This is a genomic window from Streptomyces sp. H39-C1, assembly GCF_027158125.1.
GTDB lineage: Bacteria > Actinomycetota > Actinomycetes > Streptomycetales > Streptomycetaceae > Actinacidiphila > Actinacidiphila fildesensis.
On sequence record NZ_JAPVLS010000027.1, the window covers coordinates 55008 to 101423 of the forward strand.

43 protein-coding genes and 3 pseudogenes (1 of these 46 cut by a window edge) are annotated in these 46416 nt (G+C 69.6%); 28 read left to right on the plus strand and 18 right to left on the minus strand.

The window, feature by feature from the left end; all coding sequences use genetic code 11:
* Positions 1-457: the 3' portion of a DsbA family protein gene (locus O3W51_RS19575; protein WP_269287076.1), read on the plus strand. Its footprint begins 209 nt before the window's first position; only the last 457 of its 666 coding nucleotides appear in the window; the start codon falls outside the window, past its left edge; its stop codon occupies positions 455-457.
* Between the two features lie 166 nt (positions 458-623).
* Here O3W51_RS19575 and O3W51_RS19580 read toward each other — a convergent pair whose 3' ends face one another.
* The gene (locus tag O3W51_RS19580) at positions 624-989 is read right to left on the minus strand and encodes a darcynin family protein (RefSeq protein ID WP_164293254.1); all 366 of its coding nucleotides are present in this window, start codon (positions 987-989) and stop codon (positions 624-626) included.
* A 47-nt stretch (positions 990-1036) separates the two neighbouring features.
* Positions 1037-1930, minus strand: a complete 894-nt coding sequence (locus tag O3W51_RS19585) for an NAD(P)H-binding protein (protein ID WP_198359288.1) — start codon at positions 1928-1930, stop codon at positions 1037-1039.
* Between the two features lie 104 nt (positions 1931-2034).
* On the opposite strand from O3W51_RS19585, the gene O3W51_RS19590 reads away from it, so the two are divergent.
* Positions 2035-2988: a LysR family transcriptional regulator gene (locus tag O3W51_RS19590; protein ID WP_443048304.1), complete on the plus strand. Its 954-nt coding sequence runs from the start codon at positions 2035-2037 to the stop codon at positions 2986-2988.
* Between the two features lie 18 nt (positions 2989-3006).
* On the opposite strand, the gene O3W51_RS19595 is transcribed toward O3W51_RS19590, so the two are convergent.
* Entirely contained in the window at positions 3007-3477 is a 471-nt protein-coding gene (locus O3W51_RS19595; protein WP_138351909.1) for a hypothetical protein, read from the minus strand.
* 262 nt (positions 3478-3739) lie between these two features.
* Positions 3740-4414: a signal peptidase I gene (lepB, locus tag O3W51_RS19600; protein WP_187145194.1), complete on the minus strand. Its 675-nt coding sequence runs from the start codon at positions 4412-4414 to the stop codon at positions 3740-3742.
* 291 nt (positions 4415-4705) lie between these two features.
* On the opposite strand from lepB, the gene O3W51_RS19605 reads away from it, so the two are divergent.
* From O3W51_RS19605 to O3W51_RS19630, 6 genes are all read left to right on the plus strand, one after another.
* Positions 4706-5224 (plus strand): MarR family winged helix-turn-helix transcriptional regulator, encoded by a 519-nt coding sequence (locus tag O3W51_RS19605; RefSeq protein ID WP_138351907.1) that lies wholly within the window; start codon positions 4706-4708, stop codon positions 5222-5224.
* Positions 5225-5313: 89 nt separating this feature from the next.
* Positions 5314-5769: a hypothetical protein gene (locus tag O3W51_RS19610; protein ID WP_138351906.1), complete on the plus strand. Its 456-nt coding sequence runs from the start codon at positions 5314-5316 to the stop codon at positions 5767-5769.
* 8 nt (positions 5770-5777) lie between these two features.
* Entirely contained in the window at positions 5778-6656 is an 879-nt protein-coding gene (locus O3W51_RS19615; RefSeq protein ID WP_306665062.1) for an NmrA family NAD(P)-binding protein, read from the plus strand.
* Positions 6657-7114: 458 nt separating this feature from the next.
* Positions 7115-7246 carry a hypothetical protein gene (locus tag O3W51_RS19620; protein WP_269287078.1) on the plus strand — a complete coding sequence of 44 codons (132 nt, stop codon included), beginning with the start codon at positions 7115-7117 and terminating at the stop codon, positions 7244-7246.
* Complete coding sequence (locus O3W51_RS19625; RefSeq protein ID WP_307811588.1) at positions 7243-7974, plus strand: histidine phosphatase family protein; 732 nt, start codon at positions 7243-7245, stop codon at positions 7972-7974. Before O3W51_RS19620 ends, O3W51_RS19625 begins: the two co-directional genes overlap by 4 nt.
* Complete coding sequence (locus O3W51_RS19630; protein WP_138351904.1) at positions 7971-8189, plus strand: hypothetical protein; 219 nt, start codon at positions 7971-7973, stop codon at positions 8187-8189. Before O3W51_RS19625 ends, O3W51_RS19630 begins: the two co-directional genes overlap by 4 nt.
* Before the next feature lie 44 nt (positions 8190-8233).
* Here the strand turns inward: O3W51_RS19630 and O3W51_RS19635 are convergent, their stop codons facing one another.
* A complete protein-coding gene (locus tag O3W51_RS19635) occupies positions 8234-9631 on the minus strand; it encodes a DUF2079 domain-containing protein (RefSeq protein WP_269287080.1) in 1398 nt (465 codons plus the stop codon).
* Between the two features lie 93 nt (positions 9632-9724).
* On the opposite strand from O3W51_RS19635, the gene O3W51_RS19640 reads away from it, so the two are divergent.
* Positions 9725-10402, plus strand: coding sequence for a response regulator transcription factor (locus tag O3W51_RS19640; protein ID WP_138351902.1), 678 nt, complete (start codon positions 9725-9727; stop codon positions 10400-10402).
* Positions 10395-11882 (plus strand): sensor histidine kinase, encoded by a 1488-nt coding sequence (locus O3W51_RS19645; protein ID WP_269287081.1) that lies wholly within the window; start codon positions 10395-10397, stop codon positions 11880-11882. Before O3W51_RS19640 ends, O3W51_RS19645 begins: the two co-directional genes overlap by 8 nt.
* Before the next feature lie 76 nt (positions 11883-11958).
* Here O3W51_RS19645 and O3W51_RS19650 read toward each other — a convergent pair whose 3' ends face one another.
* Positions 11959-12582, minus strand: a complete 624-nt coding sequence (locus tag O3W51_RS19650) for an HD domain-containing protein (protein ID WP_269287082.1) — start codon at positions 12580-12582, stop codon at positions 11959-11961.
* A gap of 470 nt (positions 12583-13052) precedes the next feature.
* On the opposite strand from O3W51_RS19650, the gene O3W51_RS19655 reads away from it, so the two are divergent.
* Positions 13053-13493 (plus strand): VOC family protein, encoded by a 441-nt coding sequence (locus O3W51_RS19655; protein WP_138351900.1) that lies wholly within the window; start codon positions 13053-13055, stop codon positions 13491-13493.
* A 364-nt stretch (positions 13494-13857) separates the two neighbouring features.
* Here the strand turns inward: O3W51_RS19655 and O3W51_RS19660 are convergent, their stop codons facing one another.
* Positions 13858-14574, minus strand: a complete 717-nt coding sequence (locus O3W51_RS19660) for a TetR/AcrR family transcriptional regulator C-terminal domain-containing protein (RefSeq protein ID WP_138351899.1) — start codon at positions 14572-14574, stop codon at positions 13858-13860.
* A 177-nt stretch (positions 14575-14751) separates the two neighbouring features.
* On the opposite strand from O3W51_RS19660, the gene O3W51_RS19665 reads away from it, so the two are divergent.
* Positions 14752-16380, plus strand: coding sequence for a CocE/NonD family hydrolase (locus tag O3W51_RS19665; RefSeq protein ID WP_269287083.1), 1629 nt, complete (start codon positions 14752-14754; stop codon positions 16378-16380).
* A gap of 145 nt (positions 16381-16525) precedes the next feature.
* On the opposite strand, the gene O3W51_RS19670 is transcribed toward O3W51_RS19665, so the two are convergent.
* Entirely contained in the window at positions 16526-16933 is a 408-nt protein-coding gene (locus O3W51_RS19670; protein WP_269287084.1) for a DUF3224 domain-containing protein, read from the minus strand.
* A gap of 145 nt (positions 16934-17078) precedes the next feature.
* Between O3W51_RS19670 and O3W51_RS19675 the strand changes: the two are divergent.
* Together O3W51_RS19675 and O3W51_RS19680 are read left to right on the plus strand one after the other, a co-directional pair.
* Positions 17079-17180 (plus strand): annotated as a pseudogene (locus O3W51_RS19675) (oxidoreductase); the annotation flags it as partial.
* Positions 17181-17664: 484 nt separating this feature from the next.
* Entirely contained in the window at positions 17665-17961 is a 297-nt protein-coding gene (locus O3W51_RS19680; RefSeq protein WP_138351896.1) for a hypothetical protein, read from the plus strand.
* Between the two features lie 102 nt (positions 17962-18063).
* Here O3W51_RS19680 and O3W51_RS19685 read toward each other — a convergent pair whose 3' ends face one another.
* Positions 18064-18735 (minus strand): amidohydrolase family protein, encoded by a 672-nt coding sequence (locus O3W51_RS19685; RefSeq protein ID WP_138351895.1) that lies wholly within the window; start codon positions 18733-18735, stop codon positions 18064-18066.
* 24 nt (positions 18736-18759) lie between these two features.
* On the opposite strand from O3W51_RS19685, the gene O3W51_RS19690 reads away from it, so the two are divergent.
* The 4 genes from O3W51_RS19690 (at position 18760) to O3W51_RS19705 (ending at position 22681) form a co-directional block, all read left to right on the plus strand.
* Positions 18760-19476: a hypothetical protein gene (locus tag O3W51_RS19690; protein WP_138351894.1), complete on the plus strand. Its 717-nt coding sequence runs from the start codon at positions 18760-18762 to the stop codon at positions 19474-19476.
* Positions 19477-19863: 387 nt separating this feature from the next.
* The gene (locus O3W51_RS19695; RefSeq protein WP_138351893.1) at positions 19864-20055 is read left to right on the plus strand and encodes a hypothetical protein; all 192 of its coding nucleotides are present in this window, start codon (positions 19864-19866) and stop codon (positions 20053-20055) included.
* 214 nt (positions 20056-20269) lie between these two features.
* Entirely contained in the window at positions 20270-20938 is a 669-nt protein-coding gene (locus O3W51_RS19700) for a hypothetical protein (RefSeq protein WP_138351892.1), read from the plus strand.
* A 414-nt stretch (positions 20939-21352) separates the two neighbouring features.
* On the plus strand, positions 21353-22681 hold the full coding sequence (locus O3W51_RS19705; protein ID WP_138351891.1) for an acyltransferase family protein: 1329 nt from the start codon (positions 21353-21355) through the stop codon (positions 22679-22681).
* Positions 22682-22779: 98 nt separating this feature from the next.
* Here the strand turns inward: O3W51_RS19705 and O3W51_RS19710 are convergent, their stop codons facing one another.
* Together O3W51_RS19710 and O3W51_RS19715 are read right to left on the minus strand one after the other, a co-directional pair.
* Complete coding sequence (locus O3W51_RS19710; RefSeq protein ID WP_232486248.1) at positions 22780-23244, minus strand: hypothetical protein; 465 nt, start codon at positions 23242-23244, stop codon at positions 22780-22782.
* Between the two features lie 152 nt (positions 23245-23396).
* Positions 23397-24005, minus strand: a complete 609-nt coding sequence (locus O3W51_RS19715) for an SMI1/KNR4 family protein (RefSeq protein WP_187145195.1) — start codon at positions 24003-24005, stop codon at positions 23397-23399.
* A gap of 1001 nt (positions 24006-25006) precedes the next feature.
* Here O3W51_RS19715 and O3W51_RS19720 point away from each other — a divergent pair.
* Both O3W51_RS19720 and O3W51_RS19725 read left to right on the plus strand, forming a co-directional pair.
* Positions 25007-25861, plus strand: a complete 855-nt coding sequence (locus tag O3W51_RS19720) for a hypothetical protein (RefSeq protein ID WP_138351889.1) — start codon at positions 25007-25009, stop codon at positions 25859-25861.
* A 463-nt stretch (positions 25862-26324) separates the two neighbouring features.
* On the plus strand, positions 26325-26519 hold the full coding sequence (locus O3W51_RS19725) for a hypothetical protein (protein WP_198359467.1): 195 nt from the start codon (positions 26325-26327) through the stop codon (positions 26517-26519).
* Positions 26520-26680: 161 nt separating this feature from the next.
* Here the strand turns inward: O3W51_RS19725 and O3W51_RS19730 are convergent, their stop codons facing one another.
* Together O3W51_RS19730 and O3W51_RS19735 are read right to left on the minus strand one after the other, a co-directional pair.
* Complete coding sequence (locus O3W51_RS19730) at positions 26681-28456, minus strand: sensor histidine kinase (RefSeq protein ID WP_138351887.1); 1776 nt, start codon at positions 28454-28456, stop codon at positions 26681-26683.
* A gap of 1 nt (position 28457) precedes the next feature.
* Positions 28458-29063 (minus strand): response regulator transcription factor, encoded by a 606-nt coding sequence (locus O3W51_RS19735; RefSeq protein WP_232486247.1) that lies wholly within the window; start codon positions 29061-29063, stop codon positions 28458-28460.
* Positions 29064-29315: 252 nt separating this feature from the next.
* On the opposite strand from O3W51_RS19735, the gene O3W51_RS19740 reads away from it, so the two are divergent.
* The 4 genes from O3W51_RS19740 (at position 29316) to O3W51_RS19755 (ending at position 33367) form a co-directional block, all read left to right on the plus strand.
* Complete coding sequence (locus O3W51_RS19740) at positions 29316-30683, plus strand: HlyD family secretion protein (protein ID WP_244809724.1); 1368 nt, start codon at positions 29316-29318, stop codon at positions 30681-30683.
* Positions 30684-30688: 5 nt separating this feature from the next.
* Positions 30689-31408, plus strand: a complete 720-nt coding sequence (locus tag O3W51_RS19745) for an ABC transporter ATP-binding protein (protein WP_138352069.1) — start codon at positions 30689-30691, stop codon at positions 31406-31408.
* A gap of 23 nt (positions 31409-31431) precedes the next feature.
* Entirely contained in the window at positions 31432-32682 is a 1251-nt protein-coding gene (locus tag O3W51_RS19750) for an ABC transporter permease (protein WP_138352070.1), read from the plus strand.
* 100 nt (positions 32683-32782) lie between these two features.
* A complete protein-coding gene (locus O3W51_RS19755; RefSeq protein WP_138351885.1) occupies positions 32783-33367 on the plus strand; it encodes a hypothetical protein in 585 nt (194 codons plus the stop codon).
* Positions 33368-33713: 346 nt separating this feature from the next.
* On the opposite strand, the gene O3W51_RS19760 is transcribed toward O3W51_RS19755, so the two are convergent.
* Together O3W51_RS19760 and O3W51_RS19765 are read right to left on the minus strand one after the other, a co-directional pair.
* Complete coding sequence (locus tag O3W51_RS19760) at positions 33714-35546, minus strand: adenylyl cyclase (RefSeq protein WP_269287085.1); 1833 nt, start codon at positions 35544-35546, stop codon at positions 33714-33716.
* 617 nt (positions 35547-36163) lie between these two features.
* Entirely contained in the window at positions 36164-36820 is a 657-nt protein-coding gene (locus O3W51_RS19765) for a LysE family translocator (protein WP_269287086.1), read from the minus strand.
* 831 nt (positions 36821-37651) lie between these two features.
* On the opposite strand from O3W51_RS19765, the gene O3W51_RS19770 reads away from it, so the two are divergent.
* Positions 37652-38134 (plus strand): RICIN domain-containing protein, encoded by a 483-nt coding sequence (locus tag O3W51_RS19770; RefSeq protein ID WP_164297728.1) that lies wholly within the window; start codon positions 37652-37654, stop codon positions 38132-38134.
* Positions 38135-38221: 87 nt separating this feature from the next.
* On the opposite strand, the pseudogene O3W51_RS48880 reads toward O3W51_RS19770, so the two are convergent.
* A pseudogene (locus O3W51_RS48880) lies at positions 38222-38317 on the minus strand (IS5-like element ISRhru5 family transposase); the annotation flags it as partial.
* 381 nt (positions 38318-38698) lie between these two features.
* Positions 38699-39691 carry a non-homologous end joining protein Ku gene (gene ku / locus O3W51_RS19775; RefSeq protein WP_138351883.1) on the minus strand — a complete coding sequence of 331 codons (993 nt, stop codon included), beginning with the start codon at positions 39689-39691 and terminating at the stop codon, positions 38699-38701.
* Positions 39692-39898: 207 nt separating this feature from the next.
* Between ku and O3W51_RS19780 the strand changes: the two genes are divergently transcribed.
* Both O3W51_RS19780 and O3W51_RS19785 read left to right on the plus strand, forming a co-directional pair.
* A complete protein-coding gene (locus O3W51_RS19780) occupies positions 39899-43351 on the plus strand; it encodes a DNA polymerase III subunit alpha (RefSeq protein ID WP_138351882.1) in 3453 nt (1150 codons plus the stop codon).
* A gap of 5 nt (positions 43352-43356) precedes the next feature.
* Positions 43357-44370, plus strand: coding sequence for a DNA polymerase Y family protein (locus O3W51_RS19785; protein WP_269287087.1), 1014 nt, complete (start codon positions 43357-43359; stop codon positions 44368-44370).
* A 158-nt stretch (positions 44371-44528) separates the two neighbouring features.
* Here O3W51_RS19785 and O3W51_RS19790 read toward each other — a convergent pair whose 3' ends face one another.
* Positions 44529-44744 carry a DUF6243 family protein gene (locus O3W51_RS19790; protein ID WP_187145197.1) on the minus strand — a complete coding sequence of 72 codons (216 nt, stop codon included), beginning with the start codon at positions 44742-44744 and terminating at the stop codon, positions 44529-44531.
* 582 nt (positions 44745-45326) lie between these two features.
* On the opposite strand from O3W51_RS19790, the pseudogene O3W51_RS19795 reads away from it, so the two are divergent.
* Positions 45327-46289 (plus strand): annotated as a pseudogene (locus O3W51_RS19795) (ISAzo13 family transposase); the annotation flags it as partial.
* Between the last annotated feature and the right edge of the window lie 127 nt (positions 46290-46416).

Genomic DNA, 46416 nt, shown 5'->3' on the forward strand with positions numbered 1-46416 from the left:
GCGTGATGTGAAGACCCAGTACGTGCTGGCGTCCTTCCTCGATGAGAGGCTGGGAGGCAGCGGCTCGAAGAAGGCGGTCAATGCGTTGCGGGCGGCGCTGGACGCGGGCAAGTTCGCCGAGTATCACGCCGTGCTCTACCAGAATCAGCCCGAGGAGTCCGTCGACGGCTACACCGACGCGTTTCTCCTGCAACAGGCGACGAAGGTCGCGGGTCTGCGCAGTCCGGCCTTCGACTCGGCCGTCAGGACGATGAAGTACCGTGCCTTCGTCAGCGCCTCCCAAACGGCATATGACGCGGCCACTCCTGACCACCGCGGACCGGGTACGCCCACCGGCGTGATCAACGGAAGGCGGATCCCCGAGGCCTACTCCGGCGTCCTCTTCGAGCCCTCGACGTTCCGCATGTTGATGCGAGCGGTACAGCAGGATCCCGCAGCCTGGCTGACCCTGAAGTAGACGGTGCTTCGTCGCCCGGCGGGCGTGGGGCCGCCCCCAACGAACGCGTCGGCGCGCGCGGACAGGCGCGCATGGGCCGCCTCTTGGGAGGCGGCCCATGAGCGGTTCGGTTTCCGTGCCGCTTCCTTAGCGGACACCGGCCCGGTCGCGTGGAGCGGGCGGTGTGTCAGGTCGTGATGGTGGCGACCGCGTCGAGGCCGTAGGTGCGGGCGTAGCCGTTCTCGGTGCCGACGAGCAGGTCGACGACCTCGAAGTAGCGGTCCCAGAACGGAGTCTCCCGCAGCGCGTCGATGAGGAGCTGGTAGGCGTGGTGATCGTCTGCTTCCCAGACCCAGACATCGGTGACGCGTGCGGAGTAGAACTCGGTGTCGTAGAAGCGTGACCGGACGCCGGTGGTTTTGGCCTCGATCGCGGGGACGACCTGGGTGGTGAAGGCGTCCACCCGCTCCTGGACGGTCAGGGCAAGCCATTCAGGTGTGGTCTTGACGAGCAGGAAAGCGGTCACCGGTGCTTCGGCTTCCTCAGTGGGCATGACGGGTCCTTCCCAAGTGGCAGGGGGTCTCGATGTGATGGCCCGGTTCAGGACAGGACGGCGGGCTTGAGGGTCCGGGCGCACACCTGCTCGAAGGTGGTGGGAGAGGCGGTGTCCGGGGTACGGGTGACGCCGGCGTCGAGACCGTTGTCCTTGGCCTGCTTCATGTCGACGATGCCCTGGACGAATTCCTCGTTGAGGCCGTAGCCGACGAGGGTGCTGTGCAGCTCGTCGAGCGACTGGCGCTCGTAGCGGACGGGGCGGCCCAGCTGCTCGGTCATGATGCGGGCCAGGTCGTTGGGTGACAGGTCCTGGGGCCCGAGAACCGGGACGTCGGCGACGTCGGTCCAGGAGCGGTCCAGCAGCAGGCGGGCGGCGACGGCGGCGATGTCGGCGACGGCGACGAGGGGGGCCTTGCGGTCGGCGTCCAGGACGTCGGTGAAGACGCCCTTCTCGCGGATCGAGTCGGCCTCCTCCAGGAAGTTCTCGAAGAAGGAGGGGTTGGCCAGGGCCCGGTAGGAGACACCGGTTTTCGCGATGAGGTCGTCCACGGCGAGGGAGACGGTGACGAGTCCGGCGCGGTCGGCGACCGGAGTGCCGCGGCCGAGCGCGGAGACGCCGACGACGTGTCCGACGCCGTGGGCGGCGAGCGCCTCCGCGGCGGGGTCGGTGAAGCCGCAGTAGGCGTCCATCGGGGCCAGAGAGGAGTCCGGGGGGACGAGCCAGAAGACGGCGTCCGCGCCCTCGAAGGCCCGGTCGACGACCTCGGCGTCGCCGTGCGAGCCGATGACCACCTCGACGCGTTCGCGCACCGCGTCAGGGAGCCGGGCGGGGTCGCGCACGATCACCCGCAGTTCCTCCCCGTGGGTGGGGGCGGCCTCCAGCAGCAGGGGCAGCAGGTGGCGGCCGATGTTCCCCGTGGGAGCAGTGATGACGATCATGAAAACCTCGTAGGTCGTGCCGGATCGGTATGCCCTTCATCCTGCTGAGGACCACGGCAATGCCACAATGGGAACTTCGGCACGCAATCATTGCCTGAAATGGAATTACCCTGGTGAACAGCTCTGATCCGGTCATCGACGCCAACCTCGCCGTCGCGCTGGACGCCCTGCTGACCGAGCAGAGCGTCACGCGCGCCGCCGCCCGCCTGCACACCTCCCCGGCGGCCATGAGTCGCACCCTCGCCCGTCTGCGCCGCATCCTCCAAGATCCGCTTCTGGTCCGGGCAGGGCAGACCATGGTCCCCACTCCGCGCGCCCAGGCCCTGCGCGACGAGGCCGCTGTGGTGGTGCGCAGCCTGGAAGCACTGCTCGCCCCCGGCACCGTTGTCGATCCCGCCACCTTGCGCAGCACCTTCACTCTCCAGGCCGCCGACCTGGTCGGTGCGGCGCTGGCCTCCGGCCTGCTGCTACTGGCCCGGCAAGAGGCGCCGGGTATCTCCTTGCGTTTCCGGGCCGAGGAGTTGGAGGCTGAGCCGGCCCTCCGAGACGGCCGGATCGACCTGGAGATCGGATCCATCGACCACGTCGATCCCGAAACCCGGGTCGAAAAGCTGGTCACCCTGCGGATGGTGGCCGCCGTCCGGCCCGGTCACCCCCTGACCGAGGGACCCCTGACCCCGGCCCGGCTCGCTGCCGCCGACCATGTCGCGGTCAGCCGACGCGGCCGGTTCACCGGTCCACTCGACACCGCCCTGGCCGAGCACGACCTGCGCCGGCGGGTGGCTGTTGTCCTCCCCAGCCATCTGGCCGCGATGGCCCTTGCCGCCCGCAGCGACGTCGTCTGCCTGGTCCCCGCAGCGCTCCCCGGAGCGACCCCCTCACCCCTCACCGCCGACGCCACTGCCCTCGGCCTGCACCTGCTCGATATCCCCTTGCCTCTGCCGCCACTGACCATCGGCATGGCCTGGCATCCCCGCCAGGCAGCCGACGGAGCCCACCACTGGCTCCGCGACGCCGTCCGCCGGACTCTTCGCGCACCAGGAGGTTCGACCGCCTGACGTCTGCGACGGTCGGCGTCAAAGGCACTCGGGGGTCAGCCAAGTCCGCTCGTAGTTCACCCCGTTCACCGTGACCCGGCCAAAGAAGTGGACGCACTTCGTCGCCGCGCCGTACACGTCGATGAAGCCGGCGTAGTCGTTGTAGGTGCCCGAGTCGTACCAGGACGTCTGCCAGTCCCCGCGGCGAACGACGATCTCCATGTGATGCGCACCGGGGATTCCCTCGCCGGCCCGCGCGCAGTAGGTGCCGCCCTTGTAGGTGCCGTGGTACCAGATCTGCAGGTACCCGAGTTCCGTGGTGCCGTTGCGCAGGGTCACGTTCTTCCACGTTTGGCCCGGGCAGGAGTTGAACGGTCCGCCGTAGCCGGGCGGAGCGTCTGCCGGATCGGTCGCCGACGCGGCCGGCGCCTGCAGCAGGCTCGCGATCATCACGAGAATCCCCAGCACGAACGCCCTTCGCCTCGACGTCGGCCCTTTCAGAATCTTCATCTCGTTTCCCCGGTTCCGCTCGCACAGGTCGTCATGCCGGGCACAGGTCCCGACGATGACAGTCGGCGACCACCCGGACAAGGCGCGCGGCGCAGTTGGCAAAAACCCGCTTGCAACAACAGTTCGGATCGGTGAGTCGCCAACGTTGGCCGAGCCGGCACCGTGATGGCGTGGTGAGGACCGTGTGAACTCGGCCCCGCGCAGCACGGCGTGACACCATCCGTGTGCGGCACTGCCGCGTGTTGGCCTTGTTCGTCGCCGGTTACGGCCAGTCGTGCGGGACTGCGATGCCGCTCGGCGCGGGGACGATCCGGCGTCGCCCCTTGGCCCAGGCGATCACCGTGCCGATCAGCCCGGCCAGCGCGATGATCAGCCCGGCACCGAAGGACACCTCGTAAGGCATCAGCGCTCCGGCGCCGGTCGTCGTCCGGGCGGACACGGCGGAGGCGGGGACGGTTCCCTGCTCCATGTCGAGGTGGAAACGGGAGTCGAGGGAGTCGACGCGATTGTCGCCGAGCAGGAAGAGCCGCCCGGGAGGGACGATCACGTCGTAGTCGCGGAGCAGCCCGTTGGTCACCCCGTTGAGGACGTAGGGCTCGTCGAGCGGCTTGCCGTTCACCGTCACCTTGCCCTGCACGGCGCAGCTGGCCCGGTCCCCGCCGACACCGATCACTCGCTTGATGACGGATCCGGAAAATTTCCACTGCGGAATGTCGATCACGACCACGTCACCGCGTCGCACCTGGTTGCCTTCGATCCTTTCTGCGACGATTTTGCTGTCGTGTTCAAAGGTCGGCCGCATCGCGTCGCTCGGCTGGGAGAGCAACTGGATGTTCATTCGGAACGCGACGATGTCGCTCAACACCAGCAGCACCCCGGCCGCCAGTACGGCACACGAGACGATGAGAGCTTTCCGATTCGCTCTGCGAACGGGCACCGGCGACCGTGAACCCGCCGGATTCTCCATGTCGAACCTTCCCCCACACTCCCGATGGCCCCCGCTGATCGGACGGCACGGGAGCATCGTAGAGAGGGCTCCGCACCATGCGGAGCGGGGCCCCCGGAACGAGGAGAAGCTGGTTGGGCGTCGGCCGCCGAACGCCGGCCCGGTAGTGGCCTGAACGTCGCTGAGCAGGTTCACCGGTCGACCGTCCGGGGGAGTGGTCCGGCGTCTGGCGTCGGCTCCGCGCCTTGACGAAGAGAATGATTAGCGACCATACTACTTTGCATGGCACAGGAACCGAGGCCCGAGGAAATCCCCACGCTGGATCAGGCCCGTTACCAGATCCGGCGTTACGGCCTCGACGTCGACCCCCAGGCGGTGCTCGTCGCGGTGCGCCTGATGGCGGCCGGGGCCCGGCTCGGCCAGGCGGTCGAGGTGCACTTCTCCCGGTTCGGCCTGTCTGCCGGACGCTACCGTCTGCTGGCCGACCTGGAGGACGCGGACGGCGAGAAGTCCCCCTCGCAACTTGCGGCGAGCCTCGGCGTGTCCAGGGCGACCGTGACGGGCCTGCTCGACGGCCTGGAGCGGGACGGGCTGGTGCTGCGTCGTCCGTCCGCCGAGGACGGCCGTTCCGCCGTCGTCGTGCTCACCGCCCGGGGGGCGCGCAAGATGCGGGAGTTGGCCCCGGAACACTTCGGTCGGCTCCAGGCGATGGTGGACCCGCTCAGCGCCGAGGAGCGGACGGTCTTCCTGGACCTGCTGGGCCGTCTCGTTCGGGGTATTCCGGCGCTGACGCAGGACTAGCCGCCGGGGCTCGCGGCCCCCTTGTGTCCTTTGTTCACCACCCCTGTGGGCTGGGCTTTCTCTGCCCATATAGTTAGGAGACTAATCAAATGCTTGATGAACCGGGCGGCTCCGGGCCGCCCCGCTTCACCCTGTGGCGAGAGGTCCTGGTGGCCTACCTGGCACCAGCGTTGATGGCCGGCGCGGGAGGCGTCGCGAGCGCCCAACCGGACCTGACCATCGCCGCCTGCACCTCCATAGCGGGCACCTCGGCGGTGGTGGCCACGCTGATCGGCTCGTGGCTGCAGCGCCGCCGCGCCCGGGGCGGGTGGCTCACCGCGGCGCCGCGTATCGTCCCGACACTCGCGCTCGCCATCGGGGCCGCAGTTGTCGGAGCCCTGGTCGCCTGGCTGGTCACCGGCTGGACGCCGGGCGGGACCACAGAGCTCCACGGGTCGTGGCCCGACCGCCTCCGACTGGACCTACCGCTCTCCTCGGCCCTCGCCGCCGGGATCATCACCTGGCGCTGGCGCGGAGCACACACCATACGAAGGGCACAGCGATGATCGTCATCATGGGAGCCACCGGGGCAACCGGCAGCGCACTCCTCCAACGCCTGGTCGCCCTCGGGGTGCCGAGCCGGGCACTGAGCCGCGACCCCGACCGGCTGTGGGCCGGTCTCGACGAAGCGGCCCGGACACTGGTCGAGGTCCGAGCAGCCGACGCCCAGGACCCGAAGTCGCTGCGGAGCGCCTTCCACGGCGCCGACCAGCTGTTCATCAGCATGGTCAACAGCCCGGCACAGGTGGCTCTGGAAACCCGCGCCATCACCATCGCCGCCGACAGCGGCATCCGGCACATCGTCAAGCTTTCCGCCCCGGCGGCCGCCCCGGACTCCCCGGTCGCCATCTCCCGCTGGCACCACAGCATCGAGGAGGTCCTGCGTGACACCGGCCTGACCCACACCCTGCTGCGCCCCTACGCCTTCATGCAGAAACTGCTGACCCTGGCGCCAGCGATCGTGGCTCGAGACGTCGTCCTCGGCGCGTTGGGGGACGCCGCCTGCAACTACGTCGACTGCCGCGACATCGGCGACGTCGCCGCCGAGGCTCTCCTGCGACCCCAGATCGCCGGGCAGACCTACACCCTCACCGGGCGGCGGACCTTCAGCCAGCCCGAGTTGGCCGAGCGGCTGAGTTTGGTGCTCGGACGCCGGATCCAGTACGTCGACCTGCCGCCCGCGGCCATGCGGCAGAACCTGGTCGAGCACGGCGGCCTGCCCAACTGGCTGGCCTCCCACATCGTGGAGATCCAGCAACTGGCCGTGACCCGGCCGGAACAGCCCACGGACACCGTCTCCCGGATCCTGGGCCGCGAACCCCGCACTCTGGAGGCCTTCCTGAGCGAGAACATCCAGCACTTCCGCCCAGGCAGTCTCGCCGACCGTCGCTGACCCCGCCAGTGGTGCACGGCTCCGGGCCGGGCGCACGGCGCACGGCCCGGGACCCGTTCGCGGATCGATGGAAGCAGCTGAACCGGTGGAAGCGGCTGGGGCAGCCGAAGCAGACGGCACCGGCTGCGGCACCGAGGTGCTGCTGCGGGCTCCCGGCCGGTGAAACAGCCGTCGGGCCCCAGGGTGCCGAAGATCCAGATATCTGAGGCTGGGGCGTGCCGGCCCGTGATCCCATCACACACGCGAGTCGCGGTGGCCGCCCGGCCAGTTGGCCCAGCTTGGCTCTGCGCGTTGCACCACGTCGGGACCTGCATTTCGTCGGTTTGCCCTACCTGGGCGGCGATTGCAATGTACTGAGCACCGCATGGCCTCCCGCAGGATGAAGACGCGATTCGGCCACTTCCTCGTCCTCTCAGGATTCGCCTGACGAATCATCTCGGCAGGTGAATCCTGACGGAATGACGGAAGCTCCCAAGGGCATCGAACCGCCGGAGCCATCCTCCGACCCGAAGCTGGTGCCTCCCGTGACCCCGATCGAGGAGACGGATGTCGTGCACGTCAACGCTCCGGCCGCAGCAGGCACCCGGTGACGCGACCGGAAGGGTTGGCCGCGTCGTGCGCGCTGGGACAGGTCTTCGCTGTGAGGCACGGTCAGAGCACCGCTAACGTGGCGTTCGCCGAGGCCGCCCGCACCGGATCGATCGATTTACCGTTGGCCGGTACCGACGCCGCGGTGCCGCTGTCTGTCGGGGGAGTGCAGCAGGCCCAGGCGCTGGGCCAGTGGCTGGCCGCTCTCCCTCCGGGTCACCGTCCGGGCCGCGTCGTCTGCTCGACCTACTTGCGAGCCCGGCAGACCTGGTCGGTCATGGCAGAGACCGCAGCAGCGCTTGGGCACGTGCCGCCGCCGCTGCTGGTCGACGAGCGGCTGCGGGACCGGGAGATGGGCATCTTCGAACTGCACACTCCGGAGGTGATCCTGGACCGGGCGCCGCAGGAGGCCGAGCGCCGCGCCCGGGTCGGTGAATGGGCCTACCGGCCGCCGGGCGGCGAGTCGCTTGCCGACGTCGCGCTGCGCGTCCGTGATCTGTTCGCCGAACTCAACGCTGCGGCGGTCGGGCAGCGGGTGCTGCTCGTCGCTCACGACGCCGTCGTCGTGGCCCTGCGCTACGTGATTGCCGGCATCGGCGCGGCCCGGCCGGACGGGACAACCCTGGTGCCGAACGCATCGGTGTCCACATGGACCGGCGACGGCACCCGGCTGCACCTGGCCCGGTTCGGCGACACGACCCACCTGAATCACCTGGAAGTACCGGCATGACCACGCAGACAAGAGGAGGTGTTCCGTTCGACCCGTGCGCCACCCACTCGGTGTCGAGCTGGGAGGGCGATGGGCCCCACTGGAACCAGCAGACCGGTAGCCATGCCACCGCGACGTTCTACGACCAGAGCGGCAACTTGCCGATGAGCGCTCCCATCAGCGCCAATGCTATCGAGGAGCTGGTCCGGCAGTGGGACGAACGCCAGCGCGCGTGAGTCCAGCCGCCCGAAGCAGTCCCATATTGCTGGGCGGTGTTGCGTCACTTCCGGCGCAGTACCACATAACCGTGCGCGGCGAAGACCTGGCGGAATCCGCTGACCTCGGAGGGGCCGGGTTGGGTGCCGATGCCCGTGCGCTCGGTGTCGGAGACGATCCAGTCGACCGGCTGGCGGCGGATGTCGGTGATGTCCGGGGCGAAGAGGAAGACGCTGGCGCGGTCGGTGAGGTGGGGGGCGAGGTTGTGAGAGGCGGCGACCGGGGCGCCGTTGGGTATCAGGCTGACGGCTTGCCGGGCGGCCGTGATGCGCGGGGTGTCGGACCAGAAGCCGGGGGTGACGATCCGGGCCAGCGGGAAGAAGGCGCCGATCGCGGCAGCGGTGAGCGCCACGGCGAGCGGGATGCGGCCACGGAACCGCGACGCCGCCTTGCCCCGGCAGACCGCGTCGATCAGGGCGAAGAACACGATGGGCATGAGGACCGCCGAGTAGTGGAAGTAGATGCCCCAGTACGAGGGGTTGTCCGACAGGAAGCGCCAGGCGAGCGTCGGCAGGGCCAGGAGCAGCAGCGGGCTGCGGGCGGCGAGGAACAGGGTGGGCAGCAGGGTCATCAGGAGCGTCAGGGCCTTCGTGCCGCCGGCGGCCAGGGTGCCGGCTGGGTTCTGCGAGCCGAGGTAGACGTAGCCGCCGCCGGGGTTGACATGCGGGATGACGACCAGCACGGCCAGCGCTGCCGCGGCGGGCCCCAGCACGCACAGCGTCAGCCCCGCCCGGCGGGCGGTTCCTGGTCCTCGGCACAGCAGGAGCAGTCCCAGGACCAGGACCGTGGCCCCCAGGTCTTCCTTGACCAGCAGCAGTGCTGATGCCCAGGCCGCGCAGGCGGTCCAGCGGCGTTCGAGGTAGGCGGCGAGCGCGAGGGCCAGCAAGGGCAGGGCGAAGGCCACTTCGTGGAAGTCGAAGCCGATGAGGTTCTGGATGCCCCAGCTGAGCGCGTACGCGGTGCCGATCAACGGGCCGCCGCTGCGCGTCACGACGTAGACGGACCACGCCGCCAGCGCGGCCTGGGCGATCAGCAGGGTCTCGATGTGCGGGAACAGTCCGTAGAGCGGGGCGAGGATGGCGAGGATCGGATGGAAATGGTCCCCCAGCAGCGGGAAGGCGACGTCCTGCAGCCCTGGCCCGGCGGTCGCCGCGCGGATCTGCGAGGTAGGCGGATGCAGGTCGGCGTAGGCGCGGACGCCCTGGCCGAAGATGCCCAAGTCGTAGGCGCCGGTGTCGAAGCGGGCGTGATGGCGGAGCGCGTAGAGGGCGTAGAGGGCGAAGGACGCGAGCCCCAGGGTGGCGGCGGGCCGGACCGCGCGGACGCGGCGCCGGAGGCGGCTGCGGGCTGGGGGTGCGGCGGCCGTCGGGGTGTCGGGCAGGGTGCTGGTCGTGATGGTCACGTACTGACACTGCCCTTGACCTGCTGAGGAGAGGCTGAAGCTTCCTGAAGATCGTTTCAGGGAGACCGTCGCGGTCCGGGGATACTGGCGATCATGCGAGTGCTGGTGATCGAAGACGAGGAGCGGCTGGCCGCGTCCCTCAAGCGCGGTCTTGAGGCCGCCGGGTACGCCGTCGACGTCGCCCACGACGGGCGGATCGGCCTGTGGATGGCGGGGGAGCACGCGTACAGCGCGATCATCCTCGACATCATGCTGCCGGGCCTGAACGGCTACCGGGTCTGTGCCCGCCTGCGCAGCGACGGCGTCAACACCCCCATCCTCATGCTCACCGCGAAGAACGGTGAGTACGACGAGGCCGAGGCGCTGGACACCGGCGCCGACGACTACCTGGCCAAGCCCTTCTCCTACGTCGTCCTGGAAGCCCGGCTCCGCGCCCTGCTGCGCCGTGGCGGCCCGCGGGTGCGCACCCAGCTGCGCCTGGGCGACCTGTGGCTCGATCCGGCCGCGCGGAACTGCGGACGCGGCGACCATCGGATCGCCCTCACCGCCAAGGAGTTCGCGGTGCTGGAATGCCTGGCCCGGCGACCGGGCGAGGTCGTCCCGAAGATCGACATCGTGGACGAGGTCTGGGACGTGTCGTACGACGGGGACATCAACATCGTCGAGGTCTACGTCAGTGCCCTGCGGCGCAAGATCGACGCGCCCTTCCGGCGCGCGGCGATCGAGACGGTGCGCGGCGGCGGCTACCGGCTGGCGGCCGACGGTGGCTGACACCCGCGCGGGCCGGGACCGCCTCGCCGCGGTGGCGGGGCTCAGCACCGTCGCCGTGCTCTGCGCGGGCTTTGCGGCCCTCCTGCTGATGAGCTCCGTGCTGCCCCTACCGGCCGGCAGCGACGCCGGTTTCGAAAGTCAGGCCCGCGCTCTCGCGCTCATCGAAGAGGTGGCGACGCCGGGAGCACTGCTGGCCGCCGTGTTCGTGGCCGCTGCCACCTGGCAGCTGGGCGGGAGCTCGCGCGGCCGGGGCGCGGTGACGGCCGCCGCCGCGACCGCGCTACTGGTGACCTTCGCCGACGCGCGCTGGCTGCCCGCCGTCGTCCTGTCAGGCACCGACCGGCCGCACCCCCACGTGTCGTGGATGGCTCTGGGCGGAGCCGCCACGGCCTCCGGGCTGCTCGTCGCCGCCACCACCTGGGTATCCGCGCGGCCACGGGAAGGGAGCACACCGGGCGCGGGCCGGGGCCATCCCCGGCGGCTGTTGGTCAGCGGCTCCGCGGCCGCGGCCCTGATGGCCGTGGCCGCGTGGTTCTTCGTCCTGATCGGACAGTCCTACCGCTGGGGGTGGAACCCCCGGGGCGCGCTCACCAACTGGCTCCTGGCCATCGGCGGCGGACTCCTCGTCGGCGCCATCGTGCGGTTCGCCACCCGCAGCGCGCTGCGCCCGGTCGAGATCCTCAACCGCGAACTGCAGGAGATCACCGCCAGCCGCGCCCTCGATCAGCGGATCACGGTCCCCGAGATCGGCACGCTGATTCCCTGGCTGGCCCGCACCATCAACGTCACGCTCGACCGCGTCTTCGCAGGCGTCGCCCGTCAGCAGCGCTTCATCGCCGACGCCTCCCACGAGCTGCGCAGTCCCATCGCCAACCTCCGTGCCTCCCTCGAATCCTCCCTCGCCCACCCCGAGAACGTGGACTGGCCCGAGACCGTACGGGACGCGCTCACCGACATCGACAGGCTCCAACACCTCACCGACGACCTGCTCCTGCTCGCCCGGTTGGACGACCCCGCTCCGCCCGCGGGCACCCCCGTCGACCTCGCCGCGCTCACCCACGACCTGGTCGAGGAGTTCCGCCACCTCCGCATCCACCAGAAGCTGCGCTTCACCTTCCACGCCGACGACCCGGTCGTCGTGCACGGCAGCGCCGTGCAGCTGGAGCGGCTGCTGCGGAACCTCCTCGACCACGCCGCGCGGCACGCCCGCACGGTCACGGACATCGCCGTCACCTCCGGCACCGACGGCCTGGCCCGGGTGGAGATACGCGACGACGGCCCCGGCATCCCGCCCGCCGACCGCGAGCGGATCTTCGAACGCTTCACCCGCCTGGACGGCGCCCGCGCCCGCGGCACCGGCGGCACCGGGCTGGGCCTGGCCATCGCCCGAGAGATCGCCACCCGGCACGGCGGCACCCTGCACGCGGCCCCCAACCCGTCGGGGGCCCTGTTCATCGCCGGTCTCCCACAGGGGCGATGACTCCAGGACGTCGGTCACGATCCTTGTGAGGCCGGCCGCCCGTGTGGGAGCGAGGAGTTCGAGGCGGCTGTTGCGTTCAGCTCTCCAGGGGGTGCGATTTTGCCAGGACGCGGTCGGCGAGACCGCTCCGTATGGCCGCTGCGGGGGAGCTGTCGGGCTTGCGGGCGGCCTGGTCACGGAAGCAGGCCAGGAACTCGTCCGCGAGCCCCTCGCGCGGGTGCCGGGCCAGCACATCCGCCCGGAACGCGGCGGTGAAGTCGTCCGCGTTCCGCCCCGAGATGTCCACGCCGGTGGCCCGCTCCAGCAGATGGCCCTCCGGGTCCTCCCGCACGTCCACCGAGTCCCACATGTGCCGCACGATGACGTCGGACAGCCGCTGCCGGCGCTCCACCGGCCATCCGGCCCCGGCGCCGAATACCCAGGCCACGTGCCCGCCGGCCTCGTCGAAGGCGACGGTGTGGCTGTCGAACTGCGGGACCAGCCCTATGTCGTGGAGCAGTGCGGCCACGTACAGCAGTTCGGCGTCGTGCTCGATGCCCCGGTCCGCGGCGTACGCGCTGGCCCACACGTAGGACCGGATCGAGTGGTTGAGCAGCGCGGGGGTGCAGTAGGCGGTGGCGACTTCGAGAGCGGCGGCGCATGCGGCGGTTTCGGGGGCGGCGGGTACGGTCAGCGCTTCGCGGGACGTATCGTCGGTCATGGTGCCGAGTATGCCGATCGCCCGGTCTCTTTCAATCACCGGCGCCCCGAAGGCGTCCCGGGCCGGGGCCGGGTGGGGGCGTTGGGCGAGTGAGATACCGGCAGGTACCGCTGCCCTGCATCGAGCCCACGGGCCGGATGCGGGACGAACTCCACCCGCCAAGGGTGACCCGGCACGGTGAATTATTGGGGGAGGCGCAGTGCTCAAGCGCGCACGCTGCGAATCGTCGGGGAAGCATGGACGAGCGGGGACGGCAGGCTGCGACTGATCGTCTTCATGGGAGCGGCCACCTGCGCCGTACGCACCCTTGGTGGTGGCGGCTGGCTCGAGGGTCTGCTGTCGCGGTGCTGAGGCGCGATCCAGATTTCTCGGAGTTCGGCGGTCTGCGGATGTCGAGAACGTGTCACCGGCTCCGTCCCAGGGGCATCAGCGGCCACCTCCGGCCGCACGAGGAAGAAGGAGAAGCCAGCATGGCGATTCAGCGGATGGACAACGTCGGCATCGTCGTCGAGGACATGGATGCCGCCATCGCGTTCTTCGTGGAACTCGGCTTGGAGCTGGAGGGCAGGGCGCAGGTCGAGGGCCTCTTCGCCGACCAGTGCACCGGACTCGACGGCGTCCGCTGTGACATCGCGATGGTCCGGACCCCGGACGGGCACAGCCGGCTCGAGCTGGCGAAGTACCGCAGCCCCGCAGCGATCAGCGCCGGGCCGCGTAACCGGCCGCACAACATTCTGGGCACGCACCGCGTCATGTTCGCCGTCGACGACATCGAGGACACCGTTGCCCGCCTGCGCCCTCACGGCGCCGAACTCGTCGGCGAGATCGCCCGGTTCGAGGACAGCTATCTGCTCTGCTACCTCCGGGGCCCGGAGGGCATCATCGTCGGACTGGCCGAGCAACTGAGTTGAGACGGAGGAACCGAACCGCGCGGCCGAACGATCCTGGAGTACGGGGACGTACGGTTCGGGACCCTGGACGAGCGGCATCTGTGGAGGAACTCTCACCCCTGACAGGACCCTGGCCGTCCTCAACCACAGTTGCGGGAAACCCCGGATGTGGAACTGCTTCGGATAGCCGCCGAAGACCTCCAGGATCCGGCCGTCGAACGTGTAGAACTCGCTACCTGCCCTGGCCGTGGTCTCGTCGCTCATGGGGTGACGCCACACAGGCGGACCTGCGGCTGTCAGGCCCCGTCCGCCGGCAGGTCCATCACCGCTCCCGCCGCCGGACGGGCGCAGCGGTGGAGAACGGGCGTGGTGCGGCGGAACGGGATCAGTCGGTGTCCAGGCCGTCGATCAGGCGGTTGAGGAACCGGGTGAAGGTGGCTTCGGGTGTGAGGGGGCGTCCGGGGGCGGCGAGGGCTTCGGCGAGTTCCGGGTGACGGCCGTCCGCTGCGACAGCGGTGAGGTAGCGGACTTCGGCTGCGATTCGGTCGGGGGACTGCAAGGCTGCGGCCCCCGCGATCTCATGGGCGACGTGCCCGGCCACGAATGCTGTGAGCTGGGCGAAGACCTCCAGCTTCGCCGCACCGTCCAGCCCGGTGGGCCGCAGGGTGGCAAGTGCGCGTTCCAGGAAGGCCAGGGTGTTGGGGCCGGGGATGCGGCGGCCCGCCAGAGCTGCGGGCAGCCAGGGGTGTCGCAGCATGTGGGCGCGCTGGAGGTGGGCGATGGCCTTCAACTCGGCACGCCAGTCGCCGGTGGGCGTGTTCGCGGTGGGTAGTTCGCCGCTGACGTGGTCGACCATCAGTTCCAGCAGCGTCTCCTTGTCGGGGGCGTAGCTGTACAGCGACATGGCGCCGGCTCCGACCGCTGCGGCGACTTTCCGGATGGTGACCGCTTCGAGCCCCTCCGCGTCCGCCAGGGCGACGGCCGCCGCCGTGATCGCCTCTCGGCTGTAGGTGGGCTTGCGGCCCCTGCGGGGCTTGGTGGAGCCCAGCCAGAGCTGTTCAGGGTCGACGCCTGGGGTGCCGGCCTCTTCTGTACGGGGCATGCTCCGCGCTCCCTTCCTCGATCGAGGCGGCCCTTGCGGGCCTCATCCAAGCATGGGCTATTCTCGTACATCGTACGGATAACGAGGAGGGGAACGATGGCAGCACGCACGCACGGTTCTGCGACGAGGCCGACCTGGGCACCGCCTTCCGGTAAGCCGCCACTGGCTTCACGGATCATGAGGGCGACCTGGCGCGGCCTCCCGGCCAAGCGGCACGATGTCGGGTGGGAGCCGGGGCTGCTGGTGCCGGCCGCCGACGGCAGCCCGTTGATCACGGACCACTACTTCCCACGCGCCGAGGGCGACTTCCCCACCCTCTTGGTGCGCTCGCCGTACGGCAGGGGCCTGCCGTGGTCTCCCATGTACGGCGTGCTCTTCGCCGAACAGGGCTTCCACGTGGTGCTGCAGAGCTGTCGCGGCACCGGCGGTTCCGGCGGCCAGTTCGATCTGTGGCGCAACGAGGCCGCCGACGGCCAGGCCACAGTGTCCTGGCTGCGCGAGCGGCCCTGGTTCAACGGAACACTGGGGACCATCGGCCCCAGCTACCTGGGATACGTGCAGTGGGCCCTGGCCGTGGAACCGCCACCGGAGCTGAAGGCGATGGTGGTGCAGGTGGGGCTGCACGATCCTCACGCCCTGTTCCACGCAGATGGTGCGCTCCGCCTGGAGAACGCCCTCGCCGTCGGCGTCGGCATGACGTACCAGCACCAGGGGATGGCACGCTTCGTGAAGGCGACTCTGCGTCTGCAGCGGCGCCTGCGTGATGTCACCACCGCGCAGCCGCTGCGCGGCGCGCACGTGCCCGCCCTCGGGGGCGATGTGCCCTGGCTGGACGACGTGATGTCGCACCCGGATGCCGAGGACGCGTACTGGAGCGGTGCGTCGTTGGCAGCGGTGGCGCAGCGGCTGAAGGTGCCGACCAGTCTGATCACCGGATGGCACGATGTGCTGGGCGACCAGACCTTCGAGCAGTACCGCCGACTACGTGAGGCCGGCTGCGAAACCGCCCTGCTCGTCGGCCCCTGGACCCACACGTCCGCGCTGCAGCAGGGGTGGCCCGAGGTGTTCGCCGAGAGCCTCGCCTGGCTGCGCGCACACCTGTACGGCGATCCCTCAGGCCTCCGTCCCACAAGAGTGCGCGTGCACGTCGGCGGCCAAGACGATTGGCGGGACATCGAGGACTGGCCGCCGGCCACGCTCGGCAGCCCGTGGTTTCCCACCGCGCAGAAGCACCTCACCCAGCAGGCTCCCCCGGATTCCGCACCCCTGATGTCGTTCCGCTACGACCCGAGCGACCCCACCCCCTCTCTCGGCGGCCCGCTGCTCTCCCGTACGGCCGGTCCTCGCGACAACGGCACCCTGGAGGTCCGGGACGACGTACTGACCTTCACCGGCCCCCCGCTGACCGAGCCCCTGGACATCCTCGGCCCGGTCGCCGCACGGCTGAGCATCTCCACGGACACCGGCCACGCCGACATCTTCACCCGCCTGTGCGACGTGGACGCACAAGGCCGCTCCGTCAACATCTGCGACGGGCTGGGCCGACTGAGGACGGACGGGCAGGAGCCGTCGCAGATCACTGTGCCGATGAGTCACACCGCCCACCGCTTCGCTGCCGGTCACCGCATACGCTGGCAGATCAGCGGAGGCGCCCATCCGCGCTACGCCCGCAATCCCGGCACCGGGGAGTCGCCGGTGGACGCCACCACCTTCACTCCGGTGCGCATCACGCTCCATGCGGACTCGGCGCTGATGCTGGCGCCACTTGCCCGCGGTTCCGGACCCAGCCCCACGGGGAACAGCTGACAAGCCGGCCCCGACGGTTGACCGATCAGCCCAGGGACTCGTTCTCCTCCTCGTCCTCGGTCGTGTCGGGGTCACGGAAGGGGCGCAGCCCCTGGCCGGCGCCGCTGGGGTCAGCTCGGAACAACCCCGGTCCAGAGCCCGCCGTTCAGTCGAGCTGGTAGTCGAACCAGATGCGATGCGTGCCGTCGGTGTCGACGGCCATCCCTCCGGCACCGGAGATCCCGGTCAGCTCGCCGGTTCCGCTGGAGGGCACGATGGTGAAGAACTCCGCGGTGCGGTCGCTGCCGGACGTCGTCGCCGAATGTACGAAGTTGAAGGAACCTTCCTGTCCGTGCAGGGAGCCTTCGAACGACTCCATGGCCACATACGTTCCGACGCCGGTCGCTTGGTCGAACGCGGCAGTGAACAGGGTCGCCGAGCGACCTGCGGCCTCGCCCTCGAAGTGCTTCTCCATCGTCGCGACACTGACCGGCAGCCCGGTGGACACGGCCGGCTCGGGCTTCAGCTCAGTCGGGACGAACGCTTTGACAGTGAACGCTGCAGTGGCTCTCATGCGCCGACCGTACCGGTGGGCTCTGACAATCACGGCCAGGCCACGGGCGACCCGGGCAACGAGCGACGAGCGACGACCGAAGCAGTGTGAGTGGTCAGGTGGTGTGCGTCTCGTGGGTTTCACGGTTGGCGAGCACCTCGGCTGCTTGGGAGCGACGTCGATATCGGTCGCGCTGGCCTGGCTCTTGCAGCGTTCCCCGAACATTCTGCTCATCCCCGGCACGTCGAAGGTGGCGCACGTGCGTGAGGCGGGCACCGTACGCGCTCGACGCGGTGATCGCGGCTACGGCCGACGCAGACAGCCCGACGGTGATGCGCCCCGCAACGGGACCCGCTTCCCGCCCGCGAGATGCACGCGGTCCCGCAGTGCGATCAGCGCCGTGGGGAGCCCGTGACCACCAGGGAAGCCCCTTCGAGCGGCGAGATGCCCGCCCGGGGGGCGCGGTACGGTCCGCGGACACCACGACATCCCCGGTCGCGCCCACCGGTGATGTGCCGCTGCCGGGGATTCACCATGAGTTCCAACGAAGCCCGCGCGTAGTCCACTTGCGACGGGATTGGTCGGCCGGACCGGGCTGGATCCTGCCCAACGTTTTCCCAAGTCCGCCCCTGACCGGCCGCAAGAAAGCAGAATCAAACCCTGGATGCAGCCAGAGCTATCGGGGGCGAAGACTGGTGGGAACTCAAGACGTGTGGGTACGGGCGCAGAGCGTGGCCTTTGGAAACCGGTTGGTGCGAGCCGACACGATCGTGGAGGTCAGCTGGGAGCGCAGTGCGCCCCAGTTCCTCACGTTCACCCTTACCGACCACCGTGACGAAGTACGCCATCAGATACGGGGCATCGGCTCGGCTGCCCCGGCCGTCAGTGAAGAAGAGGGCACCGCCCTGGTCGCCGCCCTGTTGAAGGCCATTGCCGCCACAGCGTTCCTTCCCGGCGCACACCTGCTGGTGCTCACGGAAGCGGACGGCACCGGACTTCGCTGGCGCCGCGCCCCCCTGCACGACATCGCAGAAGAGGCTGCCTCCTGACCGGGCCGGTCGGGAGGCGCGTGGCCCTGCGCCCGTGGAAGGTCTTTCGGCGGCTCTACGGCTGACGGCATCCCTATCCCCGTCCTGCTGGTACAGGTGCGCTCAGGCTCTGGGCTGCGGACTCCAGGTACTGTCCAGCGGCACACCGGCCGCCGCCGTGACCCGGTCACGGGAGGCCGCCAGCCGCGCCTTGAGCTCGGGCAGGTCGACGCCGACCAGTGCCCCGGCGCGCTTGACCACCTTCCCGGCGACGAGAACCGTGTCGACCAGGCCGGGATGCCCGGAGGCGACGGCCGTCCCGGCGGGATCGGTGACCGGCAGTACGGTCAGGTCGTCGGTACGCAGCAGGATCACGTCGGCGTCCTTGCCCGGGGCGAGGCTTCCCGTGCGGATGCCGAGTCCGAGGGCCTGGGCTCCGTCGAGGGTGGCGAACTCCAGTAGGTCACGGGAGTCGAGGCTGCCGTCCAGGCCCCGCTGGACGACGAAGGCGGTGCGCATCGTGGCGAACATGTCGCCGCCCACCGAGGGGACGTCGTCGATGGACAGGGTCGGGCGCAGGCCCGCGGCCATCATCCGGCCGGTCATCGGCCAGCCGAACCCCATCAGGGTCTGCGCCCGGTGGGGCAGCTGCCAGGGAGGGTAAACCCGCTGCCCTGCGGCCGCGAGGTTTACCAGTCGTGCACCACCGTTCAGGGGCGAACGACGTACACGTATGCATCGCGTGGATCGCGGACGTGCCGGAATCGGTCCTGCAGGCTTCTGCAGGTGGCACATTGCCCAGGGGATGCGGTGCGTTGCATGGTGAGTATCCAGGCAGACGTGTGGACTGGGGGGCGTGTGGTGGAGGCGGCGTGGGATCAACGCAGGATCTCAACGGGCGGCAGGACGTTGCTCCTGCCCAGGGCGTTCCTGGCCCTGGTGGTGGCCGATCTTGGCTGGGAGATCGTCAAGACCAATGCGGCTGGACAGGACCGTAGCGAGTGGCCTTGGCGTTTCACTGTGCTGGACACGTCGACCTGCGCGGCCATCGTCGTCCTGCTGACCGGGATCATCGTGACCCGCACTCAGTTGTCGCTGACTCTGCAGCCGGCTCTGAGTTGGTCGGCCTCCGTCGGCGGTAGCCGTGAGGTGACGGATTCGCTGCGAACGGTCATGTTGGTCAACGCGGGCGGCGGACGGTCTGTCGTGCATCGCGTGAAGTACCGGATACGTGCGGCACCGGATCACGCCGGGGCCGCTGACATCCCCTCGGACTGGATGTCCTGGCATGCTGCGATTTCTTCCTTCATGGCATTGGATCTGGACTGGGACCGCGACATCTTCCTGCTGCACCTCGGAACCGGTGCGGCTATCCCCATGGTGAGCAGAACGCGAGAAGGCATGGAACTGCTTGCGCTGGGGCCCAAGGCCGTCGAGCGGCTTGCTGTACTCGATATCCGCATACAGGTCACCGATGTGTTGGGAGACATACACCAACGCGATCTGCAGTGCATCCGCCCCGCGCATCGGCCGTGATTCGGCCAGTGCCCCCGCATGAACTCCAGGGGTTGGGCCAGACATTGAGGGCCTCCTTGTCCGGGCTCGGCCACCAGTTGGAGAGCGCTGCACTCAACAAGCCGGCTCGCGCATAGCTCCTGGTAGGTGGGTATGGTCTCGGCACTGGGGGCTGGCTTCCCCTCGGCCGTGCCCCCACTTCTCTGTCCCTGGTGTCGGCGGGGCGGGGCGGGGTGAGGGCTGGCGGTCGGGTCATGGTGGGGCTGCGCCGGCCGTGGGAGGGGCGTCGGCCGGTGGGCCGCTGCGGCGAGACTGGGGGCGGCAGGGGGCTGGCACACCGGTCCCCGCCCCCCTTCCCGGCCTGAGAGGATCACCAGGACCGTACGAACGAGTGCAGGGCGGGGAAACATGATCGGACTGGTACTGCTCGGGGTTCTCACGCTCGCCATCGGCGGGTGTGCATGTGTGGTGTGGGCGGAGCGCGGCGGTCCGCGCTGGGTCCGCGCGGCGGCGACCGTGACACTCACTGCGGGCCGGCTGCTGCGCCGCGCCGAGAAGAACCGGCGACGCCTGAGCCGAACCAGCGGCAACGGCGACTAGGTCCAGGCCGAGGAAGCCCAGGGCGCCGAGACCGACAGCACGCACGTGGGCCAGGATGCGGTCGCGGCGGGTCGTGGGCACGCATCGGGGTGGCCGCGGCGGTGGTGCCGGTACGTGTGCGGTGGTGCTGGTTGCGGTGGGGACGTGTAACGCCTTTGGACGGCCAAGCCAAGTAGAGATGTAAGGCATTGCTCGTCCGTTCAAGGAGTCGTCCGTGAAAGCGGAGCATTCAATAGCGCCACTGGTTCATGAGCCGCTCGGGTTCGTCGCGCACTTCCATCAGCAGCTCGCCGATGAGCTCACCGCCCGCGCCGCGGCCCTGCCGCCCGCGGCAGCGGTGCCGGTGCGGCCGCGCCACACCCGTCGGATCGCGGTCACCGCGCTGGGACTGGCCGCAGCCGCCACTGCGGTGGCGCTGATCCCGCACTCGGCCCCGACCACCGCACCGCAAGCAGGAACGGACCCCAGCACCCACGTGCCGGGCAGCGGTGCGCCGGTCCTGAGTAACGCCGCCTACACGGTGGTTCCGCGCAAGGACGGGACCGTCAGCATCCAGGTGACGGGCGCAGAGGTGTCCGGGCTCCAGGCGGCGCTGCGCAGCCTGGGTGTGCCGGCCGTGGTCCTGCGGGCCTCGGAGTCCTGCCACGCCAAGGTCCGCACCGACAACGCCAACCTCGAAACGGTCTCCTCGCAGGACCCGAAGAACGGACGCCTGATGGTGATCCGGCCCAGCGCCATCCCGCACGGTGACTCCCTGGTGCTGGTGCAGCCCTCCCTCAAGGGTGTCCTGCACCCGGAGAAGATGTACTCCATGGAGGTCATGCTGTCCCCGGGCGAGCCCAGCTGCTTCCCCGTCTCCCAGAGCGGCATCGGCGAGGGCTGAGCCCCGCCGCCGGACCCGCCATACGGAGAACGCCTCCTGCGCTGCCCGCATCACCGCCTGCAGACCCGGCGGGCAGCGCCGTTGGCCGCCGGGTCGAGCCGCCGGCAGGCCCCGGTCAGGCCCCGCGCCTGTTGCCTTCGCCGACGCGACGATGGCCCGATCCCCGGGTGGGCGCAAGGGTCCCGTCCTGGGATCAGCATCGCTACAAGCGACGCGACGTTGCCGCTGGGCGAAGTCCGCGGACCCTTCGAGCCCCGGGCATCGGCCGAACTGCCGCATCGTCAGGTCTGCCGCCCGTAGGTGGCGACCAGTAACCCTCGATCCTCCCCAGCGAGGACCCGCAGCCGGCGCCCGTCGTCACGGCGCGGCCCTTTCACCGAACAGGCCCCTGGGTGCCGTTCGGCAAGGAGCACCATGCACCATCATGACTCGGTTTTGTCACGCCTTGTTCGATCGCGGGGCACCGTCTCCGACCTCTTCTCCCGCCGGAACAACAGCCTGGGCCTGCTGCGGCTGCTGCTGGCTTCCGCCGTGGTGGTCTCTCACGCGCGCATCCTCGGATTCGGGGACCGCGAGTTCGGATACGCGTTCTCCGGCGGCCAGATCGACCTCGGATCCCTGGCGGTGTTCGGCTTCTTCGTCCTGTCCGGCCTCCTGATAACGCGCAGTGGAAACCGGCTCCCCGTCGGGCGCTTTCTGTGGCACCGCGCGCTTCGACTGCTGCCCGGCCTGTGGGTCTGCCTCACGGTCACCGCTCTTGGCGTGGCCCCACTGCTGTACTGGCGCCAGCACGGGAGCACCGCCGGTTACTGGCAGCACCCCCAGGGACCCCTCGCCTACCTGCGGGCGAACTGGGCCATCGGTATCAGTCAATGGGGCATCTCCGGCGTCATGGAAACAGCCCATGCCCAAGGCCTTGCCTTCAACAACGCCTTCGACGGCGCCCTGTGGTCGCTCAAGTACGAGGTGCTCTGCTATCTCGGGGTGGCTCTGCTCGCCCTGACCGGATCCCTGACCCGTGCCCGGCGCGCCGTCCTCGCCGTGACCGTGCTCCTGGGCTGGCTCGTCCTGAGCGACGCCATCGGGAACCGCTACATGTCCGGAGCCCCCGCCGCGAAGCACGGCGGGCCCTTCGACGTTCCCCTGATGGGCGCACTCGACGTGGACTGGGTGGTCTACCTGGGCTTCGCCTTCGCCCTCGGTTCGTTGATCGAGCTGTACAAGGAGCGAGTCCCGATCAGCGACCCGCTCGCTGCACTTGCCGCCGCGACGCTTCTCATCACCCTCTCCTACGGTTACTTCTTCGCCATCGGGGTTCCGGCCTACGCGTATCTACTGCTGTGGCTGGCCATCCGGCTGCCGAGGCCGCTCCAGAAAGTAGGCCGCACGCACGACTACTCGTACGGCATCTACATCTACGGCTTCGTCGTGGAACAAGCCCTCGCCACACTTGGTGGCGCACGCTGGGGATTCGGCGCCTACCTGGGACTCGCGTTGGGTGGCACCCTGATCGTGGCAATGCTCTCCTGGCATCTGGTGGAACGCCCGGCCATGCGGCTGAAGGACCGTGGAAGGTTCCGCAGCGTTGTGCGTGCCGACACGGCACCGCAGCCCGTTCGGCAGCGGCCCCGGAGAACCGGTTCCGAGGCACCTGCAGAGTTTCGGTGCAGGTCTCGCCCCCTCCACGACGGCCGAATCGACGCTACCGGTTCCATCACGCGCCCATACGCGCCTCATGGATGACGTTCCGGCAACACTCCGCCAGCTCAGATACTCATCCGTCTGGATCCGTCCTCCCGGCGGATCCGGACCGACAAGTTGATCACGACATCCAGCAGGCCCTAGCCGTACGGGTTGAGTGCCCAGAATCGGACGGTGTCGCTGCGACGGTCGAACCACAGCTTGGTGGAATAGCCGCTGCCGTCACGGTCGAGTTCGTGCGACCGGGTCCACTGCGGGTTCTCCGGACCCTCTCCCTGGAGCGGCTTCTCGAACCACGAGGAGAAGTCATCGGCCGGCCTCTCGGAGACGAAGGCGTGGGCCGCCGTCAACTCGGCAACCTTCCCCGGTACCAGCCGGGCGAAGCCCGAGATCACCAGCTCCGGAGATGGTATGCCCCGGTCGTTGTCACGGCTACTGACCCACTTGGCGTCGGTGAGCGTGCCCAGCAACGGGAACGCCCGCTCCAGCGGTGCGGTGTCGGTGTGCCAGTCTCCCTTGGCCCCGTTCGCCACCTGACGCAGGATCCACCAGGCGGGTAGGACCGCCAGCCCCGCCCCGATCCCTATCAGCTTCCGTCGCTCCAACGTGATCCCCTCATGCCTGACTCCGGGGGCACCATATCTGGATCGTGCACCTCACTCGGACCACCTAGTGATCACAACCAAGTACGCGCCCTGGGTGTGCAGGAGCCCGGAGCCGTCAAACAGAAGGCTCCTTGGTCAGGGGGCGCAGGCCGTCAGTGTTCACCTGCTTCCCAGACCAGTTCGCCGGCGTTTCCGACGACAGCGACGCAGGCCTCCTCGGTGCCGCCGAGGGCAGCGTGCCGGAGCAAGGCCGGCTTCCCTGATTCGAGGGCGGCAGCGGTGTCTTGGAGCATGGCACCCACCGAGCTCCACAGCGGCACGCCGGGCACCCACGTCTCGTGGTCCCACAGGAGAACTGCGCCATGGCAGTCGCCGAGCCGCAGATCGACGATGAGTCCGTCACCGCCGGGGCTCATCGCAATCGGCAGGAACGACGGCAGGAACCGTGGCTCTGGTTCACCGTTCGCGTCGAAGGATGCCCCTTCCTGTTCTGCGACCAGCAACCAGATCTCTCGCGTCTCCAGGGCTTGGTCCAAGCCCACCGGAGCATACGATCCAGGGATCCAGAAGTCGGCGCTGACACCGTCCAGGGTCCACCACTCGTGTACTTCGGTGGGGAGTGCTATCGCGAGATCTGCCTCGACTGCGCGGAGTTGACCCTCGTCCGCAGCCGGTCTTATGGGGGGCTTGTGGAGGCGGTCCCTGAACCAGGCATCGATGCGATCCCACGACGTACGCACTTCATGATCAATCGAGGTCATGGTCGGAAGTCTCTCAGGGAGCTCTGACAAGGCGCTCCGCACCGGCGGACCCGTGACTGGGCCAGCGAAGGTGCCGCCCGTTGAACCACTGCTCGTGCCATGATCCCCGGCAACCGGAAGGACGGTGACACCCTCAGCGGTGTGCTGCTGCGCCTCAGGCACGCTCTCTCGACAACCCGTAGGTGCCGCTCCAGCGGGCGTCGGACGGCCATCTGGCTCGCCCCTGACAGTAAGGGGCGATTCACCCGGAAGGTACGGAGCTACGGGAGGCTGCAGACGCCGGCCGACAGCCGCCCCGTGGGGCGGCCGGCCGTTGCGTGTACGTGAAGGGAGGGGCTGTCGGAGGCCACCGCCGGACATGCGGAGGGATTTCGGCGGCATCTCGAAAGTCGGCGTCTCCATCGCGCGCAGGCTGCTCCACCCCGACTGGACGACCGGACCGCAAGGTATGAAGCGCATGAGAATTCCCGGCCGAGTCTTAGCCGATGGCACGCACCGATCGGAAGCGGCCCACTGAGCGCTGAAGCGGAGCGCTCTCGTGACAGGTGCTGACCCGCTCGTGTGCGAGCCGCTCCGGGTGCGGCCGCGTCGCTCTTCGGCGGCACTTGTGTGATGGCGCTGCCGGGCACCACGGCGAACCGATATCGCTCGACTGCCGGTGATCCACACCCGCGTCGCCCACGGTGACTTCAGCCCGCCCCATGTGGCTCCCGCCCCTGCCGGCGCGTCATGTCGCGCCGGGGCACCCACCGCACGGACTGGACCCTCCTTGTCGCTCCAGCACCCGCCGTTCCCCCGAAGAGGAGAGAGACACCCGCCATGCCCGCACAGCATCATCCCTGGCTGCGCGGCAGCGCCGGCAAGCGCAACGGGCGGGATGCCGGGGCGCCTCGACCGACCCCAACGGACCGATTCCGCACGTGCCGGGCCACGGCAACCCCTGGCTCGACACGTGGTTCTGCACCAACCCCCTCTCTACTGAGACGAAGGTCTGAAAAACCATGAAGAAGTTCCTCGTACTCCTCGGGGCACTCGCCCTGGCCACCGCCAGTGGAACGGCGACCGCTGTCGCCTCCTGTTCCCCGTCCGCTGACCGGTGGACCGAGACCGGTGTCTCGTATGTCGACTCGCAGGCCGGTGGGCAGGGCCTGGCGTCCTGGAGCAACCACAGCCTGCTCTTCCGGGGCGGCGGCTCCATCCCCCAGGACCTCAGAGACCAGGGCTGGACCCACATCGGCGACCCGGAGATCGCCCGCCAGCACATCTTCGACGCCTACCAGGGCAATGGCGGTACGACAGCCAAGATGTTCGCCGTCACCACCCCGGGCGGGAAGCGCCTCGTCTACACGCATCAGCTCCAAGGCGACGAGCGGATGAACAACTCCTTCGCCGCCGTTTCCCCCGACGCGCAGTGGCTGGTCTCGGGCGAGTGGGACCAGCAGGACCGACTCCTGGTCTTTCCCGCACCGGTCTTCAACACCCGGGCGCCCGCGGGTGGCGGCGAGCTTCCCGAGGCAGGCCGGATCTCCCTGGACCACCCCGTACGGGACATCCAGGGCTGCGACTTCGTCTCGGCGAGGCGCCTGGTGTGCGCCTCCGACGACAGCACCCTGTCGCTGTGGCCGGTGGAGCGCCCGCTGTTCCAGGTGGACCTCGGCCGGGCACTCGACGGCAAGCCCGTCACTGGCCACGTCTCCGTCATCCTCCCGCTCCCGCAGCGCTCCGCCTGCGCGGGAACCGGGTTCGAGACCGAAGGCGTGGACTACGACGCCCGCACTCGCACCCTGCGGGTCGAGATGATCCCGCCCGGCGAGTGCGCCGCCTCCACCGCCGTCTACACATATCGCGCCCGCTGACGCTGTTCTCGGGCCCGGTTTTCGGACCCGGGCCGGGTCGGGCAGCGGACTGCCCGGCCCGGCCCCGCCCACGAAGGCAGGTCCCCAACTCACAGGTCGATTCTCTGCGGGCACCTGGGGACCGGCCCTACCCAAGGCGCAATTTGCCGAGCGGGGACGCCCTGTCCGCGGAGTCCGGGCCCACCCGGAGAGCCCACCTACGCAGGAGGAGATCTGTGTCCGAGCCGGCGGTTGACGAAGTCGAATCGCCCATGATGCAGGCCTTCCATAACCTGCCCGAACTGTCGCAGAGAATCCTGTTGCACACCCTCGGGAGACAAGCCGGACTCACTACACCCCTACCGGAACTGAGCCCCGACACAGCGGACCCCCGTCCGCTCGAGCCCTCGGTGGCCTCTACGAGGCGTACCTCCGTACCTATGCCGCGCAGGCCCCCAGCCGGGACTGCCGTCACCTGGTCGCCGTGCTGAACGACAACGTCAAATACGGAGCCTTCAAGGACTTCGACCAGCATGCGGCTGCATGCGAAAGCTGCTTCTTGGCCCGGACCGAGATCATCGCGATCTACGCAAGCCTTGTCATTCTGCGGGTCGAACTTCGGCGGCCGGCCGCCGCTGCCGTAGTGGCCGCGATCACCCCATCCGGACGGGCGGATTGAGGTGCGCCGCATATTGAGCCTGCGGCATCCCACGTCTGCTCTCGCGCCACGGCCAGGTCCAGGACCGTGATGCCGACAGCGCGGCAACGCGCTCAGCCGATCGGATCCGGTGCGAAGGAGCCCCCGCCGAACCTCCTGAGGGCTGTCCCACAACCCCGCTTCTACCGTGGCACCCGGACCGTGAAGACGGAGCCGAGGCCGGGAGCGCTCGTCACCGACACTGTTCCGTCGTGCGCCTCGGTCAGCTTGCGGGTGATGGCCAGGCCCAGGCCGCTGCCGCCGGTCTGCCGGGTGCGGGACTTGTCCGCACGCCAGAACCGGTCGAAGACATGCGGCAGATCTGCCGGGTCGATGCCACTCCCGGAGTCGGCGATTTCCATGAGCAGTTCGTCGCCCTCCACACGGGATCGCAGCACGACGCGGCCCCCGTTCGGTGTGTGCCTGATCGCGTTGGAGACGAGGTTGCTGATCACTTGACGCAGTCGCACCGGGTCGGCGTACACCTCCAATTGCTCTGCGGCGTCGATGAACAGCGCGACGCCTGCCGGGCCGGCGGCCCCGTGATGGGCCGCTGCCACCTGCTCCAGTACCTGACGGACCTGGAGCCCTTCACGGTGCAGTACGAGGCTTCCGGCTTCGGCCGCGGCGAGGTCGCGCAGGTCGTCGATGATGTGGTGGAGCAGCATCGCCTCGTCCAGCAGAAGGGCGAGCAGATGGTGGTCGGCCGGTGTGAGACCGTCCTGGGCCGCCTCCAGCCAGCTGCGGATGTTGGTCAGCGGGGTGCGCAGCTCGTGTGCTACGTCGCTGACCATGGCTCTGCGTTGCCGTTCCAGGGTCTCCCTGCGCTCGGCGAGGTCGTTGAAGGCCACGGCGACACGTCCGATCTCGTCCTGGGTCAGCACCGGGACCCGCACCGCCTCGTCGGCCGGGCGCTGGGCCGCCGCGATCAAGGCGCGCAGCGGGCGGACCAGCCGGAGGCCCAGCAGGACGGTCACGGCGCAGGCGACGGTGAGGACGATGCCCGCGGCGCCCGAGATCCGAAGGGTGTTCGCCGCCGACAGTTCGATGGAGGTTCCGCCCGGATTTCCGCGATCGGAGACGAACAGCAGAACGGGGGGCGAGACGTAGGGGCGGAGTTGCTGTCGGCGGCCGTCGTTCACGCACTCCTGTGCGGCGCGGTCCGAGTTCTCCTTGTCGCTGTTCCCGCGGAAGCGCCAGGAGAAGTCAGGGAACACCTCGACAGGTGGTCTGGCCTGCTGTCGCAGACACTCCGAGGCCAGTTCGCCGACCTGGGTGAGCGGCAGTTCCTCCGATCCGAACGGCAGCTTGAGCAGGTCGATGCCGCAGTCCTTCGCCAGCTTCGCCCGGCTGTCGGCTTCGGGCCCGGTGAGCTGGATCGTGAAACGTCTGCTGGGCAGGAGGACGGCCTTGGCGGCGATCTGCCTGGAGGTCAGGCAGTCGGTGATCTTGCGCACTCTCAACCGCTCCTGGTCCTGCTCCTTTTGTTCCAGGAGAAAGGGGCCGACCGCGCGCGGGTCGATGGGGCCGTCGCTCTCCTGGGACAGGACCGGATCGAGTCGCAGCGGGTCGATGGAGGCGGATGGCTTGTCCGGAAGGAGGACCGTCGATTCCGAGCTCGCGATGCGGGTACGGGCGGAGGTCGTGAGGGTGATCGCCCTGCCGGTTCCCGCTGCCAGCTCGCGGACCAGTCCCTGAACCCCGCCCCAGTCGGTGTGGGTGGCCGAGTAGCCGATCAGGGCGTCGTAGATGCGGGCGTCGGCCTTCGACGACCGGCCCTGCTCCGTGTTGATCGCTCGTGTGGTGGTGGTGACGGCGAGCCAGGTGGTCGCGGCCACCGAGCAGATCGCGACCAGCAGGGATGCGAAGAGCAGCCGGGCGAAGAGGCTGGTGTGCAGCGGTACCCCGAAACGGCCCACGTCATCGCCTGCTGGGGTCGGGTCCTGCGGTCAGCTTGTAGCCGACGCCGTAGACGGTCACCAGGTGAACGGGGCGGCGCGGGTCGGGCTCCAGCTTCTTGCGCAGGTTCATTATGTACATGTCGACGGTGCGATCGGTCGAGGAGACGTCCCAGCCCCGGGTGCGCTCCAGGAGTTGCTTGCGGGTGAACACCCGGCCGGGCTCGGCTGCCATGGCCGACAGGATCGTGAACTCGCCACGGGTGCAGGTGACGAGTTCTCCGGAGGGCGCCCGCACTTCGTGGCGGAGCGGGTTCACCGTGATCGCGCCCACTTTCAGGACTCCGTCGTCCGGGGGCGCGGCGCGTTCGACCCGTCGCAGCAGGGTCCGGATCCTGGCCATCAACTCGCGTGGGCTGTAGGGCTTGGTCATGTAGTCGTCGGCACCGAGGTCGAGACCGATCAGCAGGTCCTCCTCGGTGGAGCTGGCGGTCAGTATCAGTACCGGCATGGCGGACTCCTGGCGCAGGATCCGGCACACGTCGAGGCCGTCGACCTTCGGCATCATCACGTCCAGCAGGAGCAGGTCCGGCCGGAGCCGCCGGGCGCCCTGAATCCGGTCCGGCATCGTCGAGCCCATACCCGGAGCCGGGCCCCGGCCCGACTCCGACCACCTGGGACCGCGTGATGCGTCCGTGCACCCGGTGGCAGTGTCCGCGTCACTCTGGGAGTCGTCTTCAATGATCCGCGACATCGCTCAAGCCGCCGCGCCGCCCGTGTGGCGTCCCGTCCGGGGCCGCACCCGCGCGACGGACGAGGGCCGGCGTTCCGGCGGCGCGGCAGGAGTGCCTCTTGGCCCCATCGCCGCGGGGCTCTCGCAGTGACCCGCTCAGAGGCGGAACCCGCCACCGGAACGGAGGAGGACCCCACCACCATCGGCGCCAGTGCGCCAGGGAGCCGGCGCCGCCGTGTCCGGATCGTCGCCGCCGTGCTGATGACGGGGCTGGCGGGGGCCGGAATCGCGGTGGGTGTGCCGTGGGGGGAAGGCGGCAATTCCACACCGTCCAAGGCGGATCCGTCGGCGGGTACGGTCAAGGTCGTCCGGATGGATCTCTCCGACAGCCGGTCCCTCGACGGAACGCTCGGCTACGGCAAGCCGCAGACCGTCAAGGGGGCGGGGGGCGGCATCGTGACATGGCTGGCCCCCGGTGGGAGCACAGTGGCCCAGGGCCAGGTGCTCTATCGGGTCGACGACCGCGCGGTGCCGGTCTTCTACGGCGCCGTGCCGCTCTACCGGCGCCTCGCGGGCCAGAACACGGTCGGGCGGGATGTGAAAGTGATCGCCGAGAACCTGCGGGCCCTGACGTACGACATCGGGGTCCAGCCCTCGCCAGGACAGGTCGTCACCGTGACCGCTCCGGCGGACGGTACGGCATCGGCGGGCGGCGGGCCGGACGCGGCGCCGGACGGGACCGCCTCGGCCAAGCCCTCACCCGCCCCCGGCAAGGGGACACCCAGTGGCGGAAGCCCGGCCCCCCGGCCGTCCGCGACCGGCCGCGGCGGGGCCACGACCGGGACGGGGCCTACCGGAAGCCCCGGTACGGTCACGCAGGTGCGCGTCAAGTCCGGGGACGGCGTACTCACCCGGGCTCTGGTGGCCGCGATCAAGTGCTGGCAGACCGCCCAAGGAGTGCCGTCCACCGGTGTGATCGAGCCCGGTGACGTAGCGGTGCTCAGCGGTGCGGTCCGTGTGGAGAGTGCCGCTGCCCAGGTGGGCGACCCGGTCGCCGCACCGCTGTTGAAGGTGACCTCGACGGCCAAGGCCGTGACCGTGCCGGTGGACGCCTCCCAGGCGGGCTCCATCAAACGCGCCGACCCGGTGACCGTGAAACTCCCCGACGGCACCTCGACCGCCGGCAAGGTGACCGACATCGGCACCGATGCCGAGCAGTCGGCGAACGGGAACGGCGGACCGGCGAAGGTCACCGTCACGGTCTCGTTCACCGACCCAGGCAAGGTGAAGAAGCTCGACTCGGGGCCGGTCCAGGTGGAGTTCGTCTCCGAGACGCGGCCCGGAGTGCTCGCCGTTCCGGTCGCCGCGTTGCTCGCGCTCCGCGAAGGCGGCTACGGGCTGCGCACCGCCGACGGGCGGACGGTCGCGGTGAAGACCGGCCTGATCGCCAAGGGGATGGCCGAGATCAGCGGGGACGGGATCGCCGAGGGCACCCAGGTGGTGACGTCGTCGTGACGGCCCTGGGCACTTCGGTACTGTCGGTCCGCGACGCCGCGGTCGAGTACCCCGGCGGGGTCAGCGCCCTGGCCGGGGTCTCCCTGGAGATACAGGACGGCGAACTGCTCGCCATCGTCGGCCCGTCCGGCTCTGGCAAGTCCACGCTGCTGAACATCATGGGCACCCTCGACCGGCCGACCCGCGGCAGCGTCGTGATCGCCGGCCAGGACGTCACCACGCTGCCGGACCGGCAGCTGTCCGCACTGCGGGGACGCTGGCTCGGCTTCGTCTTCCAGCAGTTCCACCTGTCCGAGGGGCTGACCGCCACCGAGAACGTGGCCACCGGCCTGCTCTACGCCGGGGTGCCGAGGAAGCGGCGCCGCCCGCTCGCGCTCGCCGCGCTGGAGCGGGTCGGACTGGCCCACCGCGCCGGTCACCGGCCGCACCAGCTCTCCGGCGGCGAACGGCAGCGGGTGGCCATCGCGCGGGCCCTCGTCCACGAGCCCACGCTCGTTCTCGCGGACGAGCCGACCGGCGCGCTGGACACCGTTAACGGGCGCGCCGTGCTGGAACTGCTCACCCAGCTCAATGAGGAGGGGACCACGATCGCGCTCATCACCCACGACCGGGACATCGCCGCGCGACTGCCGCGGCGGGTGGAGATCCAGGACGGCCGCATCGTCACCGACACCGCCGACGGCCCCTGCACCGCTGACCCGGACACCATCGGGGTCGCGCCGTGAAGCCGACCCCACGGCGCGGCTCGATGCGCGACCTGCCGACGAGCCCGCGCAAGCGCTCCGCGACCACCCCGCTGCACCGGCCCGTCCGGCTCTCGCCCGCCGATCTGCTGCGGCTCGGGCTGATCGGCATCCACACCCGGCGGATGCGGGCGGCGCTGTCCGCCCTCGGCATCTCCATCGGCATCGCCACCATGATCGTGGTCACCGGCATCCCGGCCTCCAGCCAGAAGGCCCTGGACGCGGAGCTGACCGCGCTGGGCACCGACAGGTTGCAGGCGGTCGCTGACAGCCAAGCCTCGAACGGCCGGCCGGTCGCGTTCCCCGCCGAGTCGGTCGCGATGGTCAGACGCATCGGTCCCGTGAAGGCCGTGACCGCCGTGGCCAACACCCATGCCGTGGTGCGCCGCACCGACCGGCAGGGCCCGCTGGACGCCTCAGGACTGACCGTGCTCGCAGCCCAGTCCAACCTCCTGGACCTGGTCAACGCGCGGGTCCGCTCCGGCCGCTACCTCTCCGAGGCCACCGGGACGATTCCCACCGCCGTGCTCGGCACGGTCGCGGCGGCCCGGCTGGGCTTCCCCGATCCGCGCCCCGGTGAGAGCCCGCCGCTCGTACTGATCAACGAGCGGTGGTTCAGCGTGATCGGGATCCTGCGGACCGTCCCGCTGGCCCCGGAGATCGACCGCGCCGTCCTGATCGGCTGGGAGTCAGCCCACACCGCGCTCGGCTTCGACCGCCGCCCGACGCAGCTGTTCATCCAGGCGCAGGAGGCGGCGATCGAAGACGTGCACGCGGTACTCCCCGCCACGATCGACCCGCTCTCCCCGAGCCAGGTACTGGTCAGCAGACCGTCGGACGCCCTGGCCGCGAAGCGCTCCACCGAGGCCACCTTCTCCGGGCTGTTCATCGGCCTGGCCGGTGTCGCGCTGCTGGTCGGCGGTATCGGTGTCGCCAACACCATGGTGATCTCCGTCCTGGAACGCCGCCGCGAGATCGGACTACGCCGCGCGCTGGGCGCCAACCGGGGTCAGATCCGCAGCCAGTTCCTCACCGAATCCATCGTGCTGTCCGGCCTCGGCGGCCTTGCCGGGATCATTTTCGGAGTGCTCGGCACCATCGGCTACGCGGCATACGAGGACTGGCCGCCGGCCATCCCGCTCCCCGCGGTGAGCGCCGGGCTCTGCGGCGCGGTACTCGTCGGAATCGTCGCCGGCGTCTATCCGGCCGTCCGCGCCTCCCGGCTGTCCCCGACCGCGGCTCTGGCCTCGGCATGACACCTCGCCCGGCGGCCGGACCGCGCGGCAGTCGCCCGGGCACCACATATCCCCACCGCACCCCTATGGATTCATCGAACACACCGGAGAGGATCACACCATGCACACTGCCGATGCGCCCCCTTCACCAGGCGCCGCGCGCCTGCGAGCAATCGTCGCCGCGCTCACCTCGATAGGCCTGCTCGGGGCATGCGGAGGCGGGGCGGAATCGACCGAGGAGGCGCGCGAAACGGCAGTCGCCAGCGTAGCCGTCCCCAACAAGGCGCCCTCGGCGTCGTCATCGCCATCGGCGCAGACCGAGCGGCCCCTCATCAGGCCCGACACATCCGAGGAGGAGTCGGACCGGGTGAACCAGGTATGGATGGACTGCCTGGCCAGGAAAGGGCTCACGATGTTGAAGAATTCGGACGGCACCTGGAAAGGGCCGTTGCGCCAGGACGCGGCGTACGCGGAAGCCCAGAAGACCTGCGGCAGCAAGGAGCCTGAACTCCTGGAAATGCGGGCCGCCAGAGAGGATCCGGAATTCCGGGAGAAAGCGGACCGCTGGGTGAGTTGCCTGCGCTCCCACAACGTCAAAGCCACCGTCCAGGACGACGGATTGCTCGCGTTCGACGACTCAAGCGTGAACGACAACGCGTTCACATGGGCCAAGAAGTGCGAGGCCGAAGCGTTCCTCGCGAAGTAGCCCGCCGGGCCGCCCCGCCGCACGGGCAGCCTCTGCGGGCAGGGCAGTGGCCGCCAATCGGCACGACGCGCTGGCGGGGTCCTCAGGCGCTGCCGCGCTGCCCATCCGTCGCCGCTCCCGGCACGTCCAGCTCGATATCGTCGTTGCCGTTGAGGCCGGAAGACGGAGTGGCTGTGGCTGACGGCGCGATCGTGGTCCCCTTTGGCGATCGGCTGGACCAGAGCCCTGCGACGCGATCCATGGGGAGCGATTGACCTACGTCAGCCCCGAACTGCCCCCCGCCGCCAGCGCGGGCGGGCCCCTTCGAGGAGCCCGCCCGCGGCGTTCGTTGGCGCGATGAAGGGCGTCAGACGACGCTCTCGCCGTTGCCGTACGCCTTCATGTTGTATGTCCCGAAGCCGTTCTGGACGGGGTCGCCGGCGTTGTTGATGCAGTGCACGATGCCGCCACCGCCCGCGCCGTTGAGGCAGACGGTCATCAGGTCGGTGAAGACGACGCCGGGCGAATCGGGGACCTCATAGGCGCGGTCGGTGTAGATGTCCGCGTTGAGGTTGAAGAAGCAGTAGCTGCCCAGACCCCAGGCGTGGTGCTCCCTGACCCGGTCGGCGACCTTGTAGGCGGCGTAGCCCTTGGTGGAGCCGTGCACCCAGGCGCTCTGGGTGGGCACGTCGTACGGGTGCTCGTTCTGGAAGAAGTACGTGCGGCCGTGGTCGCCGTTCCACAGCACTTCGTACTTCTGGTAGTGCTCCACGAACAGCCCGTACGTGGTGACGTGGTCGCCGTTGACCAGGAAGCCGGTGTCGGCGGGGTTGACCGCCCAGCCGACCGTGTCGTCCAGGCCGTGGTCGGCGCGCCACAGCCACAGGTGGTCGCAGAAGACGTCGTTGCTGTCGATCTGCACGCTGACGCCGGCGCCGCCGGCGATGGCGCCGCCGATCCGGGCGAAGACGTCGAAGAGTGCGGTGGGGTCGGAGTCGTGGCGGCGCCGGCTGCGCCCCTTGCCGACCCGCAGCAGCACCGGGGTGTGCGCCGAGGCCGCCTCGACGAGCACACCGGCGACGGTGACGCCGCTGACGTCGGCGACCTCGATGAGCGTATTGCCGTGTGTCGAGCGCAGCGTCGTGTAGCCCAGGCCCAGCACGACCGTGCCGGGGCGGGTGACGCGGATCGTCGAGGACAGGTTGTAGATGCCGGGGGTGAACAGCAGGTGCTGCCCGTGTTCCAGCGCGCGGTTGATCTCGGCGGCGGAGTCGCCGGGCTTGGCCACGAAGAAGCGGGACAGTGCGATGGTGCGGCCCGCGGCCGGTCCGCTCGCCCAGGTGGTGCCGGTGGAGTTACGTCGCAGCGCGGGCACGAAGACCTGGTAGGAGCCGTGCCGGTCCACGGTCAGGAACGGCTTCTCGCGGACGACCGGGGTGCGGTCGATGGTGGTGTGGGGCGGCGTCGGGAAGGACTGTGCGGGTGCGCCCTGGACGCCGACGAAGACCATGTTCCAGTTGGCGCCGGTCCAGCTGCCGATGGTGTCGTTGCGGGACAGCCACTGCTGCTGCGAGCCGGACTCGACATAGCCGTCCACCACGCTGTCGGCCAGGTAGCCGCCGCTGGACCACCGGTTGCCGGGCGGGCTCGGCCACAGGGTGGCGTTGCCCTTGATGTGGACCCGGCGCAGCGGGCACGCCTGGGCGACAGCCCAGCGGTTGAGGCCGTCCGGCGGCACGATGGTCAGGTTCTCCGCGGCGCGCCAGAAGTTCTGCGTGCCGTTGCCCTCGAACCACTGGGCGTCGACCGTGACATGACCGTTGATCACCACGTCGCCGGGGGCGGCGCCGAGGCCGAGGACGTGGGTGTAGAAGCCGACGTTGATGTCGACGTTGTACGTGCCAGGCCGGAAGGCCAAGGCGAAGCGCTCGCTGCCGAACTGGTTGGACTCCTGGAGGGCGAACACGGCGTCGACCTTGGCCTGGATCGCGGCGTCGCCCATGGACGGGTCGAAGACCAGGACGTTCGGGCCGAGTGCTGCGGCGCTGTGACCGTAAACGTTTCCGGGCTCGTGCGACGACGAGGCGGACGCGGACGACGACGCGAATGCCGATCCGGCGGAGATGCCGCCGGCCAGCGGTATCGCAGCGGCGACGGCAGCGCCGCGCAGCACGGTACGGCGAGTGGGAATGACAGACACAGCTCTCCCTGGACGTGGTGGATGGGGCGGCCGCGGCTGGTCCCTCAGCCGCGGGAGAGCGCTCTCAGGCTGGAAGTGAATCACCGTGGGTATGCAGCGTCAATAGGCGGGCAGCCGCCTGAGTTCCGGGAGTTGGCGGCCGGCCCGCGACAACTATTCCGCACCCAGGACCGACCGGGCGGGCTGCAGCAGTGGGTGAACTTCGGGCTCTCTCGGCCTCCGCCCAAGTCGACGTGGCAATCGCGGACCTCGCCGGGCGTCCTGCCGTGGGAGGGCGAATTCGTCTCCCCCCAGGGCATGCGGTTCCATCCGGACGCAGGCGACGGTGAGTCCCCAGGCTCGAGGCGGCAGCGATCACTAGGACAGACGACACCGCCAGGACGGACCCGCCGGTCATGACCGCGTGAGGTCCGTCGTGGTCCACGATTCTGCCGATCGGGATGCCGGCCGGCTGCGGCGAGACGAGGTGGGCGGCCGGGAACGCGGCGGCGGCCGGGAACGCGAACCACAGGCGACTGCCGCGACTGTCCACATCAGGCTGCGGCACGATCGCCTCCACCACCTGTTCGGCGTGGGTGACCCGCTCACCTGGGGACCGCGCCCGGCCTTGAGTGGGGTCAGGCTGGGACCAGCGCTTTGGAGCGGTCGGCAGCGATGTGTACGGCCAGCCCCGCCAGTACGGTGCCCATCAGGTACCGCTGGACTCGCAGCCAGGCGGGCCGCCGGCCGAGGAAGCCCGCGATCGTGCCGGCCGCCAGCATGACCGTGCAGTTGACGGTGATCCCGATCGTGACCTGTACGAGGCCCAGCAGGAAACTCTGCGCGGCTACGTGCCCTCGCGCCGGGTCGATGAACTGGGGGAGCAGCGACACGTACAGGATGGCGATCTTGGGGTTGAGGAGGTTGGTGACAAGCCCCATCGTGAACAGCCGGCGCGGCCGGTCTGCGGCCAGCTCCTTGGGTGCGAACGCCGAGGCGCCACCGGGCCGGACTGCCTGCCAGGCAAGGTAGAGCAGGTAGGCGGCTCCGCCTGCTTTGAGGACGGTGTAGAGGGCCGGCACTACGGCGAAGATCGTGGCCAGGCCGGCGGTGGCCACTGCGAGGTAGACCAGGAAGCCGACCGCGACCCCGGCCAAGGAGATCAGCCCGGCGCGGCGGCCCTGGGTGATCGACCGTGAGGCCAAGTAGATCATGTTCGGGCCGGGGATGAGGGCCATGCCCAGTTCCATCGCGGCCACTGCGGCGACCGCGCCGAGGGAGACAACCATTCGCATCTGCTTTCGAGGGTTGTGCCGACCTTATCGCGGCCGGACCGGAGAAGATCATCCCGCGATCCTCCGTCGGCTCCAACTCCGGTGGTCCGTCGCTCGAACAGATGCAAGTCACCGGGCTGTTGCGGTTCCCACTACCGCGTCACGGCACAGCCGCTCCGCGGGTAGGTCCTCATGCCCGGCAACCGGCCGGCGCCTGTGGTCGAGCCAAGCGACGTCGCCGACCGCCAGCCACGGCTCGCGGGCCATGGCCTCCGGGCGGGCAGGCGCGGCGGCACGGGCTGCGTCCGAGTTGTGCGGGGGCCAGGGGCATGGTCGATCCACGACGCCACCGGCAACAGCGGACAGACGAACTCCCACTCGGTATCGGACAGTTCATGTCGACGTATCACCCGACCATGATCCACTACTCAAGATTGTTTGAAGACACCGCCTAGGACGAATCAAGGACGAATCCAGGACGGCCGACGGACACGTGTCCATAGCGTCTCCGTAGCGGTGCTCACCGAAGACCAATAGGCGGGCTATGCGTGCGGAGCGTGCCTTCGGATTCCGCGCTTGAGGCGACCAGGGGAGGTGGCCGGATTGATCAATGCCAGGCACGACTCGTCTTTCGTACTTTTCGGCTGGGCAACGGGGGTGCGTTTCCTTTCGGGGGACGCGACCTCTGACCAGCGGCGACACGCCATTACTTGCGGTCGCTCCAGGTGCTCCTTGGGTTCGCTCCGCTGGCCGAGGCCCAACCGAGTTGCCTGCCACGCCTGCCCGGTGCGACCGGAAGCATCTGCAGAGACCCATCAGCGCACGATTCGTCAGATTGAGGAGACCAGCACCATGCTCAAGCTCCGAACTACCCGACGCGTCCTTGCCACGGCCGCCGCCACGCTCGCACTTGCCGGCGGCGTCACCGCCGCTACGGCGGGCAGTGCCAGCGCCGCCTGGCGGAACGGCGAGATGTACAACCTCGCGAAGAGCGAGTGTCTTGACGGGGGCGGCGGTTGGGTCAGCACCTGGGGCTGCAACGGCTCCCCGGTGCAGATCTGGCGGGACATTGCCCCGACTACTGACAGCACCTACCAACTGAGCGACAACGCGGGCCAGTGCCTCGACGGTGGACAGAGCTCGGGCCTGTTCTCGTGCAACGGCGGCGACTGGCAGAGGTGGACCGTCGAGAAGGCGGGCACCGTCGACGGACGTACCTACTACCGCTTCCGCTGGGCACACGACGCGTCCAAGTGCCTGGATGGCGGGCAGAGCAGGCAGGCGATGTGGTTCCCCTGCAACGGCGGGGCATGGCAGATGTGGTCCTGGAACTGACCCAGGTCTGCCGGTGCGGCTCGCCGGTTTTCCGGCGGGCTGCACCGGGACGCCGTAGCTGGGCGATTGTCGCGCGGTCGTCCACGCTGTTCCGGTGCGGAACTTCCACACGATGCCGTTGAGCACCGTACGGTCGTCCATCCGCTTCCTGCCCTGCAGCGACACCGGCAGCAGCGGCTGGACGAACTCCCACTCGCATCAGACAGGTCATGTCGACGTATCACCCGACCATGATCCATCACTCAAGACCGTTTGAAGACACCGCCTGGGGGGCTTGGGTGAGCGCGTCGCGGCCGAACAGGAGGGCGTATCCGGTGGGGAGTTGGGTGAGGATCCGGTCGAGGAGTTGGGGGCCGGCGAGGTGGGCGACAGTGGGACTTCGCCGATGCGCCCGGAACTGCACCAGCACTGATCCTGCCTGAGGAGGGGCAGGCCGTCAGGAGGTGGGGAGCCTTGGGGCAGCCAACTGTGGGTGCGGACGGCATGGTCCGCTGCCTTCACGCGGCGACCTGCCCCGGAAACTTGCTGGGCTCGTCGACCCTCACGGGGTACTGACCGTAGGCATCAGGCACTGCGTTTGCGCGCAACAGCCTTCTTCGCCGGGGCCCTCTTGGCTGCCTTCTTCGCGGTCGACTTCTTTCCCTCGCCGCCGGCCTTGGGTGTGCTGCGCGTGCGGCTGTGGGTGTCGGACGTGGAGGCGTGGCTGGCAGCGGTCTTCTTCGCCGGCGCCTTCTTGGCGGTCTTCTTCGCGGGGGCGATGTCGTGGACCGTGGCGTCTTCGCCGCGGTTCTCCTTGGCCTGGGCGAGGCTGGCTTCCAGTGCCTGCATCAGGTCCACGACCTTCCCGGCCGCGGGCGCGGGGGTGCCGGCAGGAGTGACTTCGGCGCCGTCGACCTTGGCCCGCACCAGGTCCGCCACCGCAGCGGTGTACCGGTCCTCGTAGGCGTCCAGGTCGGCTTCGCCCAAGGCGTCGATCAGGGCGATGGCGGCTTTGATCTCGTTGTCGGCGAGTTCCACCTTTCCGGTGGGTGCTGCCTCGGCCGGTGACTTCATCTCGTCGGGCCAGTGCAGGGTGTGCGCGATCAGGACGTCCTCGTAGGCGTAGATCAGCACGAGGTGTTCCTTGTTGTGCAGTGCCACCTTCCCCACGGCGGCCTTCCCGGACCGGGCCAGGGCCTGGCGCATCAGGACGTACGGTTTGTCCCCGCCGGGGCCGGGTTGCAGGACGTACGGGCTGTTGTACTGGGCGATGGGGACGTCGGCCATGTCGAGGAAGCCGCTGATCTCGATGGTCTTCGCGGTGGGCAGCGGCATGGCGGCGAGCTCGTCGTCCGTGATCTCCACCAGCGTGCCGTCGGCGGTCTCGTAGGCGCGGCCGATCTCGTCCGGGTTCAGGACCGTGTCGTCCAGTTCGCACTTCTTGCGGTACCGCACCGGACCGTGGTCCGCCTTGTGCATCTGCCGGAACGGGATCTTGTGGCTGCTGACCGTCGACCCGAGGCGCACCGGGATGGACACCAGGCCGAAGCTGACCGTCCCGGACCACAGCGGCTTCATCGCACCGTTCCCTCAGCTGAGCGGCTCATGTGTCGACGCTACGACCGCCGCAGTCGCCCCGCGACCGCACTGCAGTCCCATGGCCAAGCTGATGCGAGTGGTGACAGAGAGTCTCAATCGAACGAATGTACGGATGGGGGGTTATGGTGGAGATGCGACGGAGTGCTTCCGGTGGGGAGGGCGTGTGGGTGAGCACTGGAGGTGCGGATGTCGTCGTTTACGCACCTCCACGCCACGTCGGGCTATTCGGCCCGCTACGGTGCCGCGCACGTCGATCACCTCGTGCGCCGGGCGGCGGAGCGCGGCATGGGTGCGCTGGCGCTCACGGACCGTGACAATGTCACCGGCGCCGTACGGTTCGCCAAGGCCTGCGACGCCCGCGGCGTCCGCCCGATCTTCGGCGTCGACATCGCCGTCGCACCTCACTGCGAGGCGCCCCTCGGGGCACAGCTTCGTCGTCGGACCCCCGTGCGCGGCGGTGCCCATGTGGTGGAGGCGCCCCTGCGAGTGACGCTGCTGGCGCAGAACGCCGACGGGTGGGCGCGCCTGTGCCGCCTGATCTCCGCCGCGTACGCGGATACGGTCGCGGGCCTGCCGGTGGTGTCCTGGTCGGCCCTGGGGCAGCACGCGGGGGAGGGGCTGACGGTTCTGCTCGGCCCGGTCTCCGAACCCGTCCGCGCCCTGACCGCCGGCCGTGAGGACCTGGCCGAGCAGCTCCTCGCCCCGTGGCGGGACCTGGCCGGCGACAACCTGCGGATGGAGGTGGTGTGGTTCGGGCTGCAGGGCACCGGACCCGGTTCGCTGCGGCTGGCCGGCCGCACCCTGACTCTGGCCGACCGGCTCACCATCCCGGCTGTGCTCACCAATGCGGTCCGCTACGCCGACCGCGACCAGCACCGCCTCGCGGACGTCCTGGACGCCGCCCGGCTGCTGCGCCCCATCGACCGCCGGCGCCTCGACACGGGGGAGCGGTGGCTGAAGGACGCGGCATCAATGACCGCGGCCGCCGACCGCATCGCCGAAGCCGCCGGTGCCGGGCCGGAGCGCGCACAGCAGCTGATGGCGGAGACCGCAGGCACGGCGGTGCGGTGCCGGGTCGATCCGGTGGCCGATCTGGGGCTGGGCACCCCGCACTTTCCCGAGCCGGGCGTGGTCGGCGCGGGTACCGGTCCTGCTGAGGCGGCGGCGTTGCTGCGGGAGCGGTGTGAGGCGGGCATGGTCCGACGCGGCCTGGACCGCGATCCGGCCGCGGTGCAGAGGCTTCAGGAGGAGCTGGCGGTCATCGCGGGCCTGCAGTACGACACGTACTTCCTCACCGTCGCGGCCGTGGTCGCCGATGTGCGGGAGATGGGCATTCGGGTGGCTGCCCGTGGTTCGGGGGCCGGGTCGATGGTCAATCACGCCCTGTACATCGCCACCGCCAACCCGCTGGAACATCACCTGCTCTTCGAACGGTTCCTCAACCCTCGACGTACCTCGCTGCCGGACATCGACATCGATGTGGAGTCCGCCCGCCGCCTGGACGTCTATGACCGCATCATCGAACGCTTCGGCACGGACCGCGTCGCGGTCACCGGCATGCCCGAGACCTACCGCGCCCGCCACGCGCTCCGCGACACCGGGATGGCCCTGGGTATCGCCCCGCACACGGTGGACCGCATCGCGAAATCCTTTCCGCACATCCGGGCCTGCGACATCACCTCAGCGATGGCCGAGCTGCCGGAACTGCGCGAACTAGCTGCGGTGGCGGGCCAGTTCGGGCCGCTGTGGGAGCTCGCTGAGGGACTGGACGCGCTGCCGCGAGGGATGGCGATGCACCCGTGCGGCGTCATCGTCAGCAGCGCCACCCTCCTGAACCGGCTCCCGGTGCAACCCACACCCGGCGGATATCCGATGGTGCAGGCCGACAAGGAGGACGTCGAAGACCTCGGGCTGATCAAACTGGATGTGCTGGGGGTGCGGATGCAGTCCGCCATGGCGCACGCCGTCACCGAGATCCAGCGCACCACCGGCCAGCACATTGATCTCGACGACAGCCATCAGGTGCCGCTCGATGACTTCTTCGCCTTCAAGCTGATCCAGGCATCCGACACCATCGGCCTGTTCCAGCTGGAGAGCCCCGGCCAACAAGACCTTCTGGCCCGGCTGCAGCCGCGTGACCCGCAGGACGTCATCGCCGACATCAGCCTCTTCCGCCCCGGCCCGGTCGCCGGCGGGATGCCCGCGCAGTACATCGCCGCCCGCCATGGCGCCGCCCCCGCCTATCCGCACCCCGATCTTGAACCGGTGCTGGCCGACACCTATGGGGTGACGATCTGGCACGAGCAGATCATCGACATGCTCGCGACCCTCACGGGCTGTGACCGCTCCCTGGCCGAGATCGCCCGCCGCGCCCTGGGCGACAAGAACCGGCTGCCGAAACTGCGCGACTGGTTCCTACGCGAGGCCGGAGCCCGGGGCTACACCCCGGCGGTGCTGGACGAGGTGTGGGAGATCATCGAATCGTTCGGCGCCTACGGCTTCTGCCGCGCACACGCCGTCGCCTTCGCGGTGCCGGCGCTGCAGTCCGCCTGGCTCAAGGCCCACCATCCCGCTGCCCTGTACGCAGGGCTGCTGGAGCACGACCCAGGGATGTGGCCGAAGCGGGTGATCGTCGCGGACGCCCGCCGCCACAACGTGCCCGTCCTCAGCGTCGACGTCAACCACTCCCAGGCCACCCACACCGTGGAGCCGATGCCCGACGGAACCTGGGGTGTGCGGTTGGCGCTGTCCGCGGTCAAAGGCATCAGCGACGACCAGGTCGCCCGGCTGGTGGCCGCCCAGCCCTACGCCTCGCTGCAGGACGTGTGGCAGCGCGCCCGCCCGGCACGGCCGACCGCGGAACGCCTCGCGGAAGTCGGCGCCTTGGACGCCCTACGTGGCTCGTTGACCCGCCGGGATCTGCTCCTGCAGATCGCCGAACTACACCGCCACGCCCGAGGCCACCAGGGTGACGGGCAGCTACCGCTGCAGGACATCAGCACCAGCTCCGCCCCCAGCGGGCTGCCCGAGATGACCGGCCGCGAAGCGCTGGGTGCCGAGCTCGAGACCCTGAGCATTGATGTCAGCCAGCACCTCATGGAGCACCACCACCGACTGCTGCGCGAGGTCGGCGCCACCGACGCCGCCCACCTGGGCGCCCTCGAATCCGGCCAGACCGTCCTGGTGGCGGGGGTGCGCGCCTCGACGCAGACCCCGCCCATCGCGTCCGGCAAGCGCATCATCTTCGTGACGTTGGAAGATGGCTCCGGACTGGTCGATCTGGCGTTCTTCGAAGACTCCCACCCCGCCTGTGCCCACACCATCTTCCACAGCGGTCTGCTCCTGGTCCGCGGCACCGTCCAGCGCCGGGGACCGCGCCGCACCGTGGTCGGCACCCGGGTCTGGGACCTCGAAGCCCTCGCCGCCGCCCGCCGCGACGACGGACCCGAAGCCGTCCTGCGCCTCCTGGGCGACACCACCCGTCCCGAAAGCACCCCCGCCCAGCCCCCGCAGCGCACCCTCGCCAACGGAACCAGCGGCGCCACCTTGCACCCGTGGGCCGACCTGCAGCCCGCCGGCACCCGTTCCGCGAACCTGACCAGACTCGGCCACACCAGCCCAGGAAGCGCGGGCGGGTGACCCTCATGCAGCCGGTACAGCGCCACATCCTGCACGCGCACTTCCACGGGAACGCGCGCGACGACCCCGAGCTGTACCAGCACCTCTTGGAGCTCTTGGAGAACATCAGTCCCCGCGTCCAGGCGCTGGAACCCGACGGTGCGCAGATGGACCTCACCGGTGCGCTGCGCTATTTCGACCGCAGCCCCCGGGATATCGCTGAACTGATCCGCCTACGGGTGGTGGCTCTTCACGGCGTCCAGGTGACGCTCGCCATCGCGGGCAATCGGCTGCTGGCCGGCATGGCCGCCGCCGTGACGCCGCCCGGCGACATCACCGTCATCGGCCCCGACCCGCACGACATCGCCATGTTCCTGCGCCCTCAACCCGTCAGCGCACTGCCCGGCGTCGGGCCGGCCACCGTGAAGACGTTGACCCGGCACGGTCTGCACCGTGTCGGAGACCTCGCCGACGCGCCGCTGCTCACGACCCAGCGGCTGCTGGGGGCGACCACGGGCCGGGCCCTGTACGACCTCGCCCACGGCCGCGACCCCCGCCCCGTCACTCCGCAACCCGTCGCCCGCTCCATCACCTCCGAGCACCTCTTCGACCGCGACGAACTCGACCCCGACCAGCACCGACGCGTACTCCTCGGCCTCAGCGACCAGCTCGCCTCCCGGCTACGGTCACAGGCGCAGATCGCCGGCGCCCTGTTCCTCACGGCCCGCTACGCCGACCACTCGGCCAGCACCCGAACCCGATCCCTGCCCGAAGCCTCAGCACATGGGGATGACATCCGTGCCGCCGCCTACGAGCTCTACGCGGCACTCGGCCTGCAGCGCGCCCGCGTCCGATCCCTCACCCTGCGCGCCGAACAACTCCGCCCCGCCCACACCGCCGCACACCAGATGAGCCTGGACCAAGTCCGGGAGAACCGCCTCGCCATCGAACCGGCCATCGACAAGGCCAACGCCCGCTTCGGCCCCGGCGCCGTACGCCCGGCCAGCCTGGCGGCGAAACTCCGAGGCCGGGATGTCTGATCCGCTTCGGTAAGCCAGCTCACTATGTCTGCTCGGCTGAGAGCGGAGCGGGACCGGCCGCGCCCGGTGCGGCAGCAGAGCCCCGATACGGCCGCAGGGCCCGGACCGCGTGTCGCGGTCCGGGCCCTGCCCCGGTGCCGCTCTGCGGCGGCGGTGCGTCAGCTCTGTGCGGTGTCGTCGCCCGCCTGCCCGGTGCCCTCAGCTGCGCCTGCCTTCTCGCGCATCTTGCGCAGCAGCTCTGCCTTCTGGTCCGCTGCACCCTGACGGTCGAGGTTGCGGTGCGGACCGTTGTTCTGCCGCTCGGCGCGGGACAGCCTCTTGCGCTGGCCGCCGCCCATGCCCACGGGATTGTTGATGTTCTTGCTCACGGTCACGGGTTCTCCCGGTAATGATGTGAAGTGATCTACGGATTCATCGGTGGGGGACGGGCGGCGACGTCGAGGGACGTCAGCAGAGGCCCATCACGCTCTCACTCGTACATCGGCGTCTGGAAGAACATGACAACGTTACCCGGTTCCGTCGGCCCCGCACACCAACCTCCTCGCCGCCCCGGCGTCGGCCGGGTCTTCGCCGGGCGCCCGGGGTCAGCCGTTTCCTTCCAGGAATCTCAGCACCGCCAGCACCCGTCAGTGGGCGCCGCCCGCCCCGAGCAGGTCCAGATGGGCGTTACCGGGCCGCTGCGGACGGTGTCAGTGGTCGCGACCACACCGACGGTATGAGAGATCATCTCCGTTGCCCCGCCGTTACGGGACGCCCGTCAGCAGCGAGCCGGTACGTCAGTCCAGCCATCCGACGCGAGACGTGGCCCGGCACCCCTGCCCCGTCCTGCCGTTGCTGTGGGTCAAGTCGAGGCGATCGGCGCCGCGCTGCCCGGGACCGCCTGGAGCGCTGCCGCACCCACTGGAGTCGTAAAGATTCAACATGTTGCCTTTCCTCGCGGGACTCGTTGAGCCGGTATGGGCATATCCAGTGAGGTCCGCGGGCAGCTCGCGCTGCGGTTCGGGGTGCTGTTCCCGCACTTGAACGAACGGCAGCAGCGTCTGGTGCTGGCGCAGGAGGCCCGGTTACTTGGGCACGGCGGGGTGCGGGCGGTGGCGCAGGCGGCCCGGGTCAGCGAGACAACTGTCCGCAACGGCGTGTTCGAGCTGGAGGCCGGCGGAGAGCCCCTGCCGGAAGGGCGAATCAGGAGATCTGGCGGCGGCCGGCGCTTGGCCGAGGTTCTGGACCCGCAGCTGGTGCCGGCGCTGCTGGGGATGGTTAAGCCGGATGAGCGCGGGGATCCCATGTCGCCGCTGCGGTGGACGACCAAGTCATTGCGTAACCTGGCTGAGGAGTTGGCCAGGCAGGGCCATCAGGTGTCCGCACCGACGGTGGGCCGGCTGTTGAAGGAGCAAGGCTTCAGCTTGCAGGCCAACGCCAAGACGCTGGAGGGGAAACAGCACCCTGACCGGGACGCCCAGTTCCACTACATCAACGAGCAGGTCATCGAACATCAGGCAGCCGACCAGCCAGTGATCAGCGTCGATGCGAAGAAGAAGGAACAGCTCGGCGATCTGCCGAACCCCGGCCGACAGTGGCGGCCCCAAGGCGATCCGGTCCAGGTCGAGGACCACAGCTTCTTCTTCACCGGCCCGGACGTGCCGCACGCCATCCCGTACGGCATCTATGACATGACCGCCGATCGCGGGTGGGTGAACGTCGGGGTCGACCACGACACCTCGGTCTTCGCCGTCGCCTCGATCCGTGGCTGGTGGCAGGCCCGCGGCCAGGCAGGCTATCCGCGTGCGACCCGGTTGCTGGTCACCGCGGACGCCGGCGGTTCCAACAGCTGCCGCTACCGGTTGTGGAAGGCCGAGCTCGCTGACTTCGCTGCCGAGACCGGCCTGGCTGTGACTGTCTGTCACTTTCCTCCAGGCACGCAATGCCGTTGCTTGATTAGTGAACTATCCCGGGATGCAGAGTGATGACCTTGGGCTCGACCCTCCGTGTGGGTTGCCGGTCCCGGGTGTTGATTCGGTAGGAAAGCTTGGAGGAGTACTTCGAGTC

Bases quoted from the DNA above. Each gene is read 5' to 3' on its own strand.
- O3W51_RS19580 (WP_164293254.1), bottom strand. From the start codon at position 989: ATGCCCACTGAGGAAGCCGAAGCACCGGTGACCGCTTTCCTGCTCGTC.
- O3W51_RS19585 (WP_198359288.1), bottom strand. From the start codon at position 1,930: ATGATCGTCATCACTGCTCCCACGGGGAACATCGGCCGCCACCTGCTG.
- O3W51_RS19595 (WP_138351909.1), bottom strand. From the start codon at position 3,477: ATGAAGATTCTGAAAGGGCCGACGTCGAGGCGAAGGGCGTTCGTGCTG.
- O3W51_RS19605 (WP_138351907.1), top strand. From the start codon at position 4,706: ATGGCACAGGAACCGAGGCCCGAGGAAATCCCCACGCTGGATCAGGCC.
- O3W51_RS19610 (WP_138351906.1), top strand. From the start codon at position 5,314: ATGCTTGATGAACCGGGCGGCTCCGGGCCGCCCCGCTTCACCCTGTGG.
- O3W51_RS19615 (WP_306665062.1), top strand. From the start codon at position 5,778: ATGGGAGCCACCGGGGCAACCGGCAGCGCACTCCTCCAACGCCTGGTC.
- O3W51_RS19620 (WP_269287078.1), top strand. From the start codon at position 7,115: ATGACGGAAGCTCCCAAGGGCATCGAACCGCCGGAGCCATCCTCCGAC.
- O3W51_RS19630 (WP_138351904.1), top strand. From the start codon at position 7,971: ATGACCACGCAGACAAGAGGAGGTGTTCCGTTCGACCCGTGCGCCACC.
- O3W51_RS19640 (WP_138351902.1), top strand. From the start codon at position 9,725: ATGCGAGTGCTGGTGATCGAAGACGAGGAGCGGCTGGCCGCGTCCCTC.
- O3W51_RS19650 (WP_269287082.1), bottom strand. From the start codon at position 12,582: ATGACCGACGATACGTCCCGCGAAGCGCTGACCGTACCCGCCGCCCCC.
- O3W51_RS19655 (WP_138351900.1), top strand. From the start codon at position 13,053: ATGGCGATTCAGCGGATGGACAACGTCGGCATCGTCGTCGAGGACATG.
- O3W51_RS19660 (WP_138351899.1), bottom strand. From the start codon at position 14,574: ATGCCCCGTACAGAAGAGGCCGGCACCCCAGGCGTCGACCCTGAACAG.
- O3W51_RS19665 (WP_269287083.1), top strand. From the start codon at position 14,752: ATGAGGGCGACCTGGCGCGGCCTCCCGGCCAAGCGGCACGATGTCGGG.
- O3W51_RS19670 (WP_269287084.1), bottom strand. From the start codon at position 16,933: ATGAGAGCCACTGCAGCGTTCACTGTCAAAGCGTTCGTCCCGACTGAG.
- O3W51_RS19685 (WP_138351895.1), bottom strand. From the start codon at position 18,735: ATGTGCCACCTGCAGAAGCCTGCAGGACCGATTCCGGCACGTCCGCGA.
- O3W51_RS19690 (WP_138351894.1), top strand. From the start codon at position 18,760: ATGGTGAGTATCCAGGCAGACGTGTGGACTGGGGGGCGTGTGGTGGAG.
- O3W51_RS19695 (WP_138351893.1), top strand. From the start codon at position 19,864: ATGATCGGACTGGTACTGCTCGGGGTTCTCACGCTCGCCATCGGCGGG.
- O3W51_RS19705 (WP_138351891.1), top strand. From the start codon at position 21,353: ATGCACCATCATGACTCGGTTTTGTCACGCCTTGTTCGATCGCGGGGC.
- O3W51_RS19715 (WP_187145195.1), bottom strand. From the start codon at position 24,005: ATGACCTCGATTGATCATGAAGTGCGTACGTCGTGGGATCGCATCGAT.
- O3W51_RS19720 (WP_138351889.1), top strand. From the start codon at position 25,007: ATGAAGAAGTTCCTCGTACTCCTCGGGGCACTCGCCCTGGCCACCGCC.
- O3W51_RS19735 (WP_232486247.1), bottom strand. From the start codon at position 29,063: ATGCCGGACCGGATTCAGGGCGCCCGGCGGCTCCGGCCGGACCTGCTC.
- O3W51_RS19750 (WP_138352070.1), top strand. From the start codon at position 31,432: ATGCGCGACCTGCCGACGAGCCCGCGCAAGCGCTCCGCGACCACCCCG.
- O3W51_RS19755 (WP_138351885.1), top strand. From the start codon at position 32,783: ATGCACACTGCCGATGCGCCCCCTTCACCAGGCGCCGCGCGCCTGCGA.
- O3W51_RS19765 (WP_269287086.1), bottom strand. From the start codon at position 36,820: ATGCGAATGGTTGTCTCCCTCGGCGCGGTCGCCGCAGTGGCCGCGATG.
- O3W51_RS19770 (WP_164297728.1), top strand. From the start codon at position 37,652: ATGCTCAAGCTCCGAACTACCCGACGCGTCCTTGCCACGGCCGCCGCC.
- ku (WP_138351883.1), bottom strand. From the start codon at position 39,691: ATGAAGCCGCTGTGGTCCGGGACGGTCAGCTTCGGCCTGGTGTCCATC.
- O3W51_RS19780 (WP_138351882.1), top strand. From the start codon at position 39,899: ATGTCGTCGTTTACGCACCTCCACGCCACGTCGGGCTATTCGGCCCGC.
- O3W51_RS19785 (WP_269287087.1), top strand. From the start codon at position 43,357: ATGCAGCCGGTACAGCGCCACATCCTGCACGCGCACTTCCACGGGAAC.